Consider the following 40800-nt stretch of genomic DNA (forward strand, 5'->3'; position numbering starts at 1 on the left):
CAACTGGGACGCCTCTCAGGGCTACGCGTGGTCGAACACGGTGAGCGCGGGACTGGCCGGCCTCCCGTGATGACCCGCATTTCGTCCTCTGGATGCGGTAGTTCGCACTACCAACCACCGCATTCAGAGGACGAAATGCAGAGGGTTTCATAGCGGGACTGTGCAGCCGCACCAGATTCCGCCGGTTTCGCCACAGTTCCCGCACGCCCAGCGCCCACCGGCGTTTGCCCCGCTCGGCGTCGACGAGCACCGTCGTCAGCAGGCCCATGAAGTTGCTGCCCTTGCCGTAGCCCACCGGTTCGACGTGCGTGACGGCGTCGGGATGGATCGACGACGTGATCGCGATGCCGCGGGTGAAGTCCGTGTCCTGCCGAAGGGACCGCGCGGCGAGCACGGCCTCGGAACTCGTCCTGGGAGCAACCCCAAGCGTGGTGACAGGTCCGGCAGCGTGCCCGACTCCTTCAGCGAGTGCAGAAGTCGCTGTGTGCCCAGGGAAGCGGCGGCGAAGACGACCGCTGAGGCGGTGAAGGTCCGCTTGCGTTTGCGCGCCCACCGTCCTGTTCGGACGGTTTCGACCGCGTATCCGCCGTCGACCGGCCGGACCGACACGGCGGTGGTCAGCGGATGGACCTCCGCGCCCGCTTTTTCCGCCAGGTACAGGTAGTTCTTGACGGTCGTGTTCTTCGCGCCGACCCGGCAGCCGGTCATGCACTCGCCGCAGTGCGTGCACGGCTTCCGCGGCGGTCCTTCCCCGCCGAAGAACGGGTCGACGTCGCGCTTGCTGAAGTGGACGCCGACCGGCGTGGACCGGTAGGTGTCCGCGATGCCCATGTCCTCGGCGACCTCGCGCAGCACGCGGTCGGCCGGGGTGACCAGTGGGTTCTCCACCACGCCCAGCATCCGTTTCGCCTGGTCGTAATGCGGGGCGAGTTCGGCCTTCCAGTCGGTGAGGTGCGCCCACTGCGGATCTTCGTAGAAGGTGTCCGGGGGTTCGTAGAGCGTATTCGCGTAGACGAGCGAGCCACCGCCGACGCCCGCGCCGCTCAGCACGAAGGTGTTCTTGAGCAGGGCGGGGACATGCCAATGCCGTAGCAGCCCAGTTTCGGGGCCCACAGGTATTTCCGCAGCCGCCACGACGTCTTCGCGAAACTCGTCGTCGGCGAACCGTCGGCCGGTCTCCAGCACGCCGACGCGATAGCCCTTCTCGGTGAGCCGCAACGCGGTCACGCTGCCGCCGAAGCCGATCACCAGCACGTCTTAGTTCATCGCGCTCCCGCCGTCCGGTAGTCGCCGAGGTCGAGCTTCTTCGTCCGCCGGTCGTACTCGGTGACCAGACCCGGCCAGTTCGTGCTCACGCGGCCGTTCTCCTGGCGGTACCAGCTGGCACAGGTCGTCCAGGCACTGCGCCCGAGCCGTCGTTGGATCTCGTCGTCGTACCGCTGCTCGACCTCCGGCACGACGTCCATATAGGACACGCCGGGCTTGGCGAGATGTTCCACGGCCTGGCGGATGTAGTGGGCCTGCCGTTCGATCATGTAGATGATGGAGCCCGCGCCGAGGTTCGTGTTGGGCCCGTAGACGCAGAACAGGTTCGGGAAACCCGGCACGGTCATGCCGAGGTACGCCCGCGCGCCGCCCTTCCACGCGTCGGACAGCGCCCGCCCGCCGAGACCCTCCACCTTGAGCTCACCGAGGAAGTCGGTCGCCGCGAAACCGGTCCCGTAGATGATGACGTCGGCCTCGTGTTCGACACCGTCCTCGGTGAGCACCCCGGACGGCATGATCGCGCTGATGCGCCGCGTCTCGACGGCGACGTTGTGCTGCGCCAGCGCGGGCAGGTACTCGTTGGTGAACAGGATCCGCTTGCAGCCCAGCGGATAGTCCGGGGTGAGTCTCTCGCGCAGCGCCGGGTCCTTGATGTGTCGGCGGCGCAGCTGGGCCGTCCGCAGTACGAAAACCTTGGCCAGCAACGGATGTTTGGTCATCGCGTAGGTCGCGTACTCGGCGAGGAGGAAGATCCGGAGCCTGCCGAGCAGCTGGGTGGCGGGCAGGTGCCGGAACAGCCGTTGCTGCCAGCGCCGGTAGCCGGCGTCCCGTTTGGCCATGATGTAGGGCGCGGTGCGCTGGAACACCGTCAGTTCACCCGCCCGCCGCTGGACCTCCGGCACGAACTGGATCGCGCTCGCGCCGGTGCCGATCACCGCGACCTTCTTACCGCGCAGGTCGACGTCGTGGTCCCAGCGCGCGGAGTGGAAACTGGCGCCCTCGAAGGTCTCCTGGCCGGGGATGTCCGGCTGGACGGGCCGCGAGAGCTGGCCGACGGCGGGGACGAACACGGTGGCCTCGAACGTCTCGCCACCCGCGGTCTCCACCCGCCAAAGCCCGCGTTCCTCGTCGAAGGCCGCGGCGGTGACCCGCGTGTCGAAGCGGATGTGCGGTTCGAGCCCGTAGCGGCGCACCACGCGTTTGAGGTACGAGTGGATGTCCGGTTGCAGCGAGAACCGCTTCGACCACTCGGGATTGGGCTCGTAGGAGAACGAGTACAGCGGCGACGGGACGTCGCAGCCGGCGCCGGGGTAGGTATTCTCCCGCCAGACGCCGCCCGGTTCGGCGGCGCTCTCCAAGATGGTGAAGTCGTCGAATCCGGCGCGTTTGAGCTCGATCGCCGTCCCGACCCCGCCGAAGCCCGTCCCTACGATCAGCACGCTCGTCTTGCCCATGCCGACCGAAGCTACGCACCGGTCACCCCAGGTGGAAGTGCATGACCGGCCACTCAATCGACATTTTCGGCCACCCCCCTGCCCGCATTTCGTCCTCTGAATGCGGTAGTTGGTAGTTCGAACTACCGCATTCAGAGGACGAAATGCACCGAGTGGGACTCCGCCTTCGGGTGGGCCCAGGCCAGGAGGCGGTGAGCTGAGCTTTCGAGGGCGTCCATATCGCGCTTCGGGACGCGCTCGAACGGCGTGATCACCACCGAGGCGGCCTTCTTCGCCGCCTTGATCTCCCAGCGGCCCTTCACGAACCCGTCGACCAGAATGGTGCCCTTGACCAGGCCGTTCTGTGTGATGACGACCTTGCGGTGCTCGTCGCTGATCACGCGGGTGCGGTCGGCGTAAGACAGGACGGTCTGATCGAACGGCCCCAGCAGCCTGGCGGGCGCGGGGGTGTCCGGGTCCGGGCGCGAGGCGTTTTCGAGGTCGAAGAGTTCGCGTCCGTTCTCGTCGCGGAACGTCCGCAGTTCCGGCCGCAGCCGTTCGGCGACCTCGCCGAGCTTCGTGATGCCGGCCCACGCCTGCGCGTCCTGCACGCCGGCGGGCCCGAACGCGGCCAGGTAGCGCCGGAACATCGCTTCCGGCGACGGCGTCGCGTCCGGTTCGGCGCCCAGCCAGTCCGCGGTGGTCTGATAGGTCGGCTGTCCGGACTTGCCCCAGACGCCGCGTGGCGGGATCTGCACCAGCGGCAGTAGCGCCCGCGCGACGTGCACCAGCGCCGACGGTCCCGCGCCTTCCCAGCGTTTCGCCAGTTCCGCGCCGAGTTCGGCGGACGACAGCGGCCGCTCGCCGAGCAGTTCGCGGGCGGTGCGGGCGATCTCCTGGTGGTCGAGGCCCTTGATCTCCGGGGTGAACTGGGTGTTGTCCATCGAACGGTCGTAGAGGGGCTGCACGATCGGCCGCCACGCCAGCGCGTCCGCCGGTTTCACCAGGTGCACCGTGCCGCGCATGAGCGCGATCCGCACGACACTCTTGTCCAGCAGCAGGTTCGCCAGGTCTTCCTGGCGGAAGCCGTGCAGCCGCGTCCACAGCGCGAAGTACGGCGGATTCGGCGCCTGCGCCTGCAACCCGGCCAGCTGCTCGACCGCTTCGAGCACGGTCATCTTCGAACGCCGGAGCAGCAGTTGCCGGTCCAGCATGGCGCGGTTCAGCGCGCGCCTGCTCAACGTGTCGGACATGCCGCTCACCCTAAACGTGATCAAGGACAGTTACGGTCCTCGATGCGCCGATCGCCGCCGCGATCCATAATCCCGGCCATGGAACTACCGCCGCCGGTGATCCGGGACTGGGACTACCCGCGCGGCACGGCGAGCATCGTGCTCATGGCCCGTTTCGCCGCCGAGAACGGCGTCACTGGGCTGGAGTCCTACGAGCACGCCCCGGTGGACGGTCAGGTCGACGCACGTCAGGAACTCGCGGTGGTCCGTGCCCTGGTCCGCGGGCTCGGCGGCGGGGACGACGTCGCGCTGCGGCTGAGCAGGCGGTACCGCGTCAGCGCGTTCGGCATCTTCGGCTTCGCGTGCATCAGCAGCCCGACGCTGGGAGACGCGATGCGCTTCGCCCTGCGATACCTGGACTTGAGTTTCACCTTCTGCATCCCGCATGTGACCGTCGAGGCAGGGCGGCTCGCGCTGGCCATGGACGACAGCCGCGTACCGGGCGACGTCGCCCGCTTCCTGGTGCTGCGCGACCTCGGCGCCATCCACACCGTCATGCGCGACATCCTGCCGGACATCTCCCTGCGCTCCTTGGCTTTCCGGCATGAAAAAACCTCCACAGTGGACGAATACGTGCGGACCTTCGGTCTGGCGCCGTCGTTCGCCGCGCCGTCACACCTCGCCACCCTGGACCCGCTCTTCCTCGACAAACCGCTGCCGCAGGCCAACGATCAGACGGTCGCGGTGTGCGCCGCGCAATGCGACTCGCTGGTATCGCGGAAACGCGCACGATCCGGGATCGCGCAGCAGGTCCGGGAACGGCTGGTGCGGCTCGGTGGCGTCGACGCGGGGATGGAGGAGGTCGCGCGGCAGCTCGCGCTCAGCCCGCGCACGCTGCGTCGGCGGCTGTTCGAGGCGGGGACCGGCTACCGCGCGCTGCTGGACGAGGTCCGTCAGACCCTGGCGGAGGAAATGCTCGACACCGGCGCGCTCAGCGTGGAGGACGTCGCGCTGCGGCTGGGTTACGCCGAGGCGTCGAGTTTCATCTACGCGTTCAAACGCTGGAAGGGGATGACGCCGGCGGCGTACGCCCGGCGGAACGCGTTGCGAGCACGGCCGGGTAGGTGACCCGCAGCAGGTGCAGGATCGACTCGGTGAGGAAGACCCGCAACTCCTCCCGGTCGAGGGTGCCGCGGCTCAACCATTCGCGGGACGCGGCCCGCAGCATCCCGCCGTAGGAACGGATCATGGCGCGCAGTTCCTCGCGACCCTCGGTGACGTCGCTCATCAGCGCGGCCGCGAGCACGCGATCGGCGGCGATCTCGTCGGCCTCCAGCATGATCCGCTCGATCTCCGGATCGCGGCCCACCGCCTCCGGACCGATCGCCGTCAGCCACGCCTGTTCGTTGCGTTCGACGACCTCGATCCAGTGCCGCACGCTGATGGCGAGCCGCTCTTCGGCCGTCGTGTCGGGCAGGTTCTCGATCACCGGCGCCGGCACGATCATCATCTGCCGGACGACCTCCAGGTACAGCTCCCGCTTGCCGCCGAAGTAGTGGTTGATCAGCGGCCTGGCCACCCCCGCGGCCTTCGCGATGTCCGACGTCGAAACCGAGGCGTACGTGCCCGCGCCGAACAACCGCCGGGCCGCGGTCAGGATCTCGGCACGCCGGGCGGCCGGTTCGAGGCGGCGCCGCCGGATCTCCGGATCGGTGCTCATGGACCGAGCGTAACCGTTTCACGTGACCGCCTGCCGTTACTCATTCGGAACAACCCGCCGGTAACCCCAGGGGCCCTCGCGGCGACGTTCGGGGCGGGGGTACCGGGTGTCATGGGTAGGGACGAATGGCCAGTGCCGAACGTGAGCCGGTTTGCCGTACCGGCCGGTGGGTCAGTGTGCGGCTGCAGCATCGTGACGTCCGGATTCAAGGTGACAGCGCGGAGGAATCCGTCTCCTACGCGGGGATCGTGATCACCAGTTTCGAGAACGGTGCCGAGGTCGGCGAGCGCTGGATCCCGCTCGGGGTCGATCCGTCGGAGGCCGACGACGAACAGCTCATCCAGCAGTTGCGTGACGCGCTGATCTGGCAGGCGCGACGGCCGCCCCAGGCCGCGGGGGAGTAACCGAAGCCGGAACTCACGCGATTGAAGCCGTAACTCGCGTGATTGAAGCCGGATCTCACGTGATTGGAGCCGGAACAGCTCCAGACACGCGAGTTACGGCTCCAGGCACGCGAGATACGGCTCCAGGTACGCGAGATCTGTCTACTGGGTCCGAAGGCCGTCGAAGGCGATCTTGCACACCGCGTCCGCCAGTTCCGTTCCGGCCGAACCCCGCCGCGGCCGGTACCACTCGATGAGCGAGTTCACCATGCCGTACAGCAGCCGCGCGGTCACCGCGGGATCGATGTCGGGTCGCACGTCGCCCTCGGTTTCGGCCTGCTTGACCAGTTCTGTGACCAGCCGGTCGAACTCGCGCCGCCGCGCCAGCGCCGCGCGCTCGATCTTGGTGTTGCCGCGCACCCGCAGCAGCAGGGTCACGAACGGCAGCTGCTCGACCAGCACGAGGACACTGCCCCGCACCAGGTGCTCCAGCTTCTCGATCGCCTTGCCCTCGAAGGACTCCGTCTCGGCGGCGACGGCGAACAGGCCGTTCAGCGCGCGGTCGACGGCGAGCCGCAGCAGTTCCTCCTTGCTCGGCACGTGATGGTAGATCGCGGATTTCGTGATGCCGAGTTTGCGGGAGAGGTCCTCCATGCTGGTGCCGTCGTAGCCGCGTTCGTTGAACAGTTTGACCGCGACCTGCAGCAGCGACTCGAGGTCGTAGCCGGGGCGTCCCCGGCGGGCGGGGGTGCTCAACCGCGGTCCCGTTCGTCGAGTACGCGGCGCATTTTGCCCAGCGACCGTTCCAGGGTGTCCGGGTCGACGACCTCGACGCCGACGCTCACGCCGACCCCGTCCTTGACCCTGGCGATCAGCCGGGCGGCGGCTTCGGCGCGCTGCTCGGCGGTCGCGTCCGGGCGGGCCTCGACGCGGACGGTCAGGTGGTCCATCCGGCCCTGCGTGGACCGGATCAGCTGGAAATGCGGCGCGAGCGCGGGGGTCACCAGCACGACTTCCTCGATCTGCGTGGGGAAGACGTTGACGCCACGCAGGATGATCATGTCATCGCTGCGTCCGGTCACCTTCTCCATCCGCCGGTACGCCGGCCGCGCTGTACCCGGCAGCAGCCGGGTGAGGTCGCGCGTGCGGTACCGGATGATCGGCAGCGCCTGTTTGGTGAGCGAGGTGAACAGCAGTTCACCTTCGGCCTCGATGGGCTTCTCGGTGAACGAGTCGATCACCTCGGGGAAGAAGTGGTCCTCCCAAATGTGCAACCCGTCCTTGGTCTCGACGCATTCCTGCGCGACACCGGGGCCCATCACCTCGGACAGGCCGTAGATGTCGACGGCGTCGATGCCGACGCGTTCCTCGATCTCCGCGCGCATCTGCTCGGTCCACGGCTCCGCGCCGAAGATGCCGACCTTGAGCGAGCTCGTCCGCGGGTCGATGCCCTGCCGTTCGAACTCGTCGAGCAGCGTGAGCATGTACGACGGGGTGACCATGATGATCTCGGGCTTGAAGTCGGTGATGATCTGCACCTGACGCGCGGTCATGCCGCCGGACGCCGGGATCACCGTGCAGCCGAGTTTCTCGGCGCCGTAGTGCGCGCCGAGGCCGCCGGTGAACAGGCCGTATCCGTAGGCGACGTGGACCTTGTCGCCCGCCCGCCCGCCCGCCGCGCGGATCGAGCGCGCCATCACCGTCGCCCAGGTGTCGATGTCTTCGGCGGTGTAGCCGACGACGGTCGGTTTCCCGGTGGTCCCGCTGGACGCGTGGATGCGGCTGACCTGCGCTTCCGGCACGGCGAACAGGCCGAACGGGTAGTTGTCGCGCAGGTCCTGCTTGGTGGTGAAGGGGAACTTCGCCAGGTCTCCCAGCGCCTTGCAATCGTCCGGGTGGACGCCTGACTCGTCGAACTTCCGTTTGTAGAACGGCACGTTGTCGTAGGCGTGCCGCAGTGTCCACCGGAGGCGCTTCAGTTGCAGCGCCTGGAGTTCGTCGATGGTCAGGTTCTCGGCCTCGTCGCTGAAGCTCATCAGAGAAGGCTTTCTTTCGCTGTCACAGCCTGGATGGTGCGGCTCCGGCCGCGGAATTCGGCGACGACCTCCGGCCCGTCGGGGGTCTCCCGGTGCACGGTGACGTCGTAGATGCCGTTGCGGCCGTAGCGGGTCCGCTCGGTGGCGGTGGCGATGAGATGGTCGCCGAGTTTGCCGGCCGCGACGAAGGAGATCTCCGCGCCGGACGCGACGGTGACCGGGCCATGCCGTCCCGAGGTACGTTCTCCCGCCGAGGGTGCGTGAACGGAGTTGCAGGCGCAGGCGAAAGTCGTGTCGGCGAGCAGAAAGACGTAGCCGCCGTGCGCGATGCCGTGCCCGTTGACCATCGTCTCGGTGATCCGCATGGTGGCGACGGCGTGCCCGTCGGCGGCCTCGGCCAGCTCGATGCCCAGCGCGCTCGACGCCAGGTCGTCGGCGAACATCGCGTGCGCCGCGTTGGTCGTCATCACACCACCTGATTACTGACCGAATGGACGGTTGCTAAAGGTAGCCGCCAGTAAAGGCGCGCTTCCGGGCCGATGTCAAGGATCCGCCGCCGACCGGGGGTTTGCAAGACTCCGGACGCGAGCTACAGTGAATTACTGAACGGACGGTCTGTTAATCCACCATCGAAGGGTCCGGCCCCATGGCATTGCTGCGCAGCTACGTCTCCGGCGGGTGGCACACGGCGGAGAACGGTGACACTGTCGGCGTACCACTGCACGACGCTTCGACCGGCGAGGAGGTCGCCCGGGTCTCGTCCGAGGGCATCGACTTCGCCGCCGCGCTGGAACACGGCCGCCGGGTCGGCGGCCCCGCGCTGCGTGAACTGACCTTCCACCAGCGCGCCGCGCTGCTGAAGGCACTGGCCTCCCACCTGCGCGAACACCGCGACGAGCTGTACGCGCTCTCGGCGAGGACGGGCGCGACCAAGACCGACTCGATGGTCGACATCGACGGCGGCATCGGCGTCCTGTTCGCCTACTCCAGCAAGGGCAAGCGCGAACTGCCGAACGACACCGTCTATGTCGACGGCAACGTCGAGCAGCTGAGCAAGGGCGGCACCTTCGTCGCCCAGCACATCGCCGTGCCGTTGCGCGGGGTCGCCGTCCAGATCAACGCCTTCAACTTCCCGGTCTGGGGACCGCTGGAGAAGTTCGCGCCCGCGTTCCTCGCCGGGGTGCCGAGCCTGATCAAACCCGCCAGCCAGACCGCGTACCTGACCGCGCGGCTGGTCGAGATCATCGTCGACTCCGGCATCCTGCCCGAGGGCACGCTGCAGTTCGTCGCGGGCAGCGTCGGCGACCTGCTCGACCACGTCACCGCGCAGGACCTCGTCTCGTTCACCGGCTCCGCGTCGACGGCGCAGAAGCTGCGCGCGCACCCCGCGGTCGTGCGCAACTCCGTCCGGTTCAACGCCGAGGCCGACTCGCTGAACCTGTCGATCCTCGGCCCGGACGCCAAACCCGGCACCACCGAGTTCGATCTCTTCGTCAAGCAGCTGACCACCGAGATGACGGTCAAGGCGGGCCAGAAGTGTACCGCCATCCGCCGCGCCTTCGTCCCCGCCGACCTGCTGGACGACGTCGCCGAGGCCGCGAGCGCGCGGCTGGCGAAGGTGACCATCGGCAACCCCACCGCCGAGGGTGTCCGGATGGGCGCGCTCGCGAGTCTGGAGCAGCGTGAGGAGGTCCGGCGGTCGCTCAAGGCGCTGCTGGACGTCGGCACGGTCGTCTTCGGCGACCCGGAGCAGGTCGAGGTCGTCGGCGCGGACGCCGAACGTGGCGCGTTCATCTCGCCGGTACTGCTCAAGGCGGACCCGGAGCGTTCCGAGCCGCACGAGGTCGAGGCGTTCGGCCCGGTGTCGACGCTGCTGCCGTACACCTCCACCGACCAGGTCATCGAGCTCGCCGCCCGCGGCGGCGGCAGTCTCGTGGGTTCCGTCGTTTCCGCGGACCAGGAGTTCGTGCGCGAGGTCGTCCTCGGCGTCGCGCCGTTCCACGGCCGGCTGCTGGTGCTGGACGCGGACGACGCCAAGGAATCGACGGGGCACGGTTCGCCGATGCCGCAGCTGGTGCACGGCGGTCCCGGCCGTGCCGGTGGCGGCGAGGAGATGGGCGGGATTCGCGGCGTGCTGCACCACATGCAGCGCACAGCCGTCCAGGGCAGCCCGAAGGTGCTCAGCACGGTCACCGGCCGCTGGGTCACCGGCGCCCCGCGCATCGAAGGCGACGTCCACCCGTTCCGGAAGTCCTTGGCGGAGCTGAAGATCGGCGACTCGGTCGTCGCAGGCCCGCGCACTGTCACCCAGGAGGACGTCGACCATTTCGCCGAGTTCACCGGCGACACCTTCTACGCCCACACCGATCCCGAGGCCGCGGCGGCGAACCCGCTGTTCGGCGGGATCGTGGCGCACGGGTACCTCGTGGTCTCGTTCGCCGCGGGCCTGTTCGTCTCGCCGGAGCCCGGCCCGGTGCTGGCCAACTACGGCCTCGAGAACCTGCGGTTCCTCACCCCGGTCAAGGTCGGCGACTCGTTGACCGTGACCCTGACCGCCAAGCAGATCACCCCGCGTATCGACCAGGAGTACGGCGAAGTCCGCTGGGACGCCGACGTCACCAACGCAGATGGCGATTCGGTCGCCAAGTACGACGTGCTGACCCTGGTGGCGAAGGAGCAGTCATGACCGCCACTCTCCCTGAGGAAGACCTGGAACAGCATTTCGAAGCGACCATCGCGCGTGATCAGCGGATCGAGCCGCGCGACTGGGTGCCCGAGGGCTACCGCAAGACGATGATTCGACAGATCGCGCAGCACGCGCATTCGGAGATCATCGGCATGCAGCCGGAGGGCAACTGGATCACCCGCGCGCCTTCCTTGCGGAGAAAGGCGATCCTGCTCGCGAAGGTGCAGGACGAGGCCGGGCACGGGTTGTACCTGTACTCCGCGGCGGCCACGCTCGGCGCCGACCGCGCGGACCTGACCGACAAGCTGATCAACGGCAAGCAGAAGTACTCGTCGATCTTCAATTACCCGACGCTGACCTTCGCCGACGTCGGCGTGATCGGCTGGCTGGTCGACGGTGCGGCGATCTGCAACCAGGTTCCCTTGTGTCGCAGCTCGTACGGGCCGTACGCGCGCGCCATGATCCGCATCTGCAAGGAGGAGTCCTTCCATCAGCGGCAGGGCTTCGAGCTGCTGATGACGATGATGCGCGGCACCGAGAAGCAGCGGGAAATGGTGCAGGAGGCGGTGAACCGCTGGTGGTGGCCTTCACTGATGATGTTCGGCCCGCCGGACGCGGATTCGCCGAACACGGCGCAGTCGATGGCGTGGAAGGTCAAACGGCACACCAACGACGAACTGCGCCAGCGTTTTGTCGACATGTCCATCCCTCAGGCGGAGGCGCTGGGCGTCACCTTCCCGGATCCGGACCTGAAGTGGAACGCCGGACGCGGGCACTACGACTTCGGCGCTGTCGACTGGGAAGAGTTCAAGAACGTGTTGAAGGGCAACGGTCCCTGCAACGCCCAGCGCGTCGCGCACCGGCGGCGGGCCCAGGAAGACGGCGCGTGGGTGCGGGAAGCGGCCTCGGCGCACGCGGCGAAGAAGGGATCGTGATGAAGCACGACTGGCCGTTGTACGAGGTGTTCGTCCGGGGCAAGCGCGGCCTGAACCACGTGCACGTGGGTTCGCTGCACGCCGCCGACGACGACATGGCGCTGCACCACGCGCGGGATCTGTACACCCGCCGCAACGAGGGCGTGTCGATCTGGGTGGTGCGCGCGTCGGACATCACGGCGTCCTCGCCGGACGAGAAGGATCCGTTCTTCGCGCCCAGCGGCGACAAGGTGTACCGGCACCCGACGTTCTACGACATCCCCGACAACGTTCCGCACATCTGACATGAGCTTCGACAACGCCTACGAGGCGATCACCGAGGAAAACGACTCGCGCTGGGCCTTCGGCACCGGGTTCGAAGACCCACTGTCCGGTGTGGACACAGGAGTTCCGTCCGGTGTGGACGGTACCAGGCTGGCCGCGTACTGCCTGATGCTCGGAGACGACGCGCTGATCTTCTCGCACCGGTTGCAGGAGTGGTGCACGAACGCGCCCGAACTCGAGGACGAGGTCGCGATCGCCAACATCGCGCTCGACCTGCTCGGACAGGCACGGTTGCTGCTCGCCCGCGCGGGCAAGGCCGACGGCAGCGGCCGCACCGAGGACTCGTACGCCTTCTTCCGGAGCGAGCAGGAGTACCGCAACGTCCGGCTCGCCGAACTCGACGGCGGGCACTTCGGGCGGTTGATCGCGCGGCTGCTGGTGTTCTCGATCTGGCGGCTCGCTTTGTTGCAGCGCCTGCAGTCCTCTGTGGACCCGGTGCTCGCGGCCATCGCGGACAAGGGTGTCAAAGAAGTCGCGTACCACCGCGACTATGCCGCCCAGTGGGCCGTGCGCCTCGGCGACGGCACCGAGCTGTCGCACGAGCGCATGCAGGAAGGCCTCGACGAGGTCTGGCCGTACGTCGACGAGCTGTTCGTGGCGCACGAGGCCGAGTTCGTCGAGTCGCCGTCGCTGCGGCCGGAGTTCGACGCGGTCCTCGACCAGGTTCTCGCCGCCGCGACCCTGACACGACCCGATGTCGGCGCGCTCGCCGGGGTGTCGGGGCGGATGGGCCGCGACGGGGTGCACACCGAGCGGATGGGCTTCCTGCTGGCGGAGTTGCAGAGCGTCGCCAGAGAACACCCGGACGCGACATGGTGACCGCGTACGCCGTGGCGGCCACGGTCACCGATCCGGAACTGCCGATGCTCACCCTCGCCGATCTCGGTGTGCTGCGTGAAGTGTCCGAATCGGATGGTCGGGTGGTCGTCGCGATCACCCCGACCTACACCGGCTGCCCGGCGATGGACACCATGCGCGACGACCTCGTGCACGCGCTCACCGGCGCGGGCTACGGCGAGGTCGAGGTCCGTACGGTGCTGCGGCCCGCCTGGTCCACGGACTGGATCACCGAGGACGGCAAGCGGAAGCTGGCCGAAGCGGGCATCGCGCCGCCCGGAGCGGCGCCGCGGCGGACCGGCCCGATCCCGCTCACGCTGAGCCCGCCGGTGTCATCGGTCCGCTGCCCGCACTGCGGCTCCGCCGACACCGAAGAGCAGTCCCGGTTCAGCGCGACGGCGTGCAAAGCCTTGCGCCGCTGCCGGTTCTGCCTCGAGCCGTTCGAACACGTCAAGGAGATCTAGCGTGACCGCCACATCTCTTGTCACAACGCCGCGCCGCACGGGTTTCCATTCCCTCAAGGTGTCCGACGTGCAGCGCCTGTGCGATGACGCCGTCGCGGTGACCTTCGACGTGCCCGAAGACCTCGCGGACACCTTTCGCTTCAAGCCGGGCCAGTCGCTGACCCTGCGCCGCGAGATCGACGGCCGCGACGAGCGCCGTTCGTACTCGATCTGTGCGCCCGCCGGCGCGGCGCCGCGCGTCGGTGTCCGGGAAGTGCCGGGCGGGCTGTTCTCGTCGTGGCTGGTGCACGACGTGAAGCCCGGTGACGAGATCGAAGTCGCGCCGCCGACCGGCAACTTCAGCCCCGACCTGGCAGCCGCTGGGCACCACGTGCTGATCGCGGCCGGATCCGGGATCACGCCGGTGCTGTCGATCGCGTCCTCGCTGCTCAGCGACTCCGACGCGACGGTGACCGTGCTCTACGGCAACCGCCGCACCGACACCGTCATGTTCGCCGACGACCTCGCGGATCTGAAGGATCGCCACCCCGCGCGGCTCGAACTCGTCCACGTCCTCTCCCGCGAACCACGCGAGGCCGAGCTGTTCACCGGACGGCTCGACGTGGAGAAGCTGCGGCGCCTGTGCACCGTGCTGATCCCGGTCGAGGACGTCGCGCATTGGTGGCTGTGCGGGCCGTTCGAGATGGTGACCGGCGCGCAGGAGCTGCTGCGTTCGCTGGACGTCCCCGAGGAGCGTGTCCATCAGGAATTGTTCTATGTGGACACTCCGCCGGAGCCGGTGCACCACATCGATCCGGCCGTCGTGGGTTCGTCCAGCGAGGTCACGCTGGTGCTCGACGGCCGGTCGACGACGATGACGCTGCCGCGCAACTCCTCCCTGCTCGACGGTGCGCAGAAGTACCGACCGGATCTGCCGTTCGCCTGCAAGGGCGGGGTATGCGGAACCTGCCGGGCGAAGATCTGCGACGGCAAGGTGGACATGCGGCGCAACTTCGCGCTGGAGAAGGCCGAAGTCGACGCCGGGTTCGTGCTCACCTGCCAGTCGGTGCCGATTTCGGACGCCGTCACCGTGGACTTCGACGTCTGATCCCCGCGCATTTCGTCCTCTGAATGCGGTAGTTGCGCACGCAAGTACCGCATCCAGAGGTGCCGCGAGCAGCCGTTGCCGAAATCCGGCAACGGAGGACCTGGCACAAGCCCCACCGCCCCGAGACGCGGTCTGCCACCTCGGGGACCAGAGCCACCCCTTCGCGACTGGCGGGGGGCATACTGACGAGGTGATCGAACGCCCCCACGTCCTGCTGTCCGCCGCGGTTTCGCTGGACGGATACCTCGACGACGCGACCGACACCCGGCTGGTGCTGTCGAATCAGGAAGACTGGGCCAGGGTGGACGGGCTGCGCGCGGCGTCGGACGCGATCCTCGTCGGCGCGAACACGGTCCGCGCCGACAACCCGCGCCTGCTGATCCGCTCGCCGGAGCTGGTGGCGGAACGGGTCGCGACGGGTCGTCCCGGACAGCCGGTCAAGGTCACCCTCACGCGGAGCGGGTCACTCGATCCGGCGGTACAGTTCTTCACCGTCGGTGACGCCGAGAAACTGGTCTACGCCCCGCCGGGCGTCGTCACGGGAGTGAAGGCGACCGTTGTCGAACTGGTGGATCTGCGGGCGATGCTGGCCGACCTGCACGCGCGGGGCGTCCGGCGGCTGATGGTCGAAGGCGGGGGCGCGATCCACACCCAGTTCCTCACCGAAGGCCTGGTCGACGAACTGCACCTGGCGATCGCGCCGTTCTTCGTCGGCGATCCGCGGGCACCCCGGTTCGCCGGGCCCGGCGCGTTCCCACGGGGGCTGACACTGACCGGCACGACGAGGCTGGGTGACATCGCCGTACTGGAGTACCACGCGACACCGGAACCGTCCGAAGTGGACATACTGCGGCTGCGTGAGGCCATCGCGCTGGCGGAGCTTTGCCCACCGCGTACCTTCCGCGTCGGCGCCGTCATCACCGCCGCCGACGGCGAAGTCATCTCCACCGGCTACTCGGGCGACGGCGACCCCGCCAACCACGCGGAAGAAGCCGCCCTCGCCAAGCTCGAACCTGGAGATCCGAGACTGGCGGGGGCGACGATATACACCTCGCTGGAGCCGTGCAGCTCGCGGACGTCACATCCGCGAAGCTGCACCCGGCTCATCCTCGACGCCGGCCTCCCGCGCGTCGTTTTCGCCTGGCGCGAGCCGTCGGTGTTCGTCGACTGCGTCGGCGCCGAAACGCTGGAAGCGGCCGGACGCCGGGTGATCGAGGTACCCGCCCTCGCCGCCGACGTCCGCCGCGCGAACACCCATCTCCCGGGTGTCCACCTGTGAACTACTTGCAGGCGCCGCAGCAGCCGCAGCCCAGACCGGTGCACGCCGAGCAGCAACCGTGGCGAAGCACGACCTTCAACAGACGCTTGATCATCGCTGTCCTCTCGATCATTGACGTCCCACCGCCCTTGTCACGCTAAGTTCTGCGCATACGACAGTGGTACCGCCGGGAGGGCCATGGCGCCGCTCCAGCGGGTGAAGTCAGGATTCGAGGTCACCTTCCAGCGAAAGGTAGACCTCGCGCAGCTGTGCCAGAAGGTCGGCGTCCGGCTCCGCCCAGAGCCCCCGGTCGGCCGCCTCGTTCAGCCGCTCGATGATGCCGCGCAACGCCCACGGGTTGGCCTGGCGCAGGAACTCCTGGTTGACCTCGTCGAGCACGTAGGACTCGGTGAGCTTCTCGTACATCCAGTCGCCGACCACCCCGGCGGTGGCGTCGAAACCGAAGAGGTAATCGACCGTCGCCGCCAGCTCGAAAGCACCCTTGTAGCCGTGCTTGCGCATCGCGGCCAGCCAGCGTGGGTTGACCACACGGGCGCGGAAGACGCGAGCGGTCTCCTCGCCGAGGGTGCGCGTGCGGACCGCGTCCGGGGTGGTGCTGTCGCCGACGTAGGACGCGGGCGCGGTCCCGGTGAGCGCGCGGACGGTCGCGATCATCCCGCCGTGGTACTGGAAGTAGTCGTCGGAGTCGGCGATGTCGTGCTCGCGGGTGTCGGTGTTCTTGGCCGCGACCACGATCCGCTTGTAGGAGTTCTCCATGTCCTCGCGCGCGGGTTTGCCGTCGAGGTCACGGCCGTAGGCGAAGCCGCCCCACACCGCGTAGACCTCGGCGAGATCCTTGTCGTCGCGCCAGTTCCCGGAATCCATCAGCGGCAGCAGGCCCGCGCCGTACGCGCCGGGCTTGGAGCCGAAGATCCTCGTGGTGGCACGGCGTTCGTCGCCGTGCGCGGCCAGATCCGCGCGGGTGTGGGCGCGGACGAAGTTCTGCTCGTCCGGTTCGTCGAGGTTCGCCACCAGGCGGACGGCGTCGTCCAGCAGGGTGATCACATGCGGGAAGGCGTCGCGGAAGAACCCGCTGATCCGCACGGTGACGTCGATCCGCGGGCGGCCGAGTTCGGCGAGCGGGATGGCTTCGATCCCGGTGACCCGTCGCGAGGCCTCGTCCCAGACCGGCTGGACACCCAGCAGGGCGAGGACTTCCGCCGCGTCGTCGCCCGACGTGCGCATGGCCGACGTGCCCCACACCGAGAGGCCGACCGAACGCGGCCAGTCGCCCGTGTCCTCTTTGTAGCGGCGGAGGAGCGAGTCCGCGAGCGCCTGCCCGGTCTCCCAGGCGAGACGGCTCGGGATGGCCTTCGGGTCGACGGTGTAGAAGTTGCGGCCGGTCGGCAGCACGTTGATCAGGCCGCGCAGGGGAGAGCCGCTGGGGCCGGCCGGGATGTAGCCGCCGTCGAGCGCGTGGAGCACGGCGTCGATCTCGGCGCCGGTGCCCGCCAGCCGCGGCACGATCTCGGTGGCGGCGAAGGTCAGCACGCGGGCGACCTCCTGGTGTTCAGGGACGTCGGCGACGACCTCGGCGACCGCGGCCGGGGACCACTCCCTGGCCTCCATCGCCTCGACGAGTGAGCGGGCCTTCTGCTCGATCGCGTCCACTTCGGACAGTGGTGCGTCGCTGTTCTCCTTGAGCCCCAAAGCGGAACGCAAGCCGGGGACCGCGCCCTGTTTGCCGCCCCACATCTGCTGGGCACGCAGCATCGCGAGCACGAGGTTGATCCGCGCCTCACCTTCCGGCGCGGCGCCGAGGATGTGCAGGCCGTCGCGGATCTGCGCGTCCTTGACCTCGCACAGCCAGCCGTCGATGTGCAGCAGGAAGTCGTCGAACTCGGCGTCGTGCGGGCGTTCCTCGACACCGAGGTCGTGGTCCAGTTTGGCGGCCTGGATGAGCGTCCAGATCTGCGCGCGGACCGCGGGCAGCTTCGCCGGGTCCATCGCGGCGATGTTGGCGTGCTCGTCGAGGAGTTGCTCCAGACGGGCCATGTCGCCGTAGCTCTCGGCACGGGCCATCGGCGGGATGAGGTGGTCGACGATCGTGGCGTGCGCGCGTCGTTTCGCCTGCGCGCCCTCACCCGGGTCGTTGATCAGGAACGGGTAGATCAGCGGCAGGTTGCCGAGGACGGCGTCCGGCGCGCAGGAGTCCGAGAGGCCCGCGGTCTTACCGGGAAGCCACTCCAGCGAACCGTGTTTGCCGAGGTGGACGACGGCGTGCGCGCCGAATTCCTCTTCCAGCCAGCGGTACGCGGCCAGATAATGGTGACTCGGCGGGAGGTCCGGGTTGTGATAGATCGCCACCGGGTTCTCGCCGAAGCCGCGCGGCGGCTGGATCATCAGGATGACGTTGCCGGATTGCAGGGACGCCAGGACGATGTCGCCGTTGTCGACGTAGAGCTCACCGGGCGCGGGGCCCCAGTGCTCCTCCATGCCTTCGCGCAGTTCCGCGGGCAGCTTGGCGAACCACTCGCGGTACTTGTCGGCCGGAACGCGGATCGGGTTGCCGGACAGCTGTTCCTCGGTGAGCCACTCCGGATCCTGACCGCCCGCGGCGATGAGCGCGTGGATCAGCGCGTCTCCGTCGGGCTGGTCGGTGCCCGTGGGCTCGACGCCGGGGAACGGGTACTCGCCGAGGTCATAACCCCGTTCGCGCATGCGGCGCAGCAGTTCGATCGCGGACGCGGGCGTGTCGAGGCCGACGGCGTTGCCGACGCGGGAGTGCTTCGTCGGGTACGCGGAGAGCATCAGCGCGATACGCCGTTCCGGCGGGGGAGTGTGGCGCAACCGGGCGTGGGCGAGCGCGATCTTGGCGACGCGGGAAGCGCGCTCGGCGTCCGGCACGTACTTGGGGAGACCGTCGTCGTCGATCTCCTTGAACGAGAACGGGACGGTGATGAGGCGGCCGTCGAATTCGGGGACGGCCATCTGGTTGCCCGCGTCGAGCGGGGAGAGGCCGTCGTCGTTGGCCGACCAGGTCTCGCGGTCGCTGGTGAGGCACAGGGCCTGGAGGATCGGGATGTCGAGCGCGGCCATCTCGGCGACGTCCCACGCCTCGTCGTCGCCGCCCGCGCCGACTTCGGAGGGCCGGGTGCCCCCGGCCGCCAGCACGGTGACCAGGAGCGCGTCGGCCTTGGCCAGCTCGGCCATCATCTCCGGCTCGCGGGTGCGCAGGGACGCGCAATGGATCGGGAGCGCGCGGCCCCCGGCGTCCTCGACGGCGTCGGAGAGGGCGTGGACGAACTCGGTGTTGCCGGACAGGTGATGCGCCCGGTAGTAAAGGATCGCGATGACCGGACCCTCGGTGGTCTTGGGCGTGCGCTCGAGGACACCCCACAGCGGCTGCACCGCGGGCGGCTCGAAGCCGTCACCGGTCAGAAGGAGCGTGTCGCTCAGGAAGCGATGCAGCTGGGTGAGGTTCTCCGGCCCGCCCTGCGCGAGGTACGCGTGCGCCTCCGCCGCCGTGCCCGCCGGGACCGTGGACAGCTTCATGAGCTGCGCGTCCGGCGTCTGCTCACCGCCGAGGACCACCACGTGCGCGCCACTCGCGCGGACCGCGTCGAGCCCGTCGGACCAGCTGCGTTCGGAGCCGAGGATCCGGACGACGACGATCGGGGCGCCGTCGAGCAGGGCAGGCAGCTCGGCCAGATCGAGCCGGGCCGGGTTCGCCAGCCGGTAATCGGCCTCGCTGGAACGGGCGCTGAGCAGGTCGGTGTCCGAAGTGGACAGAAGCAGGATCACAGCAGTCCTCACTCGGGGTGTCCGCGCCCCGGGTCGTGCGGTCGCGCCGGCCGGAGTTCCTGGCTTCCCCTCTTTGCCCTGGAGGGGTGACAGTGGCGGGACCGCCCCGGACTCTCACCGGGTTCCTCCACCTGCCGACGCGTGGGTTCTTCAGTTCACTCTCCGGTGCGGTCCGGCGGGAGTCAAGGTGATGTGCAGCCGGGGTCGGAGTCTTGACCCGCATGTGGCGAGGATCTGCGCACGGTGAGCAGCTGGCCCTGGTGGCGGATGGACGGCTCCCGGGGAAGGGGCGTGCGTGACGAGGACGAGTTGCCGAGGGCGTGCTGGAGCACCTGTGCGGCCGCGCCCACGCCGGCAGCACAGCCATGAACCGCCCGGCGGCCGGCACGAAAGCCGCGATCAGCCAGGCTCGGATGGTGGATCGCTCTGGGTTTGGCGCCGGGCGGGGTCGTGCGGCTGTAGCCGGTCACGATGGCCAGACTGCGGCGCGCTCCCGAAATGTCCGTCAAGGGCAGGTGAGGAGGTCGGGCTATGTGGGCTTCTGGGTGTCGTTATGGCTGCGCATTCAGTCCTCTCACTGCGCGGACTGTGTGGGTTTTGGTGCGTTGGATGACCCGAAATCCACACGGTCGCGCGTGAATGGTCCGGTCACGGGCCATGACGAGTCGATCAGGCCCCCGAGTCTCAGCGGCACCACCAGTCATCACGGGGCGCGTGGAGGGCCCCTCCCCTCGGCTCGGCCGGAGAAACTCGGCCTTCACACCTTTGCGAGTACGTGATGGCCCCCTTCCTGTACCTAGGCGCAAGGAAGGGGGCCTTCATGTACTTCACACGGGGCAAGATCCGGTGCCGCCGGCCTGCCGGGCATGACGAGGGCCGCGGCGCGGATGAGCGGGTTCGGGTCTTTGGGCTCGTGGCCGTCGGGGTCGAGCCAGGGCGGCAGCTTCTCTCGGCGTCCGCGAGTTGGCGGGGTCCGGCGTGGCGGGCGCCACTTGCCGGCGCGCCACTGTTCCTGCGGCAACTCGGGAAGGAAGGTGATTCGGTCGGGATGGCTCCACCACTTTCCGGCATCGAGACAAGCAAGCCGCCCGCGATCACTCGGCCGACCGCGCGGCAGCCGAAGCGACCTGCTCTCGCAGCGAAACGACCGCTTCGGCGAGATCCATCGGATCGACGGTCGCGGCCCATTCGCGGATGAGCTCGGACCGCCAGCGAACGACCTGTTTCTCCGCGTCGCGCACGATGGCCGCCTGGGTGTACTCCTGGGCGTCGACGGCCGCTTCCTTGCGTCGCCGGTGCTCGGCGATCTGCGAAGTCAGCAGGTCGATCTCAAGAGGCGGGTCCGCGGGTCCGCGTACCGGGGTCCCGGGGCCGGAACCGCTCCAGACGGCGTTCTCGTCGAGAAAGGGGGCCCAGATCCGAGCGTAAGCCTCCCGCGTCCGTTCCTCCGTCACGCCGTGTTCGCCCAGGACGCGGGCCGGTCCACCGCCTGCCGACAGCAGTCCGGTGACCAGCTCCCCCAAACCGGATAACCGCAACACTTCGCGGACTTCAGCGGTTACGGGATGCCCATCCACGGTCTCGACGGCAAGCGACGAATCCGCGCGCGCCGCTTTCTCCAGTTGCCATACGAGGACGTCGCGGGAAATCCCCAACGCGCCCGGCAGGGCATACCCGACGCCATCGTCGAGCACGGCGAGCAGCAATTCCTCGCCGCCGATTCGGTCATGCCCCAACCGGACGGCGTGGGCGTGAGCCCGCTCCAGCAGGCTCACGCCGACCGCTCCGACGAAGAGTCGCCTATCCGCGGGAAAGGCGCGGTGGAGAAGATGATCTCCACCGCGACCTCGAAGAACTCCGCGATCCGCAACGCGAGATAGAGACTCGGGCTGTACTCGCCGCGTTCGAGGTAGCCGATGGTCTGGTAGTGCACGCCCAGCGCATCGGCGAGCTCGCGGCGGGAGATGCCTCGTTCCGCGCGCAGCATCGCGATCCGGTTGTAAACGACCTCGCTCATGAACTAGCCAATTCGCTGCATCGCCTTTTCCCGTCGTGCCGCCACCGAGGACCCGGACTCGCGCCGCGCCATACGCCGCAGGACGACCGGGGCCAGTGTCAATCCGATCACGGCCCACGCGGTCAGCACGCCGAGGGTCTCCCATGGCCGCCAGGACTGTCCGATCTCGATGATCACCGTCGAGTCCGGGAGCAGCGCCGACCGCATGCCGAGGCCGAGCCAGTACATCGGGAACACCTGCGCGATGTACTGCAACCATTCCGGCAGCGCGGTGATCGGGTAGAAGATCCCGGAGATCGCGCCGAGTCCCGCCACCGGCAGCATGATCAGTCCGATGCTGCGGGCGTTGCTGGTCAGTGAACCGAAGACGGCGCCGATCGGCATGGTCGCGATCAAGCCGATCACCAGGACCCACAGCAGGCTCAGCCACGACGACCAGCCACCCGGCGCGATGCCGTCGAAGAGGAACAGGCTGGGGATCAACACCAGGAGTAACCCGATGACGGTGCCGAAGGAGATCGACACGACCTTGCCGACCAGGTAGCCGATCATGCCGTTCGGGGTGGCCTTGGCCCGAAGGAGGGTTCCGTCCTCGCGTTCGACCGCCAGGATGCCCGCCATCCCGAGCATGCCGCTGAACACGATCGACGCACCCAGCACGCTCGGCACGGTGGCGGCGCCCAGTGAGAAGTCCGTCCCGGGGAGTTTCGAGTCCCGCATGAAGAACATGACGACCACGAAGATGACCGGGAACATGAAGATGTTGAACAGGTCTTCGCGGTTGGTCAGGGTCTGACGGGTTTCGAGCCAGCCCCGTGTCATACCGAGCCGGACGCTGTGCTGGATCGCGTTCATGGCGCGCTCACCTCCACGAGCGGGGATTCGGCCTGGCGGACCAGGGTCATGTACGTGTCTTCCAGCGACGCCCGCCGGACCTCCAGGTCACCGATGGCGTCCCCGTGCTGCTTGAACAGTTCGTGCACGTACTTCGTCGATTCGGTCGTGGAGTGCACGAACCGCTGGCCGTCCAGCGTCCAGCGCACCTCGGCCTCGCCGGCGATCTGCCTGCTCAGCGCGTCGGCCGAACCGTCGGCGACGATCCGGCCGTGGTTCAGGATCAGGATCCGGTCGGCCAGTTTCTCGGCCTCGTCGAGGTCGTGGGTGGTCAGCAGGATCGTCGTGTCGTCGTCGTCGGTAAGCCGGTGCACGAGTTCGTGGAACTCGCGCCGGGCCTCCGGGTCCAGTCCGGCGGTCGGCTCGTCGAGGAACAGCAGTTCCGGACGGCCGACGATGCCGATCGCGACGTCGAGACGGCGTCGCTGCCCGCCCGAGAGCATCCGGACCTTCTTGTCCGCGTGCTCGGTCAACCCGACCGCGGCGACCAGTTCGTCCGGATCCCACGGCCGCTTGATGCGATCCGTGGAGTACGGCGCGTAGTAGCCGCCGAGGTGCTCCAGCAGTTCCCGCACCCGCCATTTCGCGTGGTCGCGCCAGGCTTGGAGGACGACCCCCAGCCGCGCCCTCCAGTTCTCGTCCGCGTGTGCCGGGTCGGTGCCCAGCACGCTGACCTCGCCCTCCGAGCGCATCCGGAAGCCTTCGAGGATTTCGATCGTCGTGGTCTTGCCCGCCCCGTTCGGTCCCAGCAGGCAGATCACCTCGCCACGGTGCGCGGTGAAGTCCACGCCGTGGAGGACGTCGTTCGTCCCGTAGCGCATCCGGAGATCTTTGACGGTGATCATCACGTCGTGTGGATCTCTCATTGGTCACCCCCATCTCAGTGCTGCGATCGAATGTAGCACACCTACTACATATGATCTGAGACATACTCCCGCTCGGCAGTGCTCATGCAAAAGCGGGCCATCTACAGTGAGCGCATGTCCACGAGCGCACGTGTCCGAGCCGACGCGTGCCCTGGTGTTTTCGCCACGCACGACGCCGCCGACGGTCCGCTCGCCCGGGTCCGGCTGCCCGGCGGCGCCATCACGCGGGCCCGGCTCGGGGCGCTCGCGGACGCCGCCGACGACCTCGGCGACGGCGCCCTGCATCTGACCTCGCGCGGCAACGTGCAGTTGCGCGGCGTCACTCGTCCCGGTCTCGCGGGCAGGCTTTCCGCGGCCGGACTCCTGCCCTCGCCGTCGCACGAACGTGTCCGCAACATCCTCGCCTCGCCGGTGAGCGGCGTCGCCCAGGAACTCGCCGCCGCGCTCGACAAGGCCCTGTGTGCCGTCCCCGAGCTGGCCGAACTCCCGGGGCGTTTCCTTTTCGCCCTCGACGGCGGCCAGGGTGACGTCGCTGGAGAAGGCGCCGATGTCTGCTGGCGCGACGGCGCGTTGCTGCTCGCCGGCGAAGACACCGGTCTGCGCGTCGCCGCCGAGCACGCCGTCGAGGCGCTGCTCTCGGTCGCCCGCGCGTTCCTCCGGACGCGAGGAACCGCCTGGCGGGTCAGCGAACTGTCCGACGCGGCACCGCTGCTCGAGGGCTTACCTGGCGAAACCGGGGAGCCGCGGAGGTTCGCGGTGAATCCCGGCCTCCCCATCGGACCGATCGGTGAAGCGATCGTGGTCGCCCCCGTCTTCGGCAGGCTGACCTCGGCTCAGGCTCGGGCGATCGCGAAGGCCGGGGACGCCGTGGTCACCCCGTGGCGGTCGATCCTGGTCCGCGGCCCCCTCGAAGCGGGCACAGGGCTGGTCACCGATCCGGGCGCACCGTCGCTCGGGATCAGTGCCTGCGTCGGACGACCGGGTTGCGCGAAGTCGCTCGCCGACGTCCGGGCGGACGCGGTGAGGGTCGGCAGGACGCCGAGGGTCCATTTCGCCGGCTGTGAACGGCGATGCGGAAAGCCCGCGCGCGAGCACGTCGACGTGCTCGCGACGGAGGACGGTTATCTGGTCGACGGGGAACGCGTCCCGGCTGACGAGCTGGCGACTGTGCTGGCGGAGAAGGGAACACAGTGATCGACTACATCCGGGACGGGGCCGAGATCTACCGGCATTCGTTCGCCACCATCCGTGAGGAGGCGGATCTCGCGATCCTGCCCGACGACGTCGCGGTGCTGGCCGTGCGGATGATCCACGCCTGCGGGATGGTCGACCTGGTCGACGACCTCCGCTACAGCCTGGACGTGGTGGAATCCGGTCGCGCCGCGCTCGAGGCGGGCGCGCCGATCCTGTGCGACGCGAACATGATCGCCTCCGGCGTGACGCGCAAACGTTTGCCTGCCGCCAATGAGGTCCTGTGCACGCTGTCCGACCCCAAGGTGCCGGGGCTGGCGGAGCGGATGGGCACCACCCGGTCCGCGGCCGCGCTGGAGCTGTGGCGCGACAAGCTGCCCGGTTCCGTGGTGGCGATCGGCAACGCCCCCACCGCGTTGTTCCGGCTGCTGGAACTGCTCGACGAGGGCGTCGGTGCCCCGGCGGCGATCATCGGCGTCCCGGTGGGTTTCATCGGTGCCGCCGAGTCCAAAGTGGAGCTCGTGAAGCGGGCATCCGCGCCGTATCTGGTGGTGCACGGTCGCCGCGGCGGCAGCGCGATGGCCGTGGCTGCGATCAACGCGATGGCGAGTGAGGTCGAATGAGCGGGCTCGGGAAACTGTGGGGTGTCGGGCTCGGGCCCGGTGACCCGGAACTGATGACGGTCAAGGCCGCGCGGCTGATCGGCGAGGCCGACGTCATCGCCTATCACAGCGCGCGGCACGGCCGGAGCATCGCGCGTTCGGTCGCCGAGCCGTACCTGCGGGACGGTCAGGTCGAGGAGAAGCTGGTCTACCCGGTCACCACCGAGACCACCGACCACCCCGGCGGCTACGAAGGCGCCATCGCCGACTTCTACGAGCTGAGCGCGAAACGGCTCGCCGAGCACCTCGACGCCGGACGCGACGTCGTCGTGCTCTGCGAAGGCGACCCGTTCTTCTACGGCTCCTACATGTACATGCACGAACGGCTCGCCGACCGCTACGAGGCGACGGTGGTGCCCGGCGTGACGTCGGTCAGCGCGGCGTCCTCGGTGCTCGGCCGCCCGTTGGTGCAGCGCGACGAGGTCCTCACCATCCTGCCCGGCACGCTGCCCGCGCCGGAACTCGCGCGACGACTGGCCGACACGCAGGCCGCGGCCGTGCTCAAACTCGGCCGCACGTTCGGCAACGTCCGCGAGGCGCTGGCCGAAGCCGGGAAACTGGACGACGCCTTCTACATCGAACGAGCGACCTGGCAGGCGCAGCGGGTCGAGCCGTTCGCCGACGTCGACCCGGAGTCGGTGCCGTACTTCTCGCTGGCGTTGCTGCCCAGCCCCGCCTACGCCTCCCGGCTCGCCGACGAACCCGAAGTCCCCAGGGAGCGGGAAACGCATAAGGGCGGTGAAGTCGTGGTCGTCGGCCTCGGCCCGGCGGGTCCCGGCTGGCTGACCCCCGAAGCGACCGAGGAACTGGCCGCGGCGGAGCACATCGTCGGCTATGGCCCGTACGTCGCGCGGGTGCCGCAGCGCGCGGGCCAGCAGCGGCACGCGTCGGGTAACCGCGTCGAGGCCGAACGCGCCGTCGAAGCGCTGGAGCTGGCCGCGGACGGCGCCAAGGTCGCCGTCGTCTCGTCAGGTGATCCCGGCGTGTTCGCGATGGCGTCGGCGGTGCTGGAGCAGGTCGCCGCCGGGCACGGCAAGGGTTCGCGGGTGCGGATCGTGCCGGGGGTGACCGCCGCGCAGGCGGCCGCGTCCCGGGTCGGCGCACCGCTGGGCCACGACTACTGTGTGCTTTCGCTGTCCGACCGGCTCAAACCGTGGGAGATCATCGAACGACGGCTCGACGCGGCGGGCGCGGCGGATCTGGTACTCGCGCTCTACAACCCGGCGTCGCGCACGCGGACCACGCAACTCGCGCAGGCCCGCGAAGTCCTGCTCCGGCACCGCGCGCCGGAGACACCGGTGGTCGTCGCCCGTGACGTCGGCGGGCCCGAGGAGGACATCCGCGTGGTCACCCTCGGCACCCTGGAGCCGTCGGAAGTGGACATGCGCTGCCTGCTGATCGTGGGTTCGTCGAAGACCCGCGCCGAGAACGGGATCGTCTGGACGCCGCGTAGCTACGCGTGAAAGGGAGATTCTTTCCTCCGTAATAAACATATAGCGCATAGGGGGACTTGCCACAAGACCCCGGTCATGCCTCAGACTCACTCGCCGTAGCCGAAACCTGGCGAAATGGGAGTCTGTGTCAACTCAGGGTCATGAAGAAGAGCTGCGGTCCGAACGCGAATACGTCGCCGGGCTCTACGCGCGCCTGGACGCCGAACGCGCGCGCGTGAAGGGGGAGTACCGGGCGGCGCTCGGGGGAACCGGCGGGACGGCCATGGAACGCGACGTCGAGGTCCGCGCGCTGGCCAGGGAGTCGCGCCGGTTGGAGGTCGTCGACAACGGTCTGTGCTTCGGCAGGCTGGACAGCGTCGCGGGGGAGACCTCCCACATCGGCCGCATCGGTCTCTTCGACGAGGAGAACGACTACGAACCGGTGCTGCTCGACTGGCGGGCACCGGCGTCGCGGCCGTTCTACACCGCGACCGCCGCGACGCCGGAAAAGATGCGCCGTCGCCGTCAGTTCCACACAAACGGGCGTGAGGTGCTCGGCTTCACCGACGAGGTGTTCGGCCGTCCCGGCGGCGACGCGGAAGGGGACGCGGCGCTGCTCGCGGCGGTCAACGCGCCGCGGGGTGAGGGGATGCGCGACATCGTCGCGACGATCCAGGCCGAACAGGACGAGATCATCCGGCACGAGCACCCCGGGGTGCTGGTGATCGAGGGCGGGCCGGGTACCGGGAAGACCGTGGTGGCGCTGCACCGCGTCGCCTATCTGCTCTACACCCAGCGCGAGCGGATGGAACGCCACGGCGTGCTCGTGGTCGGCCCCAATCCGGCGTTCCTGCACCACATCGGCCGGGTGCTGCCGTCGCTGGGCGAGACCGACGTGGTGTTCATGACCACCGGCGATTTCGTGCCGGGCAAGCATGTCACCGCCGAGGACGGCCCGGAGGCGACGCGGCTCAAGGGCTCGCTGAAGATGCTGGACGTCCTCAAGGCCGCGGTCGCCGACCGGCAGCGGCTGCCGGAGGAGCCGGTGCTGATCGACCTGGCCGACGTGACCGTCCGGGTCGACGCCGCGACCGCGGAATGGGCCAGGGACGAGGCACGCAAGAGCGGCCTGCCGCACAACGAGGCGCGCGGGACGTTCACCGACATCGTCACCTACGTCCTGACCGAGCGGGCGATCGCGCGGATCGGCCGCGGCTGGCTCAGCCGGGACGACCGCGACGAATGGGAGCGGCTGCGGAAGGACCTGCTCAAGGAACTGGCGGAGAGCGAGACGTTCACCACCACACTCGACGAACTCTGGCCCATCCTGACCCCCGAAAGCCTGCTGGGATCGCTTCTCTCGTCGTCGGAACGGCTTCGCGCGGCCGGTGGCGACCAGGCGCTGCTTCGTGCCGACGGGGAAGCCTGGACGGTGTCGGACATGCCTCTGCTCGACGAACTCGTCGACCTGCTCGGCCGCGACAAGCGGGCGGAGCAGGCGGCCGAAAAGGCGCTCGCGCGGGAAAAGAAGGCGGAGGCCGAGTACGCCGAAGGGGTGCTCGACACGATGAAGCTGGACCGCGAGGAGATGGACGAGGACGTCATGCTGTCCGCGGAGAACCTCCTGTTCGCCGACGAACTCGCCGATCGGTTCGTCGAGCACGACACGCGCGGCCTCGTCGAACGCGCCTCCGCGGACCGGGACTGGACGTACCGGCACGTCGTCGTCGACGAGGCGCAGGAACTGTCCGAAATGGACTGGCGGGTGCTGATGCGGCGCTGCCCCAACCGGTCGTTCACCGTCGTCGGCGATCTGGCGCAGCGCCGGTCCGAGGCCGGGGCGCGGTCGTGGGGCGCGATGCTGGAGCCGTACGTGCCGGGCCGCTGGGTCTACCGGTCGCTGACGGTGAACTACCGCACCCCGGCGGAGATCATGGCCGTCGCCGCCTCGGTGCTCGCCGAGTTCGCGCCCGACGTCCGGGCGCCGGAGTCGGTCCGGTCCAACGGTGTCCGGCCGTGGGCGCGGCAGGTCACCGAGGACTCGCTGGCGGGCGCCATCGAGGAGTTCGTCGAGGACGAAGCTCGTCGTGACGGCACCAGCGTCGTGATCGGCCCGCCGGGCGTGCCGGGCACCGTGCCGGCCTCGGAGACGAAAGGGCTCGAGTTCGACGCCGTCCTCGTCGTGGACCCGGCGCGGATCCTCGCCGACGGCCCGCGCGGCGCGGCCGAGCTCTACGTCGCGCTCACGCGCGCTACGCAGCGGCTCGCTGTGCTGCACGAAGGCTCATTGCCGCCCGCATTGGCAGCCCTGAACCCGTAACTCGCGTGATCAGACACCGCACTCGCGTGATTGGAGGCGTAACTCACGAGTTCCGTCTCCAATCACGCGAGTTACGGGTTCAATCACGTGAGTTACGGGTTCGGTCACGTGAGTGACGCCTAGCGCGTCGGGTCCTTGCCGTTCGGCTGCCGCGGCCCGGGACCCGGCGACCACCAGCCGGGGACGACCTTCTCGCCGTGGACGATCGTCGGCGCGATCCCCTCGGTGAACGGTTCGACCTGCAGCAGCTGGCCCCACGACTGGCTCGGCTGCCCGATCAGGTAGCTGGGCACCTCGGGTTCGGCCGCGACCTCTTCGAGCCAGCCGATCGGGCCGCCGTTGGTGCTGGACGCCCAGTTCGCCTCGTCGGCGACGGCGCCGGCGGTGATCCGGTATTCGGGCAGGTTCGAGATGCCGTCGTGCGAGGTCACCGGCTGCACGCACGGGTAGACGAACGACGCGGGCCAGTCGACGTACACCGGCTTGCCCGCGATCTTCTCGGTCAGCGTGGTGAACGTCGGCACGCGGGGTGCCGACGCGGCGATCCAGCCGTCCTCGGTGAGGTCGTTGTCGACGATGTTGATCCGCACCGAAGTCGTCTCGGCGGGGAGGTCGCGCAGGTTGATCCGGGTGTCGTTCCAGCCGTTGGTCCCCGCGCCCGGCGGAAGCACGAATTGGCTGCGGACGACCTTCACGCCTTCACTGGTGTTCATGCCGTAGTCGAGGCTGACCGACGTCGGCCGTCGTGACGCCCCGGCGGTGGCCACCACGATCTGGCCGTCCGCGGGCTTTTCGGTGAGGGCGTACCAGTCACTGCGCAGCCGCCCGGCCCGCGTCTCGGGGTCGAGGAAGCTGCTCCACATCGGCACTTCGTCGGGTTTGAAGCCGTGCGGCGGTTCCGCGAGCGGGTCCTTGTCGTCGATCGCGCGGGTGTGGAACCCGGTCTGCACGCGCCCGTTGTCCTGTTCCGGATCGGGCAGCGGCGGCGGAGTCTGCCCGGCGGGCGGCTCCTCCTTCTTCACCGGCACCGTCCGCTGTTCGGGCTGGGCCCGCAGGATGCTGGTGGCGGCGTCCCGTTCCACCATCACGTGGTCGGAGAGGTTGCAGCTCTTGCCGGACAGATGCCCGAAGTTCGCGGCGCCGAGGCTGTAGGAACCCGCCTGGTTGTGGATCGCCCACGCCATGCTGACGAATTCGCCCGTGGCCATCAGACCGCAGACGACCACCAGCGAAAGCGACCCGAGCCGCAATGACCGGCCCCGCCCTTCCTGCGGCCCGGCCGGTAACCCGGGCCGATGCGCGCGGACGTTCTCCACGAACGCGTACACGCCGGAGATCGCGGCCGCGACGAGCAGGATCGTCGACAGCGGGATCCCGCCGATCGACGGCGCCACCGCGGTCCACTGCACGCCGAGTTTCGAGACGAACCAGAAAGAGTTCGGTCCGGTCGCGGCCAGCGCGCCGACCACGAGCAGCCCGGCGAGGAACGCCGCCCGGTTGCGCCTGGACCGCAGCACCGTCGAGCTGGTCGCCAGCGCGGTGAGCGCCGCCATGGCCGCGCCGACGGCGGCGAACGCGCCGAAGTGGTGTGTCCACTTGGTCGGGGTCAGCGCCAGCAGCAGGAAGAACAGCGCGACCGTGCCGATCAGGCGGCGGCTGGGGCCGAGCGCGGCGCCGGGGATCCGGCCGCGGCGCAGCAGCACCACCAGGCAGGCCCCGACGCACAGCAGCACCAGCAGTACGGGGAACCGGCGCGGCAAGGAACCGTCCGGCAGGCTCTCGAAGAGCAACTGGTAGCGCGCGAGTTCCTGGAACCAGGACAGGTTCGGGCCGACCTGGGTGCGGATCCGGGTCGCCTCCTGCACGGTGGCGAAGGTCTGGTCGGCGAACACCACGATCAGCACCAGCAGCCCCGCGGCCAGCACCGGCGCGAGGACCGGCAGCCAGCCGTTCTCGGCGCGCTGGCGGACCAGTTTGAACAACGGGCGGGCGGCGACGAGGAACGGCGCGACCGCGATCAGCCCGGTCGGGGTCGCGGCCAGGGTGAACCCGGCCGCGGTGAGCCCGAGGGCGAGCGGCAGCAGGCGGCGCGTCACCAGCGCGCGCTCCACCGCGCAGATCGCCAGCAGCGAGCCGAGCGCGGCGACCGGTTCCGGCCGGACGCCGTTGTTGTACGGCATCCACCAGACCAGGAAGACCGCGGCGGCGGCCCAGCCCGCCGCGCGGCTCGTCCGGACCTGGGTGCCCAGACGCGGCATGACCTCGCGGCTGATCAGCAGCCAGCTCAGCACGCCCAGCAGGAACGAGGGGAGCCGGATCCACGGCGGCACCGTGCTGACGTGCGCCATCAGCTGATACACGTGGTAGAACCAGCCGAACGGCGCCTCGGCGACGCCGAACCAGCGGTGGTAATTGGTGAGGTAGCCGGTCTCTTCGGCCACTCTCGACATCGTGAGGATGTAGCCGTCGTCCGAGGTGACCGGGCCGATGAACACCCACGCGCCGAGCGCGACGATCACCGTCGCGTCGCGGGCGGTCAGCCGCCACCAGCCGACCGGCGCCCAGCGCGGCGCACGGCGGGCGAAACCGGAGTCCATCCGCCACACCGCGATCAGGCAGCCGATGAACGACAGCGCCGCCAGCACCCCGATGATCCACTTCAACAGCGTCGGCGAGGTCTGGTAGCGGGTGTCGGGGACCACCGAGACGTGCAGGCCGGCGATCGGGTCCTTGCCCGCGTTGATCGACGAGTAGATTCCGACCAGCCGCGGCCGGACGTCACCCTCGGCGTGGAACACCACGGTCTTGGCGACGCTCAGCGTCATCTTGTTCGCGTCCGCCGACAGCTTGACGTCGCAGTTGTCCGCCGGCAGCGGCTGCTGCACGATCTGCTGGCCCTGGCTGACGGCGAGCAGCACGCCGTTGTCGATGCGCAGCTGGAGGCCGACGCCCTTGCCCGCGCGCGGGTCGGTGCGGCCGTCGGGCACGGTGGAGAACAGCAGGGCCTGGCCCTGCGAACGCGCGTCCAGCGAGCGGACGCTCGTGCACGGCAGATCGACGCGCAGATCCTGCGCCCAGTACCCGGTCAAGGGCGCGTTGACGGAGCGGGTGTCGCCGCCCGTTGGCCAGACGACCTCCGCTGTGTCCTGCACCACCGGCAGGAAGGGGAAAGCCAACGCGCACAAGGCGGAGAGCAACCCCAGCGTGACAGCGATCGAACGCATCGGCGCAACGCTAACGGGTCTGGTCCGAACGGCTCACGCAGGGCTGCCCTTCTCCTGGTCACCGATCCAGGTAACAGCGTCCTGAACTGTCGTCACGCCGGCCGTTCCGGGTCGCGGCGGCCGACGGACGACGACCACCGGGAGGCCGAGCCCGCGGGCCGCGGTGAGTTTCGCGGCGGTCATCGCGCCGCCGCTGTCCTTGGTGACGAGGACTTCGATGCCGTGCCGTTCCATGAGCGCGCGTTCCCCGTCCACCGTGTACGGCCCTCGGTCCAGCAGGACTTCGTGCCGACGGGGGAGCGGCGCCTCGGGCGGGTCGACGCAGCGGATCAGGAACCGGAGATCGAGTCCGGCGAAGGCGGCGAGCCCTTGACGTCCGCTGGTGAGGAACACGTGTTCGCCGAGAGCCGGGAGCAGCCGCGCGGCGTGGCCGAGGTCGTCGGCCCAGTGCCACGTGTCGCCGGGCTGTTCGGTCCAGCCGGGCCTGGCGAGCCGGAGCAGCGGCGTGCCCGTCGCGCGGACGGCTTCCGCCGCGTTGGCGCCGATACGCTGGGCGAAGGGATGAGTGGCATCGATCACCGCGTCGACGTCGTTCTCGGTCAGCCAGCGCGCGAGACCTTCCGGGCCGCCGAAGCCGCCGACACGGACTTCACCGTCGGGCAGTTTCGGTCGCGCGACTCGGCCCGCGAGCGACGACACGACATGCGCGCCGCGCGCCACCAGTTCCTTCGCGAGTTCGCGTGCTTCGCCGGTGCCGCCCAGGATCAGCAGCTTCATCGCGCCGGTCATCGCATCACGGCCGCGCGCCACCGTTCGAGCGTGCGCAGATTGGCGAGCGTTTCCGCCCAGGTGAGTTCGGGCGCCTGCCGGTCTTCGAGATGCGCGGCGACGTGGTCGGCTTCGCGAGCAAAGAGGCCTTGAGTCGCTTCGACCTCGATCACCTCGGGCTCGCCGCCTTCCGGCGTGAGGACGATCTGCGAGGTCTTCGGCTCGCGCATTTCGTGGATCCATGCCGGTTTCGGCACGTACAGCTGTCCTTGCGAGCCGTAGACACGGATGTGGTCGTCCTGTGTCAGCTGGAAGCCGCACGCCAACTGGGCGAGGATTCCGCCGGGCAGCCGCAGCAAGCCGAACGCGACCTCGTCGACGCCGTTCTCGTCGAGCCTGGCCATCCCGAGCACCTCTTCGGGCTCGACGACGTCCTGCCCGGTCGCCGCCTGTGAGACCAGCCGCGCGAGCGACGTGCAGTAACAGCCGACGTCGAAGATCCCGCCGCCGCCCAGCGCGGGGTCGGTGAGCCGGGGAACCGCGAAGTTGTAGCTGAAGGCGACGTCCACGGCACGGACCTCGCCGATGGCGCCGCAGGAGATCAGCTCGGCCAGCCGCCGGATCTGCGGATGCAGCCGGTACATGAACGCCTCCATGAGGAAGACGTCGTTGACGCGGGCCGCCTCGATGACCTTCTCGGCTTCGGCGACGGACACGGTCAGCGGCTTCTCGCACAGGATGTGCTTGCCGGCCTCGGCCGCGCGGATCGCCCATTCGCCGTGCAGGGGATGCGGCGTCGAGATGTAGATCGCGTCGACGTCGGGATCGGCGAGCAGGTCTTCGTAGGAGCTGTAGCATTTCGGGATCTCGAAGCGGCCCGCGAACTCGGCCGCCCGGTCCCCGGACCGCGCGGCGACGGCCTCCAGCCCGCCGTGCTTGCTCTCGTCGACGCCCGCCGCGAACTCGGCGGCGATGGTCCCGGCGGCCAGCAGGCCCCAGCGCACGTTCTTCACAGCGACTCCGGTTGGTTGGCGCGATCACGGGTGGCCGAATACAGGAAGCTGTCGGGAAACCCTTCGGCGGCAAGGACTTCCCCGACGAAGATCATCGCCGCGCGGCTGATCCCGGCCTCACGGGACCGCGCGGCGATGGTGCCGAGCGTGCCACGCAGCACCTGTTCACCGGGCTGACTCGCCAGCGCGACCACCGCCGCTGGGCAGTTCTCTTGATAGAAGGGCCGCAATTCGTCGACTACTTGCTCGATGCGGTTGACGGCCAGATGCAGCGCCAGGGTGGTGCCGGTGCGCGCGAAATTCTCCAGCGTTTCACCCGGTGGCATGGCGGTGGACCGGGCTTGGGCCCGCGTGATGACCAGGCTCTGGCCGACCTCGGGCACGGTCAGTTCGCGCTTGAGCAGCGCGGCCGCGGCGGCGAACGCGGGAACACCCGGCGTGACGTCGTACGGAACGCCGGCGACGTCGAGACGGCGCATCTGCTCGGCGACGGCGCTGTAGATCGACGGATCGCCGGAACAGAGCCGCGCGATCTCATGGCCGTTCTCGTGGGCCTCCACCATGCGCTCGACGATCGCGGGCAGGTCGAGATTCGCGGTGTCGATGAGCGCTGCCTCCGGAGGGCAGTACGCCAAGAGCGCTGTCGGCGTCATGCTGCCGGGGTACAGGCAGGTGTCGCAGCGGCCGAGCAGGTCACGGCCCCGGACGGTGATGAGGTCCGCCGCGCCGGGTCCGGCTCCGATGAAGTGCACGCTCAAGGTTTGCTCCGATAGTTCCACTGTGTGACGACCCGCCCCGGGGTCCAGCCGGTGAATCCGCCCAGCGGCGTGGCCTGGTCGACGGCGACACGGATCAGCTCACCACCGTGTTCGCCGTACGCGCGGGCCAGTGCCTGTTCGGATTCGAGGGTCACGCCGTGCGCGACGATCCGTGCGCCGGTCGCCAGGCAGGCGTCCAGGACACCGGGCACGGTCAGCCCGCCGCCGACGAAGATCGCGTGTGGCCTGGCCAGTCCTTCGAGTGCTTCCGGCGCGGGGCCGAGCACCACGTCGAGTTCCGGGACCCCGAGCGCGTCCGCGTTCCGGGTGATCCGGGCGGCCCGCTCCGGGAGGCGCTCGATCGCGATCGCCCGGTTCAGCGGATGCACCCGGGACCACTCGATCCCGACGCTGCCCGCGCCCGCGCCGACGTCCCACAGCAGTTCGCCGGGTGACGGCGCGAGCCTGGCCAGCGCGGAAGCGCGAAGGTCGCGTTTGGTGAGCTGCCCGTCGTGCTCGAAGGCGTCGTCCGGGAGGCCGGTCAGTGGCAGGGCGGGCCCGTCGGCCTCGATGGCGAACACCGTCAGCGAGCCGGGGCCGATCCGCTCGCCGGGGCCGCCGAGGTCGGACAGCGCGGTGACGCGGCTCTTGCCGTAATCGCGGGCTTTGAGCAGGTCGAGCAGGTCTTCGGCGTTCGCGCCGAGAACGAGGATCTTCCGGCCGGGCGCCAAGGCCCGGCTCACCCGGCCGATCGCGCGGCCGACGACGGTGACCACCTCGGTCTCCTCCGCCGGCCAGCCGAGCCTCGCGCGGGCGAGCGTCACCGAGGACAGCGCGGGCAGGATCTCGACGTCGTAACCGCGCTGGACCAGCGTCGTGCCGATGCCGGACAGCAGGGGATCGCCGCTGGCCAGCACGCAGACGCGGCCTTCTCTTCCGGCGAGGAACTCGTCCAGTCCGGGCAGGAGCGGGCTCGGCCAGGGTTCGCTTTTCATCCCGGCGGGCAAGTACGCGAGCTGACGCGGAGCGCCGACGACCACGTCCGCGTCCAGCACCGCTTCCCTGGCCTGCGAGGACAGCCCGGGCCAGCCGTCGGCTCCGATCCCGACGACCGTCAGGGGTGATTTTTCGCGCACCTCGGTCACGTTAGATGACCGAATTCCTATGCGATGATCGCACCGGATCATCGACGACGAGGAGTGCTGTGAAGCCGTACCCGTTCACCGCCGTTGTGGGGATGCCGGATCTGCGCCTGGCGCTGGTGCTTTCCTCCATCTCGCCCGCCGTCGGCGGGGTGCTGGTGCGCGGGGAGAAAGGCACGGCGAAGTCGACGATGGTGCGCGCGCTGGCCGGTCTGCTGCCCGGCGTCGACGTCGTGGACGCGTGCCGGTTCTCCTGCGATCCCGTCGAGCCCGATCCCGCCTGCCCCGACGGTCCGCACGCCGAAGGTTCGCCCGGGCACCGCCGTCCCGCACGGCTGGTGGAACTGCCGGTCGGCGCGGCCGAAGACCGCGTGATCGGCTCGCTGAACCTGGAACGCGCGCTGGCCGACGGCGTCACCGATTTCCAGCCCGGTCTGCTCGCGGCCGCGCATCGCGGGCTGCTGTACGTGGACGAGGTCAACCTCCTGCACGACCACCTGGTCGACACGCTGCTCGACGCCGCCGCCATGGGCCGCGCGACCGTCGAGCGCGAGGGCGTCTCGGTCTCGCACGCCGCCCGGTTCGTCCTCATCGGCACGATGAACCCCGAGGAGGGCGAACTGCGGCCTCAGTTGCTGGACCGTTTCGGCCTCACCGTCGAGGTCGCGTCCAGCCGGGATCCCGAACTGCGGGTCGAGGTCGTCCGGCGGCGGCTCGCCTACGAGGCGGATCCCGACGGTTTCGCCGGCCAGTACGCCGCGGCCGACGCCGAGCTCGCCGCGGACATCGAGGCGGCGCAACGACTTCTGCCGTCGGTCAAGCTTCCGGACGACGCGCTGCGGCAGATCGCCGAGATCTGCGCCTCGTTCGAGGTCGACGGGATGCGCGCGGACATCGTGACCGCGCGGACGGCCGTCGCGCACGCCGCCTGGGCCGGACGCACCGAGGTGACCACCGAGGACGTCCGGGTCGCGGCCCGGCTCGCGCTGCCGCACCGCCGTCGCCGGAATCCCTTCGACGCGCCCGGGATCTCCGAGGAACAGCTGGAGCAGGCGTTGCAAGACGCCGAGCCGGAAGGGCCGGGCCCTGACGATGACGGCCCCGGTTCGGGGGCCCCGCCGGAGGGCGGCGAAACTCCGGGTCCGCCGCCGTCGGAGGGCGGTCAGGAGCCCTCGGGCGGCGGCCGGAGCGCTGGCGAGCAGAAGCCGGTCGGCGCCGGGGAAGCCTTTCGTGCCAGGCGTTTCGAGGTAAAGGGCACCGGCGAGGGCGCCGCCGGACGGCGGTCCCGCGCGATCACCACCAACGGCCGGACCATCGGCGTCCAGCCCGCCGGGACCAAGGACGGGCATCCGCATCTGCTCGCGACCGTACGCGCGGCCGCCCCGCACCAGCGGTCTCGCGGACGCAGCGGCGCCGGACTCGTGGTGCGGCCCCGGGATCTGCGGTTCTCCCGGCGGGAAGGGCGCGAGGGCAACTTGGTGCTGTTCTGCGTCGACGCCTCCGGCTCGATGGGCGCGCGGCAGCGGATGCGCGAGGTCAAGACCGCCGTGCTGTCCCTGTTGCTCGACGCCTACCAGCGACGCGACAAGGTGGGCCTGGTGACTTTCCGTGCCTCCGGTGCCGAACTCGCGCTCCCGCCGACGATCAGTGTCGACGCCGCGGCGTCCCGTTTGGCCGGTCTCGCGACCGGCGGCCGGACGCCGCTGGCCGAGGGACTCCTCGAGGCGGCCCGGGTCCTGCGGATCGAAGCGGTCCGTGATCCACTGCGCCGTCCACTGCTCGTCGTCGTCACCGACGGCCGCGCGACCAGTGGCCCCGACGCCGTCCAGCGCGCGAAGCAGGCGGCCGGGCTGCTGGCCGGGAACGTGACCTCGGTCGTGATGGACTGCGAGAGCGGCAAAATGCGCCTCGGGCTCGCCGCGGAACTGGCGGAACACCTTGGCGCGGAACATGTCCCGATCGCCGAGGTCGCCGCGGACACCCTCGCGGGCGCCGTCCGCACCCGCATTTCCGGAAGGGCCGCGTAATGCCACAAGGCAAGCCGGAAACCGTACCCGCCGACGGTCTTACCACCCGTCAGCGCCGTAACCGCCCGCTGCTCGCCGTGCACACCGGCGAGATGAAGGGTAAGTCCACGGCCGCTTTCGGGATGGCATTGCGCGCGTGGAACCAGGGCTGGTCGATCGGCGTGTTCCAGTTCGTCAAGTCGGCGAAATGGCGTGTCGGCGAGGAAGCCGCGTTCCGCGCGCTCGGCAAATTGCACGAGGACACCGGACAGGGCGGCCCGGTCGAGTGGCACAAGATGGGCGAAGGCTGGAGCTGGGCCCGCAAATCCGGCTCCGAAGAGGACCACGCCGCCAACGCCCGTGAGGGCTGGGCCGAGATCAAACGCCGTCTCGCCGCCGAAACCCACGACTTCTACGTGCTCGACGAATTCAGCTACCTGCTCAAATGGGGCTGGCTCGAAGTGGACGACGTCGTCTCGGCGCTGACCTCGCGCCCCGGTCACCAGCACGTGGTGATCACCGGCCGGTACGCGCTGCCGGAGCTGATCGAGGCGGCGGACCTGGTCACCGAGATGACGAAGGTGAAGCATCCGATGGACGCCGGGCAAAAAGGCCAGCGAGGCATCGAATGGTGAATCGCGTGGTCATCGCCGCACCCGGTTCCGGGCACGGCAAGACCACGATCGCCGCGGGGCTGATGGCGGCGTTGCGGGCGCGGGGGCTGAACGTGTCCGGGCACAAGGTCGGCCCCGACTTCATCGACCCGGGCTACCACGCCCTCGCCACCGGACGGCCGCCGCGCAACCTCGACCCGTTCCTCCAGGGCGAGGACCGGCTGATTCCCTTGTTGCGGCATGGTTCCGCCGGTGCCGACATCGCGATCATCGAAGGCGTGATGGGCCTGTTCGACGGGGCGCTCGGCACCGAGGGGTACGCGTCGACGGCGCATGTCGCACGGCTGCTGGACGCTCCGGTGGTGCTCGTCGTCGACGCCTCGGCCGCGTCGCGCAGTGTCGCCGCGACCGTGCTCGGGTTCGCGCAGTACGACACGCGCGTCCGGCTCGCCGGTGTCATCCTCAACAAGCTGGGCTCGCGGCGGCACGCGGACGAGATCGTCACCGCGCTGGAGGCGACCGGCGTCCCGCTGCTGGGAAAGTTGTACCGCAACGAAGAGATCCACGCGCCCAGCCGTCACCTCGGCCTGGTCCCGGCGGCGGAACGGGCGAGCGAGTCGGCGCGGCTGCTGCCGGAACTGGCCGGATGGATCAGCGAGGGAGTGGATCTCGGCGCTGTCGTGCGGGTCGCGCGATCGGCTTCCCGCCTTTCCGGGGAGCCCTGGCGCCCGCCGCTTTCCCACGACGGACGGCGTTCGGTCGTCGCCGCCGCGGCCGGTCCCGCGTTCACCTTCCGCTACACCGAGGCCGTCGAACTGCTGGCCGCGGCAGGCGTCGACGTCGTCGAGATGGATCCGTTGCAGGACAAGGAGCTTCCCGAAGGCTGCGCCGGGCTGTACTTCGGCGGCGGTTTTCCCGAGGTGCACGCCGAAGAGCTGTCGGCGAACGTCCCGTTGCGGACGGCGGTGGCCAGGGCCGTCGGCGACGGCATGCCCGTCGTGGCGGAATGCGCGGGACTGTTGTATCTGTGCCAGGACATCGACGGTCTGCCGATGACCGGTGTCCTCGACGCATCGGCCACCATGACCAAACGCGGGAAACTCGGCTACCGCAAGGCTTTCTCGCCCGCGGACAGTGTGCTGGCCGTCGCGGGACAACGCGTCACCGGCCACGAATTCCACCGCACGATCGTCGAACCCGGCAGCGGTCCGGCCCCGGCCTGGGGCTGGGACCGCACGCCCGACGGCTTCGCGTCCGCGTCGCTGCACGCGTCCTACCTGCACGTTCACTGGGCGGGCTACCCCGAACTCGCCGAACGGTTCGCCGCAGCGGTGCACGACCATGGCTGACTACGACCTCTGGCACCACGGCGATCGCGAGGTCGGCGAGGGGCTCGTCGACCTGGCGGTCAACGTCCGGCTCCCGGCGCCGCCCGCCTGGCTGCGCGGCGAACTCGCCGCGGCTCTCGACGACTTGGCCGCCTACCCGGACGTCACCGCCGCGACCGCCGCGGTGGCCGCCCGGCACTCGCTGCCGGAGTCGCGAGTGCTGGTGACCTCCGGCGCGGCCGAGGCCTTCACGTTGCTCGCCACGGCGTTGCGGCCCGCTCACGCCGTGGTCGTGCACCCGCAGTTCACCGAACCGGAAGTCGCTTTGCGCGCGGCCGGACACCGAGTGCGCCGGGTCCTGTTGTCGCCCGACGACGGTTTCCGGTTGGGTGGCGTCCCGGACGAAGCGGACCTGGTCTTCGTCGGAAACCCCACGAATCCGACTTCGGTTCTGCACCCGGCGGCGGACCTGCTCGCCCTCGGCCGCCCGGGCAGACTGGTCGTCGTCGACGAGGCGTTCCTCGACGCCGTCCCCGGCGAAACCGAAAGCGTTGCGGGGCAACCGGGTTTCGCCGTCCTCCGCAGCCTGACGAAGACCTGGGGGATCGCCGGGCTGCGCGCCGGATACGTACTGGCGGACGAGTCCGTTGTGGACAGACTGCGCGCGGTCCAGCCACCGTGGTCGGTATCGTCGCTCGCCGCCGTCGCCGTGGTCGCGTGCTGCCGTCCAGCGGCGCTGGAGGAAGCCGAGAAGCTGGCGGCGGCGGCGGAATCGGACCGGGAGTACCTGGTTTCAGGCTTGACCGCGCTGGGCGTCGAGGTGCTGGGTGAGCCGCGAGGACCGTTCGTCCTCGTCCGGCTTCCCGCTGACGGCGTCCGGGAAAGGTTGCGGGAGAAGGGTTTCGCCGTCCGGCGGGGGGACACCTTCCCCGGGCTGGACTCGCGGTACCTGCGGATCGCGGTGCGGGACCGGGAGACGGTGGATCGCTTCCTGGCCGCGCTGGCCGCGGTGGGGGGGGGGGGGGGGGGGGGGGGGGGGGGGGGGGGGGAGGAGAACAACCCAGCAGCCAACCCACACCAACAAGACCCTCCCGCGTCG

General features: G+C 69.5%; 34 protein-coding genes, 1 pseudogene and 1 riboswitch (1 of these 36 cut by a window edge). Of the genes and pseudogenes, 18 read left to right on the plus strand and 17 right to left on the minus strand.

The window, feature by feature from the left end; all coding sequences use genetic code 11:
- Nucleotides 1-70, plus strand: partial view of a chitinase gene (locus ACZ6DT_RS26005; RefSeq protein ID WP_465599793.1) — the end only. The gene continues 1421 nt to the left of window position 1, outside the view; only the last 70 of its 1491 coding nucleotides appear in the window; its start codon lies beyond the left edge, outside the window; its stop codon occupies nucleotides 68-70.
- Nucleotides 71-154: 84 nt separating this feature from the next.
- Here ACZ6DT_RS26005 and ACZ6DT_RS26010 read toward each other — a convergent pair.
- From ACZ6DT_RS26010 to ACZ6DT_RS26020, 3 genes and pseudogenes are all read right to left on the minus strand, one after another.
- A pseudogene (locus tag ACZ6DT_RS26010) lies at nucleotides 155-1254 on the minus strand (GMC family oxidoreductase N-terminal domain-containing protein); the annotation flags it as partial.
- An 8-nt stretch (nucleotides 1255-1262) separates the two neighbouring features.
- The gene (locus ACZ6DT_RS26015; RefSeq protein ID WP_465599795.1) at nucleotides 1263-2720 is read right to left on the minus strand and encodes a flavin-containing monooxygenase; all 1458 of its coding nucleotides are present in this window, start codon (nucleotides 2718-2720) and stop codon (nucleotides 1263-1265) included.
- A gap of 131 nt (nucleotides 2721-2851) precedes the next feature.
- The gene (locus tag ACZ6DT_RS26020) at nucleotides 2852-3952 is read right to left on the minus strand and encodes a winged helix DNA-binding domain-containing protein (RefSeq protein ID WP_465599797.1); all 1101 of its coding nucleotides are present in this window, start codon (nucleotides 3950-3952) and stop codon (nucleotides 2852-2854) included.
- Between the two features lie 78 nt (nucleotides 3953-4030).
- On the opposite strand from ACZ6DT_RS26020, the gene ACZ6DT_RS26025 reads away from it, so the two are divergent.
- Nucleotides 4031-5059, plus strand: coding sequence for an AraC family transcriptional regulator (locus ACZ6DT_RS26025; RefSeq protein WP_465599799.1), 1029 nt, complete (start codon nucleotides 4031-4033; stop codon nucleotides 5057-5059).
- On the opposite strand, the gene ACZ6DT_RS26030 is transcribed toward ACZ6DT_RS26025, so the two are convergent.
- Nucleotides 4986-5651 carry a TetR/AcrR family transcriptional regulator gene (locus tag ACZ6DT_RS26030; RefSeq protein ID WP_465599801.1) on the minus strand — a complete coding sequence of 222 codons (666 nt, stop codon included), beginning with the start codon at nucleotides 5649-5651 and terminating at the stop codon, nucleotides 4986-4988. The two genes, ACZ6DT_RS26025 and ACZ6DT_RS26030, sit on opposite strands and share 74 nt — an antisense overlap.
- Before the next feature lie 125 nt (nucleotides 5652-5776).
- Here ACZ6DT_RS26030 and ACZ6DT_RS26035 point away from each other — a divergent pair, with 125 nt between their 5' ends.
- On the plus strand, nucleotides 5777-6055 hold the full coding sequence (locus tag ACZ6DT_RS26035; protein ID WP_465599803.1) for a hypothetical protein: 279 nt from the start codon (nucleotides 5777-5779) through the stop codon (nucleotides 6053-6055).
- A 141-nt stretch (nucleotides 6056-6196) separates the two neighbouring features.
- Here ACZ6DT_RS26035 and ACZ6DT_RS26040 read toward each other — a convergent pair whose 3' ends face one another.
- The 3 genes from ACZ6DT_RS26040 to ACZ6DT_RS26050 are packed head-to-tail and all read right to left on the minus strand — an operon-like array spanning nucleotide 6197 to nucleotide 8513.
- Complete coding sequence (locus tag ACZ6DT_RS26040) at nucleotides 6197-6790, minus strand: TetR/AcrR family transcriptional regulator (protein WP_126737382.1); 594 nt, start codon at nucleotides 6788-6790, stop codon at nucleotides 6197-6199.
- The gene (paaK, locus tag ACZ6DT_RS26045) at nucleotides 6787-8070 is read right to left on the minus strand and encodes a phenylacetate--CoA ligase PaaK (RefSeq protein ID WP_465599805.1); all 1284 of its coding nucleotides are present in this window, start codon (nucleotides 8068-8070) and stop codon (nucleotides 6787-6789) included. The genes ACZ6DT_RS26040 and paaK overlap by 4 nt, the downstream gene beginning before the upstream one ends.
- The gene (locus ACZ6DT_RS26050) at nucleotides 8070-8513 is read right to left on the minus strand and encodes a hotdog fold thioesterase (protein WP_465600051.1); all 444 of its coding nucleotides are present in this window, start codon (nucleotides 8511-8513) and stop codon (nucleotides 8070-8072) included. The genes paaK and ACZ6DT_RS26050 overlap by 1 nt, the downstream gene beginning before the upstream one ends.
- A gap of 203 nt (nucleotides 8514-8716) precedes the next feature.
- Between ACZ6DT_RS26050 and paaZ the strand changes: the two genes are divergently transcribed.
- From paaZ to ACZ6DT_RS26085, 7 genes are all read left to right on the plus strand, one after another.
- Entirely contained in the window at nucleotides 8717-10756 is a 2040-nt protein-coding gene (gene paaZ / locus ACZ6DT_RS26055) for a phenylacetic acid degradation bifunctional protein PaaZ (protein ID WP_465599807.1), read from the plus strand.
- Nucleotides 10753-11691, plus strand: coding sequence for a 1,2-phenylacetyl-CoA epoxidase subunit PaaA (paaA, locus tag ACZ6DT_RS26060; protein WP_465599809.1), 939 nt, complete (start codon nucleotides 10753-10755; stop codon nucleotides 11689-11691). The genes paaZ and paaA overlap by 4 nt, the downstream gene beginning before the upstream one ends.
- Nucleotides 11691-11975, plus strand: a complete 285-nt coding sequence (gene paaB / locus ACZ6DT_RS26065) for a 1,2-phenylacetyl-CoA epoxidase subunit PaaB (protein ID WP_005168080.1) — start codon at nucleotides 11691-11693, stop codon at nucleotides 11973-11975. The genes paaA and paaB overlap by 1 nt, the downstream gene beginning before the upstream one ends.
- A gap of 1 nt (nucleotide 11976) precedes the next feature.
- Entirely contained in the window at nucleotides 11977-12834 is an 858-nt protein-coding gene (gene paaC, locus ACZ6DT_RS26070; RefSeq protein WP_465599811.1) for a 1,2-phenylacetyl-CoA epoxidase subunit PaaC, read from the plus strand.
- Nucleotides 12828-13316, plus strand: a complete 489-nt coding sequence (gene paaD, locus ACZ6DT_RS26075; protein WP_465599814.1) for a 1,2-phenylacetyl-CoA epoxidase subunit PaaD — start codon at nucleotides 12828-12830, stop codon at nucleotides 13314-13316. The genes paaC and paaD overlap by 7 nt, the downstream gene beginning before the upstream one ends.
- Nucleotide 13317: 1 nt before the next feature.
- A complete protein-coding gene (paaE, locus tag ACZ6DT_RS26080) occupies nucleotides 13318-14403 on the plus strand; it encodes a 1,2-phenylacetyl-CoA epoxidase subunit PaaE (RefSeq protein ID WP_465599816.1) in 1086 nt (361 codons plus the stop codon).
- 190 nt (nucleotides 14404-14593) lie between these two features.
- Nucleotides 14594-15682, plus strand: a complete 1089-nt coding sequence (locus tag ACZ6DT_RS26085) for a dihydrofolate reductase family protein (RefSeq protein ID WP_465599818.1) — start codon at nucleotides 14594-14596, stop codon at nucleotides 15680-15682.
- 201 nt (nucleotides 15683-15883) lie between these two features.
- On the opposite strand, the gene cobN is transcribed toward ACZ6DT_RS26085, so the two are convergent.
- From cobN to ACZ6DT_RS26110, 5 genes are all read right to left on the minus strand, one after another.
- Nucleotides 15884-19465, minus strand: a complete 3582-nt coding sequence (gene cobN, locus ACZ6DT_RS26090) for a cobaltochelatase subunit CobN (RefSeq protein ID WP_465599820.1) — start codon at nucleotides 19463-19465, stop codon at nucleotides 15884-15886.
- 53 nt (nucleotides 19466-19518) lie between these two features.
- Nucleotides 19519-19593: riboswitch (cobalamin riboswitch) on the minus strand.
- A gap of 966 nt (nucleotides 19594-20559) precedes the next feature.
- Nucleotides 20560-21240: a hypothetical protein gene (locus tag ACZ6DT_RS26095; protein WP_465599822.1), complete on the minus strand. Its 681-nt coding sequence runs from the start codon at nucleotides 21238-21240 to the stop codon at nucleotides 20560-20562.
- A complete protein-coding gene (locus ACZ6DT_RS26100; protein ID WP_005162705.1) occupies nucleotides 21237-21482 on the minus strand; it encodes a helix-turn-helix transcriptional regulator in 246 nt (81 codons plus the stop codon). The genes ACZ6DT_RS26095 and ACZ6DT_RS26100 overlap by 4 nt, the downstream gene beginning before the upstream one ends.
- 3 nt (nucleotides 21483-21485) lie before the next feature.
- Nucleotides 21486-22337, minus strand: a complete 852-nt coding sequence (locus tag ACZ6DT_RS26105; protein WP_465599824.1) for an ABC transporter permease — start codon at nucleotides 22335-22337, stop codon at nucleotides 21486-21488.
- Nucleotides 22334-23242, minus strand: a complete 909-nt coding sequence (locus ACZ6DT_RS26110; protein WP_465599826.1) for an ABC transporter ATP-binding protein — start codon at nucleotides 23240-23242, stop codon at nucleotides 22334-22336. Before ACZ6DT_RS26110 ends, ACZ6DT_RS26105 begins: the two co-directional genes overlap by 4 nt.
- A 114-nt stretch (nucleotides 23243-23356) precedes the next feature.
- On the opposite strand from ACZ6DT_RS26110, the gene ACZ6DT_RS26115 reads away from it, so the two are divergent.
- The 4 genes from ACZ6DT_RS26115 to helR all read left to right on the plus strand — a co-directional run bounded on the left by ACZ6DT_RS26115 (nucleotide 23357) and on the right by helR (nucleotide 28848).
- Nucleotides 23357-24436 carry a precorrin-3B synthase gene (locus tag ACZ6DT_RS26115; RefSeq protein ID WP_465599828.1) on the plus strand — a complete coding sequence of 360 codons (1080 nt, stop codon included), beginning with the start codon at nucleotides 23357-23359 and terminating at the stop codon, nucleotides 24434-24436.
- On the plus strand, nucleotides 24433-25056 hold the full coding sequence (locus ACZ6DT_RS26120) for a precorrin-8X methylmutase (RefSeq protein ID WP_465599830.1): 624 nt from the start codon (nucleotides 24433-24435) through the stop codon (nucleotides 25054-25056). Before ACZ6DT_RS26115 ends, ACZ6DT_RS26120 begins: the two co-directional genes overlap by 4 nt.
- On the plus strand, nucleotides 25053-26558 hold the full coding sequence (locus tag ACZ6DT_RS26125; protein WP_465599832.1) for a precorrin-2 C(20)-methyltransferase: 1506 nt from the start codon (nucleotides 25053-25055) through the stop codon (nucleotides 26556-26558). The genes ACZ6DT_RS26120 and ACZ6DT_RS26125 overlap by 4 nt, the downstream gene beginning before the upstream one ends.
- Before the next feature lie 115 nt (nucleotides 26559-26673).
- The gene (gene helR, locus ACZ6DT_RS26130) at nucleotides 26674-28848 is read left to right on the plus strand and encodes an RNA polymerase recycling motor ATPase HelR (RefSeq protein WP_465599834.1); all 2175 of its coding nucleotides are present in this window, start codon (nucleotides 26674-26676) and stop codon (nucleotides 28846-28848) included.
- 119 nt (nucleotides 28849-28967) lie between these two features.
- Here the strand turns inward: helR and ACZ6DT_RS26135 are convergent, their stop codons facing one another.
- Genes ACZ6DT_RS26135 through cbiE form a run of 5 tightly spaced genes read right to left on the minus strand, consistent with a single transcriptional unit; the run spans nucleotide 28968 to nucleotide 35756 of the window.
- Nucleotides 28968-32072, minus strand: a complete 3105-nt coding sequence (locus ACZ6DT_RS26135) for an arabinosyltransferase domain-containing protein (RefSeq protein WP_465599836.1) — start codon at nucleotides 32070-32072, stop codon at nucleotides 28968-28970.
- 33 nt (nucleotides 32073-32105) lie between these two features.
- Nucleotides 32106-32849 (minus strand): cobalt-precorrin-6A reductase, encoded by a 744-nt coding sequence (locus tag ACZ6DT_RS26140; protein ID WP_465600053.1) that lies wholly within the window; start codon nucleotides 32847-32849, stop codon nucleotides 32106-32108.
- A gap of 8 nt (nucleotides 32850-32857) precedes the next feature.
- Complete coding sequence (locus ACZ6DT_RS26145; RefSeq protein ID WP_465599838.1) at nucleotides 32858-33853, minus strand: Gfo/Idh/MocA family protein; 996 nt, start codon at nucleotides 33851-33853, stop codon at nucleotides 32858-32860.
- Nucleotides 33850-34611, minus strand: coding sequence for a precorrin-4 C(11)-methyltransferase (cobM, locus tag ACZ6DT_RS26150; protein ID WP_465599840.1), 762 nt, complete (start codon nucleotides 34609-34611; stop codon nucleotides 33850-33852). Before cobM ends, ACZ6DT_RS26145 begins: the two co-directional genes overlap by 4 nt.
- Nucleotides 34608-35756 (minus strand): precorrin-6y C5,15-methyltransferase (decarboxylating) subunit CbiE, encoded by a 1149-nt coding sequence (gene cbiE, locus ACZ6DT_RS26155; RefSeq protein WP_465599842.1) that lies wholly within the window; start codon nucleotides 35754-35756, stop codon nucleotides 34608-34610. The genes cobM and cbiE overlap by 4 nt, the downstream gene beginning before the upstream one ends.
- 59 nt (nucleotides 35757-35815) lie before the next feature.
- On the opposite strand from cbiE, the gene ACZ6DT_RS26160 reads away from it, so the two are divergent.
- The 4 genes from ACZ6DT_RS26160 to cobC form a co-directional block, all read left to right on the plus strand.
- On the plus strand, nucleotides 35816-37780 hold the full coding sequence (locus tag ACZ6DT_RS26160) for a putative cobaltochelatase (protein ID WP_465599844.1): 1965 nt from the start codon (nucleotides 35816-35818) through the stop codon (nucleotides 37778-37780).
- Nucleotides 37780-38394, plus strand: a complete 615-nt coding sequence (gene cobO / locus ACZ6DT_RS26165) for a cob(I)yrinic acid a,c-diamide adenosyltransferase (RefSeq protein WP_465599846.1) — start codon at nucleotides 37780-37782, stop codon at nucleotides 38392-38394. Before ACZ6DT_RS26160 ends, cobO begins: the two co-directional genes overlap by 1 nt.
- Nucleotides 38388-39722, plus strand: coding sequence for a cobyrinate a,c-diamide synthase (locus ACZ6DT_RS26170; protein ID WP_465599848.1), 1335 nt, complete (start codon nucleotides 38388-38390; stop codon nucleotides 39720-39722). The genes cobO and ACZ6DT_RS26170 overlap by 7 nt, the downstream gene beginning before the upstream one ends.
- Nucleotides 39715-40800: Rv2231c family pyridoxal phosphate-dependent protein CobC (cobC, locus tag ACZ6DT_RS26175; protein WP_465599850.1), on the plus strand; the 1086-nt coding region annotated here is incomplete at its 3' end. The genes ACZ6DT_RS26170 and cobC, both read left to right, overlap by 8 nt.

This window comes from Amycolatopsis sp. NPDC041971 (assembly GCF_055588925.1).

Bases quoted from the DNA above. Each gene is read 5' to 3' on its own strand.
- paaA (WP_465599809.1), top strand. From the start codon at position 10,753: ATGACCGCCACTCTCCCTGAGGAAGACCTGGAACAGCATTTCGAAGCG.
- ACZ6DT_RS26100 (WP_005162705.1), bottom strand. From the start codon at position 21,482: ATGAGCGAGGTCGTTTACAACCGGATCGCGATGCTGCGCGCGGAACGA.
- ACZ6DT_RS26110 (WP_465599826.1), bottom strand. From the start codon at position 23,242: ATGAGAGATCCACACGACGTGATGATCACCGTCAAAGATCTCCGGATG.
- ACZ6DT_RS26125 (WP_465599832.1), top strand. From the start codon at position 25,053: ATGAGCGGGCTCGGGAAACTGTGGGGTGTCGGGCTCGGGCCCGGTGAC.
- paaK (WP_465599805.1), bottom strand. From the start codon at position 8,070: ATGAGCTTCAGCGACGAGGCCGAGAACCTGACCATCGACGAACTCCAG.
- paaC (WP_465599811.1), top strand. From the start codon at position 11,977: ATGAGCTTCGACAACGCCTACGAGGCGATCACCGAGGAAAACGACTCG.
- ACZ6DT_RS26115 (WP_465599828.1), top strand. From the start codon at position 23,357: ATGTCCACGAGCGCACGTGTCCGAGCCGACGCGTGCCCTGGTGTTTTC.
- cobO (WP_465599846.1), top strand. From the start codon at position 37,780: ATGCCACAAGGCAAGCCGGAAACCGTACCCGCCGACGGTCTTACCACC.
- ACZ6DT_RS26170 (WP_465599848.1), top strand. From the start codon at position 38,388: ATGGTGAATCGCGTGGTCATCGCCGCACCCGGTTCCGGGCACGGCAAG.
- paaD (WP_465599814.1), top strand. From the start codon at position 12,828: ATGGTGACCGCGTACGCCGTGGCGGCCACGGTCACCGATCCGGAACTG.
- paaB (WP_005168080.1), top strand. From the start codon at position 11,691: ATGAAGCACGACTGGCCGTTGTACGAGGTGTTCGTCCGGGGCAAGCGC.
- ACZ6DT_RS26020 (WP_465599797.1), bottom strand. From the start codon at position 3,952: ATGTCCGACACGTTGAGCAGGCGCGCGCTGAACCGCGCCATGCTGGAC.
- ACZ6DT_RS26135 (WP_465599836.1), bottom strand. From the start codon at position 32,072: ATGCGTTCGATCGCTGTCACGCTGGGGTTGCTCTCCGCCTTGTGCGCG.
- ACZ6DT_RS26030 (WP_465599801.1), bottom strand. From the start codon at position 5,651: ATGAGCACCGATCCGGAGATCCGGCGGCGCCGCCTCGAACCGGCCGCC.
- paaZ (WP_465599807.1), top strand. From the start codon at position 8,717: ATGGCATTGCTGCGCAGCTACGTCTCCGGCGGGTGGCACACGGCGGAG.
- ACZ6DT_RS26050 (WP_465600051.1), bottom strand. From the start codon at position 8,513: ATGTTCGCCGACGACCTGGCGTCGAGCGCGCTGGGCATCGAGCTGGCC.
- ACZ6DT_RS26025 (WP_465599799.1), top strand. From the start codon at position 4,031: ATGGAACTACCGCCGCCGGTGATCCGGGACTGGGACTACCCGCGCGGC.
- ACZ6DT_RS26015 (WP_465599795.1), bottom strand. From the start codon at position 2,720: ATGGGCAAGACGAGCGTGCTGATCGTAGGGACGGGCTTCGGCGGGGTC.
- ACZ6DT_RS26105 (WP_465599824.1), bottom strand. From the start codon at position 22,337: ATGAACGCGATCCAGCACAGCGTCCGGCTCGGTATGACACGGGGCTGG.
- ACZ6DT_RS26140 (WP_465600053.1), bottom strand. From the start codon at position 32,849: ATGAAGCTGCTGATCCTGGGCGGCACCGGCGAAGCACGCGAACTCGCG.
- ACZ6DT_RS26035 (WP_465599803.1), top strand. From the start codon at position 5,777: ATGGCCAGTGCCGAACGTGAGCCGGTTTGCCGTACCGGCCGGTGGGTC.